Source organism: Tepidimonas thermarum (genome assembly GCF_007556705.1).
Taxonomy (GTDB): domain Bacteria; phylum Pseudomonadota; class Gammaproteobacteria; order Burkholderiales; family Burkholderiaceae_C; genus Tepidimonas; species Tepidimonas thermarum.
Map to the genome: position 1 here is coordinate 1 of NZ_VJOL01000011.1, position 55746 is coordinate 55746.

Sequence of the window (55746 nt, forward strand, 5' to 3'; positions counted from 1 at the left end):
ATGGGCAAAACGGCCTGCAAACCGGCCGAAATGCACGTCGCAATCGCTGCGCAGCCACGTCTGGGCGGCTCGTTTCTTCGAAAGCAGCGTCACTGGTGCGTTCGAAGGGTATTTTTTCAACGGCCTGCTAAGTATCGGCGATGGCGGCCGCGCTCGAGGGCAAGAAAAACCCTAGTTGAGCGCCGCGCGCATCTGGTCGATCACGGCCTTGTAATCGGGCTTGCCGAAGATGGCGCTGCCCGCCACAAAGGTGTCGGCGCCGGCGTCGGCCACCCGGCGGATGTTGTCGGCCTTGATGCCGCCGTCCACCTCCAGCCGGATGTCCTTGCCGCAGGCGTCGATGCGCCGGCGCGCCTGCTCGACCTTGCGCAAGGCGCTGTCGATGAACGACTGTCCGCCAAAGCCGGGGTTGACGCTCATGATCAGGATCAGGTCCAGGTCGTCGATCACCCAGTCCAACACGTCCAGCGGCGTGGCCGGGTTGAACACCAGGCCGACCTGGCAGCCGCGCGCCTTGATCGCCTGGATGCTGCGGTGCACGTGGGTGCTGGCATCCGGGTGGAAGCTGATCAGGTCCGCGCCGGCATCGGCGAACATCTGCGCCAGGGCGTCCACAGGCTGCACCATCAGGTGCACGTCCAGCGGCACCGGGCGGCCGTCAGGGGTCACGCAGTGCGGCTTGAGCGCCTGCGCCACCGCGGGCCCGATGGTCAGGTTGGGCACGTAATGGTTGTCCATGACGTCGAAGTGGATCCAGTCGGCGCCCGCGGCGATCACGGTGCGCACCTCGTCGCCCAGGCGGGCGAAGTCGGCCGACAGGATGGAGGGGGCGATGCGGTAGCGTTTCATGGGCAGGGTACGTGGTGGGTGGCAGGGGGACCCGGCAGGGGTATGCGCCGCGTATTGTGGATCGAATCGGCGTGGCGCGGCTACCATTGCCGCCAATGGCCGTTGCCTTGCCACGGATCGCCACTGCCGCAAAACCGGGATGACACCACACGACGCACACCCCCCCGCCCCGTTGCTCGCGCCCCCCCACGACGCCTCTGTGGCCGGGCTGCGGCTGTGGCTGCGCGATTGGGTGCGTTGGCTGCGCGGGCCGCGGGCCGAGGTGCGTGCCGTGCTGGCCCGATTGGACGCCTGGCTGCATGCGCTGGAGGCTGACGCATCGGCACGCGCGCGCCTGGCGCGGGCCTGGCATGCCTGGACGGCGCACGGGTTGGACTGGGCGTCCCTGTTGGCGGATGAGGGCATGGCGCGGCGGCCCGCGTTCTGGGCGGAGTTTGGCCACCGTCTGCGCCGGCGGCTGCTGCCGGTGTCGCCGGAAACGAGCGACGCCTCGGAATGGTTTGGTTGGGTGTTCGACGACCCGCTGGATGCGCGCTGGCTGGCGGCGGTGCCGGCCCGGCAGGTGCAGCGCCTGGCCCGTTTGCTGGCGTTGGAAGGCGAGGCCCCGACCGCGGCCACGGTGTGGTGGCCTGCCTTGCTCGATGCGGTGGGGATCTGCGTCGCCCAGGTGGTGGTGGCCGGCTTTGAGCCCGAGCTGCGCCAGCGCATGTCGCCGGCGGCGCAGCGCAGCCGTGTCTTTCACGAGCTGGGGCGCCGGCTCGACGCATTGCGGGATGCGCTGGCCACCCACGGCTGGCATGCGCCGCCCACGCAGGCGGCGCTGCAGGCGTTGCGCGACGGCTTGGATGAGTGCCGCCGCGCCGCCTACACCGTCTACGCCCATTTGGACGAGCATGGCATTTCCACCGCCGTCGTCTTTCGGCTGCGCCAGCTGCGCGAACGCGTGCTGCGCGCCAAGCGGCTGCTGGACGCCCTGGGCAGTCCCAATACCGAGCGCGCGGCCTTGCACGTGTTGGCACGGCTGGTGCGCGCCAGCCACGAGGCACGCCGCATCGGCCCCCTGGTGGCGCGCACCTCGCAGCTGCTGGCGCAGCGCGTGACCGAGCGCAACGCCGAAACCGGCGAGCACTACATCAGCCGCAACCGTGCGGAATATGGCGTGATGCTGCGGCGCGCGCTTGGCGGTGGCGCCGTGCTGGGGTTGACGACTTGGAGCAAGCTGGCGCTGACATCGCTGGGGCTGACCGCCTTCTGGGGTGGACTGGCTGCCGGGCTCAACTACGCGGCGTGGTTCGTGCTCATCATGCTGCTGCACTGGACGGTGGCGACCAAGCAGCCTGCCATGACCGCCCCGGCGCTGGCCGCGCGCCTGAAGCACCTGCACAGTCGCGAGGCGGTGCTGCGCTTCGTCGACGAAGTGGCGCATCTGCTGCGCTCGCAGGTGGCGGCCATTGCCGGCAACCTGCTGGCTGTCATCCCGGCGGTATGGCTGTTGGACGCGGGCTGGCGGCTGTGGCGCGGGACGTCGCTGATCGACGCCGCCAAGGCCGAGCACCTGCTGGCCGCGCATCAGCTGTGGGGGCCGACCCTGCTGCTGGCCGCGGGCACGGGCGTGCTGCTGTTTGCCAGCAGCCTGATCGCGGGCTGGGTGGAAAACGCCTTTGTGCTGTACCGGCTGGACAGCGCGCTGGCCCACCACCCCACCTGGCAGCGTTGGCTGGGGCCCGAGCGCGCACGGCGCTGGGCGGCATGGCTGCGCACCCATGTCTCGGGGCTGGCGGCCAACATCTCGTTGGGCCTGTTGCTTGGGCTGGTGCCGGCGCTGCTGGGGTTTTTCGGCATCCCGTTCGATGTGCGCCACGTCACGCTGGTCACGGGGCAGCTCACCGCCGCGGTGGCGGCGCTCGGTCCCGAGGCGCTGTTGCGCGGCGACGTGGCCTCCGCGCTGGTGGCGACGCTGCTGGTGGGGCCCATCAACCTGGCGGTGAGCTTTTATCTGGCCTTCCGGCTGGCGCTCAAGGCGCAGGGCATCAATGCGGTCAACCGCCAGCGCATCCAGCAGGCGCTTGCGCACCGCTGGCGCAAGGCACCCGGCAGTTTTTTGTGGCCGCCGCCAGACGATGCGCCCCCGCGCAGCTGATGTGGCCACTCGGGCTGTCCCCGGCGATGGAGGCGCGATGGGCGAATTCGATCTGATCCGCACGCATTTTTGGCGCGGCGCAGCCGCACGGCCCGATGGCACCGGGGTGCTGCTGGGCAACGGCGATGACGCCGCGCTGTTGGCCCCCGCGCCGGGGATGGCGCTGGCCGTATCCACCGATATGTTGGTGGCGGGGCGGCATTTTTTGCCCGACGTCGACCCCGAGGCGCTGGGCCACAAGGCGCTGGCGGTCAACCTCAGCGATTTGGCCGCCATGGGCGCCCGGCCCCTGGCCTGCACGCTGGCGCTGGCGCTGCCGCAGCCCGACGCGGCGTGGCTGCAGGGGTTGGCGCGCGGGCTGTTGGCGCTGGCCGACGCGCACGGTTGCGCCCTGATCGGCGGCGACACCACGGCCGGGCCGCTCAACCTGTGCCTGACCGTGGTGGGCGAAGTGGCGCCGGCGCAGGCGCTGCGCCGCGACGCTGCCCGCGTGGGGGACGACATCTGGGTCAGCGGCACCCCTGGCGTGGCGCGCCTGGGGCTGGCGTTGTTGCGTGGCGAGCAGGCGCTGCAGGGCGCCGGGGCCGAGGCGGCGCGGCAGCAACTGCTGCGCCCGGCGCCGCGCGTGGCGCTGGGGCTAGCCTTGCGCGGGGTGGCGCACGCCGCGGCCGATGTCAGCGACGGCCTGCTGGCCGATTTGGGGCACATCCTGGTGGCCAGCGGGGTGGCGGCCGAGCTCGATGTGGAGGCGCTGCTGCAGCGCGCGGCCGCCAACGACGCGCTGCACGCCCTGCCGCTGGCGACGCGGCTGGGGTATGTGCTGGCGGGGGGGGACGACTACGAACTCGTCTTTACCGCCGCGCCGGCGCACCGCGCGGCGGTGCAGGCCGCAGCGGCCCAGGCCAGCACGCCCGTGACGCGCATCGGCCGTGTCGTGGCGGGCGTGCCGGCTGGGCATGTGCTGGAGCCCGGTGCGTCGCGGGTTCGACTGTGCGACGCGGAGGGGCAGCCCTACGCGCTGCCGCCCGGCGTGGCTTTGGGGGGGTTCGATCATTTCGCTACCATGGCGCCATGAGCACCGCTGCCCCAGCCGCATCTTCCGCCGCCGCCGATGAGGCACCGCCGCGCGCGGCCGCGTCGGTGGTGTTGCTTCGCGACAGCGCCGACGGCCTGCAGGTGCTGCTGCTGCAGCGGCACCGCGATGCGCGGGTGCTGGGCGGGTTGTACGTCTTCCCTGGCGGCAAGGTGGATCCGGAGGACGCCGCGCCCGAGTGGGTCGCCCATCTGGACGCGCCGGTCGGCACCCTGCCGGCACGCCTGGGCGAGCCCGGGCTGACCCCCGCGGCGGCGCAAGCTTTGTACGTGGCGGCCGCGCGCGAATTGTGGGAGGAAGCCGGTGTGGCCCTGGTGGATGCGCCGGCGGCGCTGGCCGCACTGCCGGCGGGCGCGGCGGCGGGTGGCTGGCGCGCGCAGCTGGCGGCTGCGGGAGTGCGGCTGTCCACCGCGGCGCTGCGGCCGTGGTCGCGCTGGATCACCCCGCGCAACCCGCCCGTGGGCACCCCGCGGTTCGATACGCGCTTTTTTCTGGCGCGGCTGCCTGCGGGGGCGCAGGTCCGCCACGACGCGTTCGAGGCCAGCGATAGCCTGTGGCTCACCCCGCGCGCGGCCTTGCAGCGCTACTGGGCGCGCGAGATCGAGCTCATACCACCCCAGCTCATGGGGCTGGCGCAGCTGGCGCGCCACGCCACCGTGGCCGACGCCTGGGCCGAGGCGGCGGGCCGCACGCCGCCGTGCATTCAGCCCGAGCAGTTTCGCGACGGCGAGCACCGCGCCATGTGCTACCCCGGCGACCCGCTGCACCCCGTGGCCGAGCGCGCCTTGCCCGGCCCGACGCGGCTGCGGCTGGTCCAGGGGCGCTTCGAGCCGTTCGATGGCTTTGCGGGGTGGTTTGCATGAACGCCGCGGTCGAGCACGTCCCCGTTCCGTCGGTGCGCTTCATGTGTGCGCGCCTGTCGCACCTGATCGCGCTGGGGTTCGGCGCCGGGTTGTCGCGCTGGGCGCCGGGCACCGTGGGCACGCTGTGGGCTTGGGCGGCGTTTTTGCTCATCGACGCGTTGGCAGCACCCGGCGATGCGGGCTGGGCGGTGATCATCGGCATGGGTGTGCTGGTGGGCTGGTGGGCGAGCACGGCCACGGCGCGCCGCGCGGGCATGGCCGATCCCGGCTTCGTCGTGATCGACGAGGTGGTGGCGTTTTGGCTGGTGCTGTGGATGGCCGCCCCCGGCGGGCTGTGGGGGCAGGTGGTGTGCTTTGCGCTGTTTCGCTGCTTCGACGCGGCCAAGCCGGGGCCGGTGGCCTGGGCCGACCAGGTCTGCAAGGGGCCGGGCTGGCGCGGCGGCTGGGGCGTGATGTTCGACGACCTGGTGGCGGCGTTTTGCACGCTGCTGGTCATCGCGCTGTGGCGCTTTGCGTGGGGGGGCTGAGGCGATGGCGTGCGCGCCACCCCTGTGGGTGCCCGATGCGGTCTGGCCCGGCGTGCAGGCGCTGGCCGCGGCGTTGCTGGCGCGCGGCTGGCGGCTGGCCACCGCCGAGAGCTGCACCGGCGGGCTGGTGGCGGCGTGCTGCACCGCGCTGGCGGGGTCCAGCGACTGGTTCGAGCGCGGCTACGTCACGTACGCCAATGCCGCCAAGGTCGCCGAGCTGGGCGTGGACGCAGCCCTGATCGCCACCCACGGGGCCGTCAGCGAGCCGGTGGCGCGCGCCATGGCGCACGGCGCCGCGGCCGCTGCGGGCGTGCCGGTGTCGTTGGCCATCACCGGCATTGCCGGGCCCAGCGGCGGCAGCGCCGCCAAGCCGGTGGGCACGGTGTGGTTCGGTTGGTGCGTGGCCGGCCGGGTCGAGACGCAGTGCCAGCGCTTCGCCGGCGATCGCGCCGCCGTGCGCGCGGCAGCGGTCGAGCACGCCTTGGCCGGGCTGCTGCAGCGGTTGGCGGCGGCCGGCTGACGCCGGATCACGGTTGGCGTGGGCGCCCCAGGCGGCGGGTCAAGCCGCCGCGCCGCAGCATTTCTTGTACTTCTTGCCGCTGCCGCAGGGACAGGGGTCGTTGCGGCCCGGCTCGGCCGCCTTGCGCACGGTGGCAATCGGCGGCCCCAGCTCGCGTGCGATGTCGTGCAGGGTGTAGACCGCCCAGATGGCCTCGCCGAACAGCTCCAGCCGCGCCGCGCTCACGCTGGGGGGCGCGTCGTCCGATACCGGGTTGATCGCGGCCGGTTCGTCGTCGTCCTCCATCAGCGCGGCAATCGTGAGCAGCGCCTCTTCCCATTCGCGTGCCAGCTCGCGCTCGCGTGGCGCACGCCAGTCGTCCGCCCAGGCCTGCACGGCATCCATGAAGCCCACCGCCCAATACTGCGCAAACGACGGCAAGGGGCCGTCCTCCAGCGCCTCGACGAGGGCCTGGCGCTCCTCGTCCGTGGCGGCCGCCACCATCCCGCGCACGTCGACCAGATAGGGGTGGAAGGTGCGCTCGTCGTCCAGCGTCTCCACCGGTGCCTGCAGCGCGGTGGCGATCTCGTTCCAGCGCCGCATCCACAGGTCCAAAAACGTTTGCCGTTGCGCCTCATCCCGAAAGTGCGCGTGGCCAAAGCCGGGGCCACCGTCGGGCGCGCCAAACAGGACGGGGAAATACTCGCTGGGCATGATCAGGCGACGGCAGCACAGCAGCGCGGCCATGAAGCCGTCGCAATACTCCCACGACGTGGGTATGTCGGGGGCGCGCGTGCCCAAATCGTCCAACAGGGCTTCGAGCTGTTGGAAATCCTCGTCCGTCATCGCGGCGGCGGTGGCTGCGGGGCTGGGCATGGCGTCGGGCGTCATCATGGCCGCAGTGTAGCCGGCTTGCCGGTGCCAGAGGCGCGGCGGCTTAGACCGCCAGGTCGATTTGCTGCAACGGCCGCGCCTGCCCCGCTTCGGTCAGGTACAGCCCGCTGCTGCGCAGGCGGCCCGCCTCGCCCAGCGCGAAGGGCGTGGCCACGCGGCCCAGGTGCAGCGCCCCGACGCCGGCCTCGGCCAGTGTTTGCAGGCGGTCGGTGCCGCCGTCGCGCGTCCACACGCGCAACTGCTCGAACGCGGCGTCGCCGGCGTCGATCCAGCCGTTGCCGTCGTTGTCCAGTGCGGCCAGTTCGGCAAAGCCGTCGCCGCTGAGCGCCCCAAAGAGCTCGCGCCCGTCGTCGATGCTGCCGTTGCCGTTGCGGTCCAGCGCCAAAAAGCCGCTGCCGCTGGCGACGAACGGCACCGACTCGGGGCTGCCGTCGGCATCGAGGTCGAAGGCAAAGCGCATATCGGTGAGGGTGGGCGGGGCACCGTCGAGGGCCAGCACCAGCGGGTCCTGCAGGCGCTGCGCCGCGCCGCCGGCGCGCAGCGACAGCGCGCGCACGTCCACGGTTTCGCTGCGCAGCGCCAAGCGCAGCTCGAAGTCGATGGCGGTGCCGTCGGCCAGCGCCACGCGGCCCCGGGCCTCGAAGGCCACCGTGTGCGATTCGGTGCGGATCTCGACGTGGTCGTACGCCAAACCCCACGTCGGCGCGGTGGCGGTGGTGTCCGCTGCGGGTATGGCAGGCCCGCCGTCCGCCGGACGCGAGGGCTGCCATGCTTCGGCGCGAAAGACGCGCACGCGCAGGCCGGTCAGGGCCTCGATCATGCGCGCCAGCGTGCGCAGCCGCGGCTCCAGGCCATCGTCGGGGGTGTCCGCGCTGACCCGGGTGTCGTCGGCCGCGTGGGCGGTGGCGCGGCTGTCGTGGGCGGGGCGCCCCACGGCGCTCCCGGGTACCGCGTCGGGGCGGGAGGCGGCCGCGCGCGGCGACAACTGCAGCAGGGCCGACGGGCGGGGCGCGGGCGACGGTGGCGGGCTGCGCCAGACCTGCCAACGCGTCTGGGTCTGCGTGCGCACGGCGCGCTCGGCCTGGCTGTCCAGCGCAACGGTGCTGTGGGCGATTTTCATGCCGCAGGTATCGGCCGTGTCGCGTCGGTGCTGCAGCCAGGCCCGACGAACGGCGCTAGACTGGCCGCATGAACGATGCCGCTGCCGTGCCTGACCCCGCCAACCCACCCGTGGATGCGCATGCGCCCCCCGGCGCCCAGCGGCTGCCGGTGGAGGCGCTGCGCCTGCGCGTCGATCCCGCGGCGTTGGGGTTCGAGGATACGTCCGCCCTGGCGCATGAACCTTTGCCGTGGATCGGACAGGAGCGGGCGCACACCGCGGCGCGCTTCGGGTTGGGGATCGACCAACCGCACACGCACCTGTTCGTGCTGGGCGAGGTGGGCACGGGCCGCTCCACCTTGTTGGTGCAAGAGATGCGCGCAGCGGCTGCGGCGCGGCCGGTCCCGCCTGACCTGTGTTATTTGCACAACTTCGACGTGCCCGAGCGTCCGCGGGCCTTGCGATTGCCGGCCGGGCAGGGGCGCGAGCTGCGCCAGCGCATGGCCGCGTTTTGCCGCATCCTGCAGACCGAGATCCCCAAGCGGCTTAGCGAGCCCAGTTTCAAAGCCGCCTTGTCGGCGCTGGAGAAAACCTACAGCGACCGCGAGGCCGAGGCGTATGCGGCGCTGTCGGCCTTTGCCCGGGCGCGCCACTTTGCGTTGCGGCGCGAGGGCGGTCAGCTCATCTTCACGCTGGTCGATGAACAGGGCGAGCCGTTGACGGCCGATGCGCTGGCCGCACTCGACCCCACGCGGCGCGCCGCCTACGACGAGGGCGAGCGCGAGCTGCGTGCCGAGATCCTGCGGTTTCTGGAGGTCACCGGGCCGCTGGAGCGGGCGTTGCGCGATGGCGTGGAGGCGCTGCGCCGCCAGGCCGTGCGGCCGCTGCTGGAGCGCGAGCTCGACGCCATCCGCCAGAGCCTGCGCAAACAGTTCAAGGACACGCGCAAGCTCGGCCAGTGGCTCGACGGGGTGGAGCGCGACGTTCTGGACAACCTCGATCTGTTCGAGCCCACCGACCCCGACGACGACGCCGAGCGCCGCGACGCGCTCGAGCGCCGGCTGCAGCGCTACCGCGTCAACCTGGTGGTGGACAACGCCGAGACCGAAGGGGCCCCCGTCATCGTCGAAGACAACCCGCTGTACCGGCCGCTGTTTGGCAGCATCGAGTACCAGACCGACAACGATGTGCTGGTCACCGACTTCAGCCGCATCCGCGCCGGCAGCTTGCTGCGCGCGCATGGTGGCTTTTTGATGCTGCACGTGCGCGACCTGCTGGTCGACGACCTGGTGTGGGAAAAGCTGCGCCGCTTCCTGCGCAGCGGCCGGCTGCAGATCGAGGAGCCGGGCACGATGTTTTCGGCACTGGCCACGACCTCGCTCGAACCCGAGGCGGTGGACGTGGACGTCAAGCTGGTGCTCATCGGCTCGCACGAGCAGTTTTACGCGCTGCAGCAGGGCGACCCGGAGTTTGCGCGGCACTTTCGCATCCAAGTCGATTTTGCCGATGCCTTTGCCGCCACCGACGAGACGCGCCGTGCCACCGGCGTGTTCGTCGCCCACACGGTGCGGCGCCTGGGGCTGCCCGCCTTTACCGCCGATGCGGTCGCGCGTCTGATCGAGGACAGCCACCGCGAAGCCGAAGACCGCACCCGCCAAAGTGCCGCCTTCGCCCGCACCGAGGCGTTGGTCGTCGAGGCGGCCGAAGTGGCGCGCCAGCGCGGCGCGAGGCGCGTCGAACGCGCCGACGTGGCGCAGGCGATCGCTGCGCGCAACCGCCGCCACGACTACCCGGATCAGCGCCTGCGCGAAGCGGTGCTCGAGGGCGATCGCGTCGTGCACGTGCGTGGCGCGCGCATCGGACAGCTCAACGGCCTGTCGGTTATCGACCTGGGCGACTACCGCTTTGGCCTGCCCATCCGCGTGGCCGCGCGCACGCTGCCCGGTACCGAGGGCCTGCTCAACATCGAGCGCGAGGTGTCCCTCTCCGGCCCCATCCACGACAAGGCGGTGCTGGTGCTGCACAGCTACCTCTCGGCCCTGTTCGCGCCGCTGGCACCGCTGGCGCTGACCGCCTCCATCATGTTCGAGCAGGAGTACGCGGGCGTCGAGGGCGACTCGGCCTCATGCGCCGAGTTCTACGCCTTGTTGTCGGCACTGTCCGGGCTGCCGCTGCGCCAGGGCATCGCGGTCACCGGCGCCCTCAACGCGTTTGGCGAGGTGCTGCCGGTGGGTGGCGTCAACGAAAAGATCGAGGGCTTCTACCGCGTCTGTGCTGCGCAGGGGCTCGACGGCACCCAGGGCGTGCTGATCCCGGCACGCAACCGCCGCCACCTCGTGCTGGCCGACGATGTTTGCGCGGCGGTCGAGGCGGGGCGGTTCCACGTCTGGGCCGTGGACCACGTGGCCGATGGCATGACCTTGCTCACCGGCGTGCGCTTTGGCGACCCCACCCCCTGGACGGCCACCGCGCCGCTGCACCCCGGCCCCGAGGCCTACCAGGCCGACACCGTGCTGGGACGCGCCGCGGCCACGCTGGCCGCCTACCGCCGCGCCTGCCTGCGCGCGGGCAACCCGCGCGCGTGGCGGCGTCGCGGCTGAGCGGCCCCGGCGCTGCCGAAGGTCGCCGAGCCGGATCAGAGCCAGCCGCGCGCGCGCAGCGCGTCTTTGACGATGTTGCCCATGAGCTGGTTGGTGCGTGGCGTGCCGTGGAAGTTGTCCGAGAACACGTAGGTGTTCCACCACCCCGCACCAGCGCCGGCGGGCGGGTTGGCGCTCAACGCCGCTTCCGTGCAGGTCTGGATGCTGTAGGTCGGCAACCCCTGCGCATCGACACCCGTGGCGGGACAGGCCGGCGTCGTCGTGTTGCTCAGCCCGTAGGCCGCGGGGGACGCCAGCCATTGGTTGAGCGCGCTGTAGAAGTCCACCACGGCCACGCGGGACTCGCCTGCCAGGCGCTGCGCCAAGCGTGCATTGAACGCGCCGACCCAGTTTTGCGCCGTGGCCGCGATTTGGGCCGCTGCCGCCGCACCGGCGTCCCCGCCGCCGCTGGCCTGTGCCACGCCCGCCAACACCGCCTGAAAGCGCGGCGTGCGTGTCACGTCGGGTGCGTTGACCACCACCACGCGGCGCGCGCCTTTGGCCAGCGCCTCGGCCTGCAGCGTATCCACCAACCGGTCGGCCAGCGCGGCCATGTACGCACCACCCGCCTGGGCCAAGCCTGCCGCGCCGCCAGCGGCCGCCTGGGCCACTTGGGTGGGGCTGAGCAGCTCGCTCAGCAATGCCGTGTAGGCCGCGCCAGCGTCCGCCGAAGCCTGCAGGTAGGCGCCAATCAAATCGGCTGCATCGTTGCCGCCGCCATCCACCAGCAGAATGTCGCTGGGGCTGTATCCCCGTGTGCCCAGGTCGCGCAGCTGTTGCAGCACCGAAAACGGCGTGCTGTCCCCTGCCGTCCCTACGACGTTGATGCGTGCGCCCCCGACGGCGTAATTCGTGCAATTGGCCGCCGAGGGATTGGGCGCGACCGTGCTCGGGCCGGTGGCCGTATAGCGCGCGCACAGCGGATCGACGTCCGCGGCCTCGGCCACGTGGTCCACCCAGATGCGGGTGCTGGCCAGGTTGGCCCCCTGCACCGTGAACTTGAAGCCGAACGTGCCGCCGTCGGCCAAACTGTCCCCAGCCACCTTGACGGCGGTGACGTCCGAGCCGCCACCGCACGACGCCAGTACAGCGGCAAGGGCGATGACGCCCACACGATAACTCCAGCGCATGACAAACCTCCTGGCCAAAAAATCGAACGACCGTTCGATCCTAGGGGCGCCCAGGTTCCCTGGCCATTCGGGTTCGCCCTGACTGTTGCCTGGGTGCGACAGAGCGGGGACGCGCGGCATCCCCCGGCGCAAGCGGCGCCGATACCTCACCCCCGCATCAACGCCTCGATGGCGTCCGGCTCCACCGGTACGTCGCGTGTGATGAGCTCGCAGCCATCTTCGGTCACCACGGCATCGTCCTCGATGCGGATGCCGATGTTCCAGAAATGCGCCGGCACGTTGTCTGCAGGGCTGACGTACAGCCCGGGCTCAATGGTCAGCACCATGCCGGGGCGCAGGATGCGGCTGGGGCGGTCGCGGATGATCTCGCCGCTGAGCGGGTCGCGCCGCTCGCTGGTCTGCCCCACCGCGCCGGGCTCGACATAGCTGCCCACGTCGTGCACGTCCAGCCCCAGCCAGTGGCCGGTGCGGTGCATGTAGAAGCGAAAGTAGTGCCGCTGCTCGATCACGTCGTCCAGGTGGCCGACGTCGTTCTTGTCCAGCAGTCCTAGGTCCAGCATGCCCTGCGCCAGCACCTTGACCGCGGCGTCGTGCGCATCGACGAAGCGCGCCCCGGGGCGGGTCGCATCGATGGCGGCCTGCTGCGATGCCAGCACCAGTTCGTACAGGTCGCGCTGCGGCCCGCTGTAGCGCCCGTTGGCGGGGAAGGTGCGCGTGATGTCGCTGGCGTAGCCGTCGAGCTCGCAGCCGGCGTCGATGAGCACCAGCTCGCCGTCGCGCACCGGCGCTGCATCGGCCCGGTAGTGCAGCACGCAGGCGTTGGCGCCAGCGGCCACGATGCTGCCGTAAGCCGGGTACTGCGAGCCGCTTTGGCGAAATTCGTGCAGCAGCTCGGCATCCAGGTGGTATTCGCGCACGTCCTCGCCGGCGCGGATCATGGCCGCGCAGCGGCGCATGGCGCGGATGTGCGCCCGTGCGCTGATCTGGGCGGCGCGCCGCATCAAGCCGATTTCGTGCGCATCCTTGATCAGCCGCATCTCGTCGAGCACGGCGCACACGTCGTGCAGGGCGTGTGGGCACAGCACGCCGTAGCGCACGCGCGCGCGCACCGCCTGCAGCCAGCCCTCGATGCGGCTTTCCAGCCCCGTGTGGGTGGCAAACGGGTACCACACGCTGCGGCGGTTTTCCAGCAGCTTGGGCAGTCGCGCGTCCAGCTCGTCCACCGAATACGCCGCGTCCACGCCCAGCGCGGCGGGCGCCGCCGCCGGCCCCAGGCGGTAGCCATCCCAAATCTCGCGCTCGACGTCTTTGGGTTGGCAAAAGAGCGTGCTGTGCCCCTCGGCGGTGAGCACCAGCCACGCGCGCGGTTCGGTAAACCCGGTCAGGTAATAAAAGTAGCTGTCGAAGCGGAACAGGTATTCGCTGTCGCGGTTGCGCAGGCGCTCGGGCGCGGTGGGGATGATGGCGATGCCGCCGTCACCGAGCTGCGCGGCCAGTCGGGCACGGCGCTGCGCGTACAGGGCCTGGTGGGCAATGGGGGTCGTCATGGCGGTGATGATACGGGCGGCGCGGTTGGCGCATCGGGCGCTGCGGCATTGAGGGCGGCCCAGCGTTCGGGCGTGCCCACGTCGGTCCAGTCGCCGTGCCAGACCTCGGCTGTTACGCGGCCGGCCGCCATGGCGCGGCGCAGCAGCGGGGCCAGCGGTGCGGCGACGCCGGCCGGGTTGCCCGGGGGGATGTCGCACCAGGGCGGCTCGAACAGCGCGCGGCGCAGCAGCGCGACCGTGGCGTAGGTCCAGCGCGCGGCGGGGGCGTCGCCGGTCAGGTCGAGGGCGCGACCATCGGGGCCGAGCCCGAAGTCCCCGCGCGGGTGGTGCGGCGGGTTGGGCACCAGCCACAGGTGGGCCAGCGCGTCACTGGCCGCAAACCGCGCCCGGGCTGCGGGGTCAAAGCCAAAACCCGGCATGTACACATCCCCCGCAGCCAGCCAAAACACGTCTTGCAGCCACGGCAGGGCGCGTGCGATGCCGCCTGCCGTCTCCAGCGCGCGGCCAAAGTCCTGTCCCTCCATCGAATAGTGCAGCGCAAGCGCCTGCGGTGGCTGGCCGTACACCGTGCCCAGGGCCGCCGGGATCTGCTCGCCCAGCCACGCGGTGTTGATCAGGACGCGGCGCACGCCCGCACGCGCCAGCGCATCCAGGTGCCAGGCCAGCAGTGGACGGCCGCGCACCGGCAGCAGGGGTTTGGGGCAGGTGTCGGTCAGCGGTCGCATGCGCTCGCCGCGGCCAGCGGCCAGCAGCAGCGCCTCGGCGCGGTCCGGGCGGGGCAAAGAGCGTTCGGGCATGGAGGACGCCATTTTGACTAAAATCAATCCGTAGTTCCGGTCCGCGCGGCCGGGCGTTTCACTCAGACCCTGGAGATCTCGCATGGCGCACGTTTCCTCGACCGAGCACAGCCCCGCCGCGGCCGATCCGGCCGAGGCCATCGTCCACGTGATTCCCTGGTTGGTTCCCGCGGCGGGCGCCATTTTGATGTTCCTGTTGGCGTTCATCGCCGTGTTCATGGCCTGACGGCTGCCACCGAACGCACGGCGCGCCCCGACAGGGCGGCGCCATGTTGTAAACCCCGCTGGGCATATGGCCGGGCGGGGTTTGGCTTTTGTGCGGTGTCACCGAGGCGGTGCCACCCCCGTTGCCAGGGGAAGTGGTGCAGACGGCATCGTGTCATGCAAGTTTTGCATGGATTCGGCGATGAGCGCGCCGCGGGTGTCATACCGGTTACATACAATGGGCCATCGGTCTTGACGGACACCCCGGCCCCACGCGCACCGGCAGGGGCTGGCGGGCTGCCGCCAGCGCGATCCGCTGGCGGGTGTGCCCGCGAGGCCCCTCCGATGTTGTTCCGCCTCGCCGGGCCTGGGCGACGTGTGTGCACGGCGTCCGTGTCGGCGTTCCAACCGTAGGGTCATGGCCATGAATGCTCCCGTGATGCAGGGTCTGCGCCTAAGCGCACCTGCCAACGTTCAACACGCCCGTCTGCTGGCCTGGGTCGCCGACATGGCGGCGCTGTGCAAGCCCGATCGCATCGAGTGGTGCGACGGCAGCCAGGCCGAATACGACCGCCTGTGTGCGCACATGGTGGCAGCGGGCACGCTCAAGCGGCTCAATCCCGCCAAGCGCCCCAATTCCTATCTGGCCTGGACCGATCCCTCGGACGTGGCCCGGGTCGAGGATCGCACCTTCATCTGCAGCCAGCGCCCCGAAGACGCCGGCCCGACCAACAACTGGATGGCGCCCGAGGAGATGCGCGCCATCCTGCAATACGGCCGCGACGGCCAGCCCGGCCTGTTCGATGGCTGCATGCGCGGCCGCACCATGTACGTGGTGCCGTTCAGCATGGGGCCGTTGGGCTCGCCGATCGCGCAGATCGGCGTCGAGCTCACCGACAGCCCGTATGTGGTCGTCAACATGCGCCTCATGACGCGCATGGGGCGTGCCGTCTACGACGTGCTGGGCCGCGACGGCACCTTCGTGCCCTGCGTGCACACCGTGGGCGCGCCGCTGGCGCCGGGGCAGGCCGATGTGCCCTGGCCTTGCAACCCCAGCACCAAGTACATCGTCCACTACCCCGAGACGCGCGAGATCTGGTCCTACGGTTCCGGCTACGGCGGCAACGCGCTGCTGGGCAAAAAATGCCTGGCGCTGCGCATCGCGTCGGTCATGGGGCGTGACGAGGGCTGGCTGGCCGAGCACATGCTGATCCTGGGCGTGACCAGCCCCGAGGGCAAGAAGTACCACGTCGCGGCGGCCTTCCCCAGCGCCTGCGGCAAAACCAACTTTGCCATGCTCATCCCGCCCAAGGGTTTCGAAGGCTGGCGGGTCACCACCATTGGCGACGACATCGCCTGGATCAAGCCGCACGCCGACGGGCGGCTCTACGCCATCAACCCCGAGGCCGGCTACTTTGGCGTGGCGCCCGGCACCAACGAGCAGACCAACCCCAACTGCATGGCCAGTCTGACGCGCGACGTCATTTTCACCAACGTGGCGCTGACCGACGACGGCGACGTCTGGTGGGAGGGCATGGGCCCCGCGCCCGCGCACTGCCTGGACTGGCAAGGCCAGGACTGGACGCCGGCCGACGGTGCCGCCGGGCGCAAGGCCGCGCACCCCAACGCGCGCTTTACCGTGGCCGCCACCAACAACCCCGCGCTCGACCCGCAGTGGGACGAACCGGCCGGCGTGCCCATCGACGCCTTCATCTTTGGCGGGCGCCGTTCCAACACCGTGCCGCTGGTGACCGAGGCGCGCACCTGGATGGAAGGCGTCTACATGGCCGCCACCATGGGGTCCGAGACCACCGCCGCCGCGTTCGGCGCGCAGGGCGTGGTGCGGCGCGACCCGTTTGCCATGCTGCCCTTCTGCGGCTACCACATGAGCGACTACTTCCAGCACTGGCTCGACATGGAGCGCCGGCTGGAGGAAAACGGCCACACCCTGCCGCGCATCTTCTGCGTCAACTGGTTCCGCAAGGATGCCAACGGCCAGTTCATCTGGCCCGGCTACGGCGAGAACATGCGCGTGCTGCGCTGGATGATCGACCGCCTGGAAGGGCGCGTGTCCGGCGAAGACCACGCCTTCGGCATCAGCCCCTCGTACGACGAGATCCACTGGGACGGCCTGGACTTCGGGCCCGAGCAGTTTGCTGCCGTGACCGACATGAACCCCGCCGACTGGGCGCGCGAGCTCGAACTGCACCAGGAGCTGTTCGACAAGCTGGCCCACCACCTGCCCCGCGCGCTGGTCGAGACCAAAGCGCGCATGGCCCAGCGCATCCTGGGCTAAGGCCGGAGGCCCACTGCGGCGGCGTGGCGGGGCTTTCCCCGCCAGCCGCGGAATCACACGTAGTACAGGCTGTAGCGGCGGCCGTCGGGCATGACCACCTGCTCGGCGGTGCTCAGCGCCCACGCGCGGGTGGCGTGGGCCGTGTCCAGCGCCAGGTCGGGGCCCAGGGGGCTGAGGGCATCGGCCCAGTCGGCCGGCGACGCGGTGGCAGGCGCCGGGCGGGCCTGCAGGTCGGCGTGCAGGCGGGCGTCGGTGCGGGCCAGCGCCTGGGTGCGGGCTTCGGCCCGGGCCAGCGCGCGGCGCAGGGCCCAGGCGTTGAGGGCGGCCATGACCCGCTGGGCGGCGTGGCGGGCGGGCGAGGCCAGCAGCAGGCTGCCGGCGAACACCACGGCCCACATCAGGACCCAGGCGCTCAGCAGATCACCATCGGCCCAGGTGACCACCAGGCGGTCGGTGACCACGGCCAGCGCGGCGACGCCGGCGGCCAGCAGCAAGGTCGCCAAGGCGCGCGGTGCCGCGCTGCGCCGCGCGGCCTCGACGTGGGACGGCGCACCCGCGTGGGTCGGCGCGGCTGCAGGGGGCGTTTGCATCATCAACGTGCTCATCGGGATTCCTTTCATGCTGCCATGCAGCAGAAGATGGTCGAATACTAGGGTTTCCCCGAATGGGTTTCAACTTTTGATTTGGAATGTCATACATTCACCACGGTTATGAACCCGGTGAATTTCCGCACGCTCGACCTCAACCTGCTGCGCGTCTTCGACGAGGTGATGGCCGAGCGCAGCCTGACGCGCGCCGCGCACAACCTGGCGCTGTCGCAACCGGCGGTCAGCAACGCGTTGCGCCGCTTGCGCGAGCTGCTGGGCGACGACCTGGTGCGCCGCGCGGGCTACGGGGTGGAGCCGACGCCGCTGGCGTTGCAGCTGTGGCCGGCGGTGCGCGAGGCTCTGCAGCGCCTGCGCGAATCGCTGGCGCCAGGGCCGTTCGACCCGGCCGGGGCGCAGGATGCCTTCGTGCTGGCGATGGCCGATGCCACGGCCTCGAAGATCATGCCGGGCCTGGTGGCGATTCTGGATCGCGAGGCCCCGGGCGTGACCCTGCGGGTGCTGCCGCTGACCACGCGCGATCCGCGCCCGCTGCTCGATGACGGCGGGGTCGATCTGGCGATCGGCTACTTTCCCGGGGTGCTGGCGGAGCTCGGTGCCACGCATCTGCAGGAGCAGGTGCCGCGCTACGCGTCGCGCCGCCTGTACGAGGGGCACTACATCGTCGCCATGCGGCGCCGCCACCCGCTGGCGCAAGGGCCGCTGACACTGGACGACTATTGCGCCGCGCGCCACCTGCTGGTGAGTTTTTCCGGGCGGCCCTTTGGCTTCGTCGACGAGGCGCTGGCCGCGCTGTCGCGCCGGCGGCGCATCGTGTTGACCGTCAACCAGTTTTTTACCGCGGGTCAGGTGGTGGCCACGTCCGACTTGCTGACCGTGCTGCCCTACCACTTTTTGAGCAGCACCGGCCGCGCTGCGGAGCTGGCGGTGCAGCCGCTGCCGCTGGCGGTGCCGCGGGTGCACGTGGACATGCTGTGGCATCGGCAAACCGAGTCGGCCAGCGCCCAGCGCTGGCTGCGCGAGGCGGTGGTGCGCGCCGTGGCCAGTGCGCCGCCGCACCCGGAGGCGTTCTGATGCGCATCCAGCTGTTGTCGGATCTGCACCTGGAGGCCAACCCCGGCTTCGTCCCCACCCCGGCGCCCGACGCCGACGTGCTGGTGCTGGCGGGGGACATCGGCTCGTACCAGCGCCGCGCGGACGGCACGGTGATGGCGCTGCCGGACTGGGGCTTGCAGGCGTTTTCGCCGCTGCCGCAATACGCGGGTTGGCCGGTGCCGGTGCTGTTCGTGCCCGGCAACCACGAGTACGACGCGCTCGACTGGGACGCGGCGCACGCAGGCCTGCGCGCCGCCTGCGACCGACTGGGCATCCAGTGGCTGGAGCGCGCCGCGGCCGTGATCGACGGCGTGCGCTTCGTCGGCACCACGCTGTGGAGCGATTACGACGCGCTGGCGCAGGTGCCGCAGCGCCGCCAGGGGCGTGAGCGGCCGATCACCGACCCCGAGGCGCACCGGTTGCGCCAGCGCGAGCGGGCGTTTCGTGCCGCCAATTTCTACCTGACGCAGATGGCCACGCAGCGCCACGGCCGGCTGTTCGACGCGGCCGCGATGCGCGAGGAGGCGCTGCGCTGTCAGGCCTGGCTGCGCGCCGCGCTGTCCGCTCCGTTCGACGGCCCCACGGTGGTGGTGACGCATTTTGCGCCGTCGCTGCGCAGTGCCGATCCGCGCTACGGCGTGCAGCCGGGCACCGCCGGGTTTTGCAACGCGCTCGACGATCTGCTGGCGCATGCCGATGTGTGGCTGCACGGGCATTTGCACTGCCCGCACGACTACCGCGTGGGCCGTTGCCGCGTCGTGGCCAATCCGCTGGGTTACGCGGACAAGGGTGAGCAGGCGGGGTTTGCGCCGCTGTCGGTGGTGACGGTGCCAGCGCCTGCCGACGCACCGCGGCCGCCGCAGGCGGGCCTTGAGCCGCGGCGCGATAATGCGGGTGAGGGTAGGCAGGCATGTTGAAACGCATTCACGTCCAGGACGTGCGCCTCGGGATGTACATCCATGGCTTCGTCGGGTCGTGGCTGGACCATCCGTTTTGGCGCAACCGCTTTTTGCTGGAGGATCCGCAGGATTTGGCGCGCATCCGCGCCAGCGCTGTGCGCGAGGTCTGGATCGACGTCAGCAAAGGCGCCGACGTTGCCCCCGACGCGACCGTCACGGCGCAGGTCGCAGACGAGCAGGCGGTGGCGCAACAAACCCCTGCCGAGCCCCCTCCCGAGCGCGATCTGGCCCCCACGCCGCAGGAGGTCGAGCTCAAGCACGCCTACCGGCTGCTCAACAGCGCGCGCAACGCCGTGGCCAGCATGTTTCAAGACGCGCGCATGGGCCGCGCCATCGACCAGGCGGTGGCGCAGGCCGTGGCCTCGGACATCGCCGATTCGGTCACCCGCAACGGCGGTGCGCTCATCAGCCTGGCGCGCCTGAAGACCGCCGACGACTACACCTACCTGCACTCGGTGGCGGTGTGTGCGCTGATGGTGGCGCTGGCGCGTCAACTGGGCCTGTCCGACGCGCAGGCGCGCGCCGCAGGCTTTGGCGGGCTGCTGCACGACATCGGCAAGGTGGACATTCCGCTGGAGATCCTCAACAAGCCGGGCAAGCTCACCGACGAGGAGTTCGCCATCGTGCGCGAACACCCGCGCCGGGGCTGGCAGCGTTTGCGCGACGCCGGCATCGACGATGCGGTGGCCCTGGACGTTTGCCTGCACCACCACAAGCGCGTCGATGGCCGCGGCTACCCGGAAGGGCTGGCGGGCGACGCGCTGTCGCTGATGGCGCGCATGGGCGCGGTGTGCGATGTGTACGATGCCATCACCTCCAACCGGCCGTACAAAGCGGGTTGGGACCCGGCCGAGTCGCTCAAGCGCATGGCCAGCTGGCAGGGCCAGTTCGACGAGCGGGTTTTTCAGGCGTTCGTGCGCAGCCTGGGGATTTATCCCGTCGGCTCGCTCGTGTTGCTGAGCAACGGCCGGCTGGCGGTGGTGGTGGAGCAGTCGCCGCGCAGCCTGCTCAAGCCCGTGGTCAAAACGGTTTTTTCCACGCGCAGCGGTGAGCGCGTCGTGCCCGAGCGCATCGACCTCTCGGCGCCCGGCTGCACGGTGCAGGTGGTGCAGCGCGAAGACCCCGCGCGCTGGAAGATTCCCGATCTGGACGAGATCTGGTCCGGCATCCCGGGCCTGCGACGCGAATACGCCGATACCCGGGCCTGACGGCGCCCACCGGTGGCGCCGGCGCGGGCGGCTCACATGGGGTCGAGCGCCGCCGCGGCGGCGCTGCGCAACGTCTGGGTCAGCCGCGTGAGCACGTCGGACGCCAGGTTCCAGCAGTGCCAGTACAGCGGCACGGCGTAGGCGCTCTCGGGCGCCACGTCCACCAGCGTGCCGGCCGCCAGCGCCGCGCCCGCCACCAGCTGCGGCACCACGGTCACCCCCCAGCCGGCCTGCGCGGCACGCACCTGACCCTCGGACGAGGGCACGAAGCACTGCTGCAACACCACCTGCGACAGGCCAAAGGTTTGGCAGACGAAGTCGCGCTGCAGGTCGTCCTTGCGGTTGAACGCCACGAACGGCACGCGGTGGAAGTTGTGGCGCGTCAGGCGTCCCTGCAGCGCATCGCGCGCAAACGCCGGGCTGGCCACGGCCACGTAGCGCATGCGCCCCAGCGGCTCGAGCCGGCAGCCGCGCAGTGCCTGCGCCAGCGAGGTGACGCAGCCCATCACCTGGCCTTCGCGCAGCCACTCGTGGGTAAAGTCCTGGTCGTCGTGGATGATTTCCAGCGGCACGCCATCGCGCACCAGCGGCGTGACGGCGGGCAGCGCCCAGCTGGCGATGCTGTCGGCGTTGATCGCCACCGAGATGCGGCCCTCATCGCGCGGGCGGCGCGCCACAGTGGGGGCGAGCTCGCGCAGGTCGTGCTCCAGGTCGGCGCGCAGCAGCCGCATCATCTTGGCGTGTTTGATGAGCAGCTGCCCGGCGGGCGTGGGGCGGATGGGCCGGCTGCGCACCAGCAGCACCGCGCCGGCCTGGGCTTCGAGCGCGCGCAGCCGCTGCGAGACCGCCGACTGGGTGATGGACAGGCGCTGCGCTGCGCGCTCGAAGCCACCCTCCTCGACGATGGCGGCCAGGCACTCGAGGGCGTCGGGGTCGAAGGCGGTGGTCATCGGCTGCTCCATTAGCTTTACTGATGTTATCGCGCTTTATTGAATAGCGCTTTATTTTCTCGAGGGCCTGGCGCACACTCGCGTCCCATGGGCGGCCACGCATCCGCGCAGGGGTGCGGTGCGGCGGTCGCAGGAGACGAACATGCGCGTGGTGGTTTTGGGGGCCGGCATCATCGGCACATCGACGGCTTGGCATTTGCTGCAGCGCGGGCACGACGTGGTGCTGGTCGATCGCCAGCCCGACGCGGCGCTGGAGACCAGCTTTGCCAACGCGGCGCAGATTTCGGTGAGCTACTGCGAGCCGTGGGCCAACCGCCAGGCGCCGTTGAAGGCGCTCAAGTGGATGTTCGACAAGCAAGCGCCGCTGCTGTGGCGTCCGCAGTGGGACCCGGCCCAGTGGCGCTGGTTGCTGCAATTCCTCGGCCAGTGCACCGACCGCGCCTTCGAGCGCAACGTGGCGCAGCTGGTGTCGCTGGGGGCGTTCAGCCACGCCACGCTCAAGCAGATGGTGGCCGAGACGGGCATCGAGTACCAGCGCAGCGAGCGCGGCATCGCGCACGTCTACACCGACGCCAAGGCCTTCGAGGAGGCCGCCGGTGCCGCCGAGCTGATGCGCCGCCATGGCGTGCAGCGCCGTGTGGTCTCGCGCGAGGAGCTGCTGCGCCTGGAGCCGGCGCTGGCGTTCAGCCAGCAACCCATCGTCGGCGGCACCTACACCGCCAGCGACGAGCACGGCGATGCCCGCGAGTTCACGCAGGCGCTGGCGCGCCGGTGCGCGCAGCGCGGCGCCGAGCTGCTGTTTGGCCACGACGTCGAGCGTCTGGAGGTGGCGGGCGGCGCGGTGCACGGGGTGCAGGTGCGCGCGCGCGACGATGGGCGTGTGCGCACCTTGCAGGGCGATGCGTATGTGGTGGCTTGCGGCTCGTACACCACGCCGCTGCTGGCCACGGTGGGCCTGCGCGTGCCCATCTATCCCGGCAAGGGCTACAGCGCCACGCTGGCGCTGCGCGAGCCGGCGCGCGCGCCGCAGGTCAGCCTGCTCGACGACGGGCGCAAGATCGCCATCTCGCGCCTGGGCGAACGCTTGCGCGTGGCGGGCACGATCGAGCTGGGTGGCTTTGACCTGCGCCTGGACACCCCGGTGGCGCAGGCACGCTGCCGCATGCTGCTGCAGCGCATCGAGGAGCTGTTCCCCGGCGCAGCCGACACGCGCCCGCCCGAGCAAGGGGGCGATCCGCAATTTTGGTGCGGGCTGCGCCCGGCCACCCCGACCAACATCCCGCTCATCGGCCGCTTGCCGCTGCAGCGCCTGTGGATCAACGCCGGCCACGGCACGCTGGGCTGGACGCACGGTGCCGGCTCCGGGCGCGCGCTGGCCGAGCTGCTCAGTGGCGAGCGCCCTGCGGTGGCGATGGATTTCGTGGGCATCGACACCGGCGGCGGCCGCCCGCGGCGAGCGCAGCCGGCCTCGGCCACGGCCTGAGCGCGCGCCGCGCGGGGGCATCGCCGTGTGCGATGGCGCGGTGGCGGCGGGCCGGGCACAATGGCGGGCCATGTTCGAACCCTCGCCCGAGCGGTTGCGGGCGGCCCTTGGGCGTTTTGCCACCGGCGTGACCATCGTCACCGCCCGGGCGGCGGATGGCGCGCCGGTCGGCCTGACCGCCAATTCCTTCAATTCGGTCTCGTTGCAGCCGCCGCTGGTGCTGTGGAGCCTGGCGCTGTCGTCGCGCGCGCTGCCGGTGTTTCAGACCGCCACCCATTTTGCAATCCACGTGCTGGGCGCGCAGCAGCAGGCGCTGGCCGAGCGCTTTGCCCGCCGTGACGTGGACCGCTGGGCCGGCGTGGCGTGGACGCCCGGTGCGGGCGGCGCGCCGCTGCTGCCGCAGGCGCTGGCCGTGTTCGAGTGCCGCTGCCGCAGCCGCTACCCCGAAGGGGACCACATCATCCTGGTGGGTGAAGTGCTGCGCTGCCAGCATGGCGATGCGACGCCGGCGCTGCTCTACCATGGCGGGCGTTTTCACACCGGTCCCGTCGCATGAGCACCATCGCCGCCGCCACCCCACCGCGCAAAGAGGCGCTGGACACCTTTGCGGTGTCGCTGCTGATCCTGTGCTGTGCGTTTTGGGGGTTTCAGCAAATCCTCATCAAGGTCGCGGGGCGCGAGATGCCGCCGATGTGGCAGGCCTCGCTGCGCATGTGGGGGGCAACGGCGCTGCTGTGGCTGTGGTGCCGCTGGCGCGGCGTGCCGCTGGCGCAGCGCGACGGCTCGCTGCGCGCCGGGCTGCTGGTGGGCGCGTTGTTTGCGGCCGAGTTCGTGTGCATTTACCTGGGCCTGCAACACACCAGCGCCTCGCGCCTGACGGTGTTTTTGTACACCAGTCCGTTTTGGGTGGCGCTGCTGCTGCCACGCTTTGCCCCGGCCGAGCGGCTGCGTCCCGTCCAATGGGTGGGGCTGAGCCTGGCCTTCGGTGCCGTCGCGGTGGCGTTTGGCGAGGCGTTTGGGCACGGCTCTGTGCCAGGTCAGTGGAAGGGCGATGTGCTGGGGCTGGCCGCCGGGTTGTTTTGGGGTCTGACCACGGTGGCCATCCGCAGCACGCGCGTGGCCACGGTGTCGGCGGAAAAGTCGCTCTTCTACCAACTGGGGGTGACCGCCGCGGTGACCCCGCTGCTGTCGCTGGCGCGCGGCGAGGTGTGGGCGTTGGACTATTCGGGGTTGGCCTGGGGGGCGGTGTTGTTGCAAACGGCGGTCGGGGCCTTTGCCAGCTACCTGGCCTGGATGTGGATGCTGCGCCACTACCCGGCCACGCGCATGGCGACGTTTACCTTTTTGACGCCGCTGTTTGCGTTGGTGTTTGGCGTGCTGCTGCTGGGTGAGCCGTTGACGGCGCAGTTGCTGCTGGCGCTGCTTGGGGTGGCGACGGGCATCGTGCTGGTCAACCGCCGCTAAAGGCGGGGCCGCCCCGCAGCCGCAACGGGCGCCGCACGCGCGCGCGCCAGGTGGGGCGCCGCCACCCGGGTGCGCCTTATGCGACGGTCACCGCCTCGAAGGCCGGGTGCAGCGCGTCCACCCAGTGCTCGACTTCGGCGGCGCCGATTTGCAGGTGCGCCAGGCAGGCCGCGCTGTGCGCCGCCCAGTCCGGCGACGGCGGCACCCCTTCGTGCTGTTGCACCAGGTGGTCGGCAATCAGCGCCATGGCGACCAGGTGCCGCACGGTGTCGGAGTAGCGCGCATCGTCGAGGCAGGTGAAATCGTGGTGCAGCCGGATCGCCACCGCAACGGGGGGCGGCAGGCGCCAGGTGCGCGCCACGATGGCGCCCACCACCGCATGGTCGGTGCGGTGGTTGGCGTTTTCGGTTTGGGTGAAGGTGCGGTCCTTGCGCGCCAGCGCCTCGGCGATGGTGGCCGCGTAGCCGCGCACGCCGCGCAACAGCACGGGCATGCCGACGTGGCAGAACAGGCCGAAGGTATAGGCCAGTCCGGGGTCGAGGTCGTAGAGCTGCGCGCCGATGTGTTCGCAGGCGATGGCGCGGCGCGTGGAGCTTTCCCAGAAGTGGGCCAACACGGGGGAGTGCACGTGCAGCGCCTGCCGCGTCAAAAAGCCGGTGAGCAGCTGCACCGACGGCCGCACGCCCATGACGGTGAGCGCCTGGCCCACCGTGGTCACCGGCGTGCGCAACCCGTACAGCGGGCTGTTGGCCTGGCGCATCAGGGCGGCGGCCATCGCCACGTCGGCGCTGGCGATGGCCTCCAGCGTGGCGGGGTCGGGGTCCCCGTGGGCGGTGGCCTGTTGCAACTGGCGCAGCAGTTCGGGACAGGGGGGATCACGATGTCGCGCAGCGGCCCCTGCGTGCGCGCCCGGTCCAGTTCGGCTTCGACGGTCGAGTCGCTCATGATGCCCCGATTGTGCCGCTTGCCGGTGACATCGGCGCGTCCGCGGGGGGGACCGCGGCATGGTCGCGGGCGTAGGCGATGTACCACGCCAGGCACTCGGGGTTGGCCATGGCGTCGCGGTTGAGCACACGCTCTGGCGGCTGACCCAGCAGCAGTTTTTTGATGGGCAGCTCCTGCTTTTTGCCGCTGAGCGTGCGCGGGATGTCGGGCACCTGCTCGATGGCGTCCGGCACGAAGCGCGGTGACAGGCGCGCGCGGATCGCGGCGCGGATGCGCTCGCGCAGCGGCTCGTCCAGCGTCAGTCCCGGACGCAGCATCACGAACAGCGGCATGAAGCTCGGGCGGCCCAGGTATTCCAGATCGACCACCAGGCTGTCCAGCACCTCGGGCAGGGCTTCGACGGCGGCGTAGAGTTCGCTCGTGCCCATGCGCAGACCGTGGCGGTTGAGCGTGGCGTCGGAGCGGCCATAGATCACACAGCCGCCGTCGGCGCGCACCTCCAGCCAATCGCCGTGGCGCCACACGCCCGGGTAGGTGTCGAAATAGCTGGACAGGTAGCGCGCGTGGCCCACGTCGTTCCAAAAATACAAGGGCATCGACGGGATGGGCTGCACGCAGACCAGCTCGCCCACCTGCCCCACCACGGGCTGACCCTGGTCATCCCACGCCTGCACCGCGCAGCCCAGCTGCCGACACTGCATCTGGCCAGGCACTTGCGGCAGGCCGCGGTGGCCGCCGATGAACGCGCCGCAAAAGTCGGTGCCGCCCGAGATGTTGCACCACCACAGAGGCCCGCCCGGCCCACCGGGCAGCGCGCCCGGCTGCACCGGGTGGCCGGCCAGGGCGTAAACCCGCTCGAACTGCGCACTGCCCCAGCGTTGCACCGCTTCGGGCAGGGGGGAGCCGGTGGAGCCCAGCGCCCGGATGGCGCTCAGGTCATGCCCAGCGGCCTGCAGCGCCGGCAAGTCCACCCCGGCCTTCATGGCGTTGCCGTAGAACGCGGCGCCCGCGCCAAAGAAGGTGACGCGGTGCCGCGCCGCAAAGCGCCACAGCACGCTCCAGTCCGGCTCGTCCTTGCGTCCGCCGGGGCTGCCGTCGTAGAGCACCACGGTGGTGCCGCCCAGCAGCCCGGCGATCTGCGCGTTCCACATCACCCAGCCGGTGGAGCTGTACCAGTGAAAGCGTTCGCCCAAGCTGTTGGGGTCGTAGCTGGGGCCGATGTCGTTGTGCAGCACCTTGAGCGCCAGCGCGGTGAGCACGATGCCGCCGTGCCCATGCACGATCGGCTTGGGCAGCCCCGTGGTGCCGCTGGAGTACACGATCCACAGCGGGTGGTCGAACGGCAGCCAGGCCGGCTCGAAGGCGCGCACGGCCGCATCGTCGCGGTCCACCAGGGCGCCGAAGTCGAGCGTGTCGGCCAGGCGCTGTGCTGCGTAGGGCGTGCGCAGGGTGATCACGTGCCGCAGCGTGGGCAGGCCGGCGCGCAGCTCGCGCACGGTCGCGCTGCGGTCCAGCGGCCGGCCGGCATAGTGCACGCCGTCGGCGGCGATGAGCACGCTGGGCTCGATTTGGCGAAAGCGATCCAGCACCGCTGCCGTGCCCATGTCGGGCGCGCACACGCTCCAAATCGCGCCCAGGCTGGCGCAGGCCAAAAACGCCACCACCGTTTCGGCTCGGTTGGGCAAATAGGCCGCCACGCGGTCGCCCGGCTGCACGCCCAGCGCCTGCAGGCCCGTGGCCAACGCGGCGACTTGCTGCCGCAGCGCACGCCAGCCCACCTGGCGTACCCGCCCCAGTTCGTCCTCGGCGATGAGGGCGGGCTGCGCGGCGGCCTCGGCCGCTTCGACGTGGCGCCAGACCTGGCGCGCGTAGTTGGTTTGCGCGCCCGGGAACCAGCGCACGTGGGGCATGGTGTCGCCCTCCAGCACCGCGCGGTGCGGCGTGGGCGATGGCAGGCCGAAGTAGTCCCAGATGCTTTGCCAAAACGCGGCCACATCCGTCGTGGACCAGCGCCACAGCGCGTCGTAATCCTCGAACCGCAGGCCGCGGTGTTCGCGCAGCCAGTCTTGGTAGCGCTGGATCTGGGGCACATACGGGGCGGTCGGGGCAGCCATGGGGTCTCCTGTCGGTACACGCGGGGCGGGCGCAGGCGCGTGCGATCGGCCGCGGCGGGGGCAGCCGGGGCCAGCGCCAGCCAAGCGCTTCGATTATTGGGGTGGCGCCAGCGTACGCCGTCACCTCGGCGTCACCGGCGCTGCGCGCGCGCTGGACGCGGATGCCGCTTGCGATGGGCGGCCGTCAGCAGGCAGAATCACGCCCCACGACCTGATCCCCCCCTGAGGAGTGAGAACCACCATGTTTCAATGGACGGAACAATCCGATGCCACCCTGCAGTCGGGCGGCGTCATCGGCCCGGATGAGCGCTTGCCCTGGCCCCAGACCGCCTTGCTGGGCGTGCAGCACCTCATCGCCATGTTTGGCGCGACGGTGCTCGCGCCCATCCTGATGGGCTTTGACCCCAACGTCGCCATTTTGATGAGTGGCATTGGCACGCTGCTGTTCTTTGTGTTCACCGGTGGGCGCGTGCCCAGCTACCTGGGGTCGAGCTTTGCCTTCATCGGCGTGGTGATCGCGGCCACCGGCTACGCCGGGCAGGGGCCCAACGCCAACATCGGTGTGGCGCTGGGAGGCATCATCGCCTGCGGGGCGCTGTACTTCGTCATTGGCGCGATCGTGCAGGCGGTGGGCACGGGCTGGATCGAGCGCCTCATGCCGCCGGTGGTGACGGGCGCCGTGGTGGCGGTCATCGGCCTCAACCTCGCCCACATTCCGGTCAAGAACATGGCGCCCACCGCGTTCGACGCGTGGATGCAGGCGGTGACCTTCGTGTGCGTGGGGCTGGTGGCGGTGTTCACGCGGGGCATGGTGCAGCGCCTGCTGATCCTGATGGGCTTGATCGTGGCCAGCGTCGTGTATGCGGTGCTGGCCAATGGGCTGGGGTTGGGCCAACCGCTGGACCTCTCCGGTGTGGCCAGCGCCCCCTGGTTCGGATTGCCGCGGTTCAGCACGCCCGTCTTCAGCGCGCCGGCGATGCTGCTGATCGCGCCGGTGGCCGTCATCCTGGTGGCCGAAAACCTCGGGCACATCAAGGCGGTCACGGCCATGACCGGCAAACCATTGGACCGCTACATGGGCCGCGCCTTCATGGGCGACGGCGTGGCCACGATGGTGGCCGGCAGTGTGGGCGGCACGGGTGTGACCACCTACGCCGAAAACATCGGTGTCATGGCGGCGACCAAGATCTACTCGACCGCGATCTTCGTCGTCGCCGGTCTGATGGCGATCCTGCTGGGCTTTAGCCCCAAGTTCGGCGCGCTCATCCAGGCGATTCCGCTGGCGGTCATGGGCGGCGTGTCGATCGTGGTGTTTGGTCTGATCGCCGTGGCCGGCGCCAAGATCTGGGTCGACAACCAGGTGGACTTCTCGGACAACAAAAACCTGCTGGTGGCGGCCATCACGCTGGTGCTGGGCACGGGCGATTTCACGCTGAAGTTTGGCGACTTCGCGCTTGGCGGCATTGGCACGGCCACCTTTGGCGCCATCGGCTTGTACGCGCTGCTCAACCGCCGCCGCGCGGGCTGATGCCCGCGCCCATGGCGCGATCGTGTGCCGTCCGTCGGCGCGTGGCGCCCGGCCGGCACCGTTGGCCCTACACTGGCACCATGGACGCCACCGCCATTGCCCTGTCCGGAATGCGTGCCGCGCAGGCGCGGCTCGATGGTGCCGCGCACAACATCGCCAACGTGCAGACCGAGGGTTTTCAACGCCTGCAGGTGCGCAGCGAAGCGCAGCTGCCGGCGGGCGGGGTGCGCACGCGCGCCGAGCGCGTACCCGTGCCCGGCGCGGACCTGGCCGCCGATCTGGTGGAACAAAAACAGGCGGCGGTGGCGTTTGCGGCCAACGGGCAGGTCGTGCGGCGCGAGCAGCAGATGTTGGGCCGATGGCTCGACACCGAGGCCTGATGGCCGCGGTGTCCCGGTTGGGCTGACCACCCCGGCGCACCCGCGCCGACGCAGGGTAGGGGGCTCGCAGCGGCTGGCGTGGGCTGCGCCGCGCAAAAAAAGACCGACGGGGCTGGCGTCGGTCTGCTCGCGGGTGGGTGCGTTTGCATGGCCCTCGCCCCGCATCCCGTTTTGTCGTGTCTCATCACCCCCGTTGGTGGGGGGCGCCGCATCATGGCGGCCCGCTTGTCTCCTCGGTCCTCTCGACGGCGGCTGCACCGCGGTGCAGCGTCGAGTGGCCCCATTCTAGGGACGAATAGCCCCACGCCGCCCCCGGATTTACCCGGGGATGGCATCGGGGGCGGGCGTCCATCGGAGGGCGGCCGCTGCCATCACACGCCCGCCAGGATCCAGCGCGCCGCCTTTTCCGCAATCATGAGCGTGGGGCTGTTGGTGTTGCCGCTGGTGATGGTGGGCATGATGCCGGCGTCGACCACGCGCAGGCCGCCAATGCGTCCACCGCGCCCGTCGCGCACGCGCAGGTGCGCGTCCGTCACCGCCATGGGGTCGCCGTCGCGGCCCATCGCCGTGGTGCCCACGGGGTGGAAGATGGTGGTGGCGATGTCGCCGGCCAGCCGCGCCAGCTCGTCATCGGTCTGGTATTGCGGGCCGGGCCGGTACTCCTGCGGCTGGTAGCGCGCCAGCGCGGGCTGGGCGACGATGCGCCGCGTCAGGCGCAGGCTGTCGGCCGCGACCTGGCGGTCCTCCGGGGTGGAGAGGTAATGGGGCGCAATGGCGGGCGCGTCCTCGAAGCGGGGGCTGCGGATGCGCACCGTGCCCCGGCTGGTGGGGTTGAGGTTGCACACGCTCGCGGTAAAGGCCGGGAAGGGGTGCAGCGGCTCGCCGAAGGCGTCCAGGCTGAGCGGCTGCACGTGGTATTCCACATTGGGCCATGTGTAGCCCGGTGCGCTGCGCGTGAACGCCCCCAGTTGGCTGGGCGCCATGCTCATGGGCCCGCTGCGCGTGAGGCCATACTGCAGCCCGATGCGCATCTTGCCCCAGAGGCTGTGCACCAGGGTGTTGAGGGTTTGCGCGCCCTGCACCCGGTAGACGGCGCGGATTTGCAGGTGGTCTTGCAGGTTGGCGCCCACACCGGGCAGGTCGGCCAGCACGGGGATGCCCAGCGGTTGCAGCAGCGATCCCGGGCCGATGCCTGAGAGCTGCAGGATCTGCGGGCTGCCGATGGCGCCGGCGCTGAGCACCGCCTCGCGCGCCGCGTGCGCGGTGACCAGGCCGCGCGCGGTCCAGACCTCGACGCCGCGGCAGTGCAGCGCGCCGTCGGGCGCGCGCTCGATCAGCAGCCGCTTGACCTGTGCGCCGGTCCACAGCGTGAAGTTGGGCCGCCGCACGCAGGTGGGGCGCAAAAACGCCTTGGCGGCGTTCCAGCGCCAGCCGCGTTTTTGGTTGACCTCAAAGTAGCCCACCCCCTCGTTGGTGCCGCGGTTGAAGTCGTCGGTGGCGGGGATGCCCGCCTGCTGCGCGGCCTGCGCGAAGGCGTCCAGGATGTCCCAGCGCAGGCGCTGTTTTTCCACGCGCCACTCGCCCGTGCTGCCGGTGCGCCGGTGGCCGTGCAGGGCGGCGAATGCGGGGTCGGTGTCCGCATCCAGGCGGTAGTGATCCTCGTGCGCCTTGAAGTCCGGCAGGCAGCGCTCCCACCTCCAGTCGTCGTCGCCGGTCAGCTGCGCCCACTGGTCGTAGTCGCGCGCCTGCCCGCGCATGTAGATCATGCCGTTGATGCTGGAGCAGCCCCCGAGCACCTTGCCGCGCGGGTAGCGCAGGCGCCGGCCGTTGAGGCCATCGTCCGGCTCGGTCTGGTAGAGCCAGTCGGTGCGCGGATTGCCGATGCAGTACAGGTAGCCGACCGGAATGTGGATCCACAGATAGTCGTCCCGGCCGCCCGCTTCGATCAGCAGCACGCGGTGCGCCGGGTTGGCCGAGAGCCGGTTGGCCAGCAGGCTGCCGGCGGTGCCGGCGCCGACGATGATGAAGTCGAACGTGTTCACTGCGCGGTGGGCATGACGAACTCGGCGCCCTTGGGCGTGCTCTCGGGCCAGCGCTGCATCACGCTCTTTTGCGCGGTGTAGAAGCGCACGCCTTCCTCGCCGTAGGCGTGCATGTCGCCCAAGAGGCTCTTTTTCCAGCCGCCAAAGCCGTGCCATGCCATGGGCACCGGGATGGGGACGTTGATGCCCACCATGCCGACCTGCACGCGGCGCGCAAATTCACGCGCCACGTGGCCGTCGCGCGTGAAGCAGGCCGTGCCGTTGCCGTAGGCGTGCTCGTTGATCAGCCGCAGCGCGCTGGCGAAGTCGGGCACGCGTACGCACGACAGCACCGGGCCAAAGATTTCCTCGCGGTAGATCGCCATCGCGGGCGTGACATGGTCGAACAGCGTGCCGCCGAGCCAAAAGCCGTTGTCGCAGCCGGGGCCGGCCTGGCGGCCGTCAAAGCCGCGCCCGTCCACCAGCAGCTGCGCCCCTTCGCGCACGCCGGCTTCGATAAAGCCGACGATGCGCTGGCGCGCCACGTCGGTGACGATGGGACCCATCTCGGCCCGCGGGTTCATGCCATCGAGCACCTGCAGCGCGCGCGTGCGCTCGACGAGCCGCGGCATGATGCGGTCGGCCACGTCGCCCACCAGCACACCGACCGAAATCGCCATGCAGCGCTCGCCCGCCGAGCCGAAGGCGGCCCCGATGAGCGCGTCCACCGCCTGGTCCAGGTCGGCATCGGGCATCACCACCATGTGGTTTTTGGCCCCGCCCAGCGCCTGCACGCGCTTGCCGTGGCGCGCGCCGGTTTCGTAGATGTGCTGCGCGATCGGGGTCGAGCCGACGAAGCTCACCGCGCGCACGTCGGGGTGGGCCAGCAGCGCGTCCACCGCCACCTTGTCACCCTGCACCACATTGAACACGCCATCGGGCAAGCCGGCTTGCTGCAACAGCTCGGCGATGCGCAGCGACGGCGTCGGGTCGATCGGGCTGGGCTTGAGCACGAAGGTGTTGCCGCAGGCCAGCGCCACCGGGAACATCCACATCGGCACCATGACCGGGAAGTTGAACGGCGTGATGCCCGCCACCACCCCCAGCGGCTGGCGCAGGGTCCAGTTGTCGATGCCGGTGGAAACCTGGTCGGTGTAGTCGCCCTTGAGCAGTTGCGGGATGCCGCAGGCGAATTCGACGATTTCGATGCCCCGGGTGACCTCGCCCTGCGCGTCGGTAAAGACCTTGCCGTGTTCGGCGGTGATCAGGCGCGCCAGCTCGTCGCGGTGCCGCTGCAGCAGCTCCAGAAACCGAAACAGGATGCGCGCGCGGCGCAGGGGCGGCAGCTCCGCCCAGGCGGGAAACGCCGCGCGTGCGGCGGCGACGGCCGCGTCCACCTCGGCCGCGTCGGCCAGCGCCACACGGCCGGTGACGGCCCCGGTGGCGGGGTTGAAAACATCCTGTGTGCGGCCCGACTGGCCGCTGACGGCGCGGCCGCCGATGTGGTGGCCGATGGCGGTGGGGGTCAAGATCATGGACTTAAATAGGTCTGATGGCGAATGGCGGCACTTTACGGGAAGCGGTCTGGGCTGACCAGCGAGTTTTTCTAAACTCAAAATAAGCTGGTCTAATATCGCCATGGACCACACCAGCCTGCGCGTCTTTGCCGCCGTGGCCCGCGAAGGCAGTCTGTCGCGGGCCGCGCAGCGCTTGCATCTGACCCAGCCGGCGCTGAGCCTGCAGCTCAAGGCGTTGCAGGCGCGGCTGGGGGTGCGGCTGTTCGAGCGCACCCCGCGTGGCATGCGCCTGACACCGGATGGCGCGGCGCTGCTGCCGCTGGCCGACCGCGTATTGGCCGCGCAGCGCGAGTTCGATGGTGCGGCGCAGCGCCTGCGGCAGCAGGTGCGCGGCGAGTTGGCCATCGGCACCATCCTCGACCCCGAGTTCACCCGCCTGGGGGCGTTTTTGCGCGAGCTGGTCGAGACCGCGCCGCATGTGCAAACGACGCTGCGCCAGGGCATGAGCGGGGAGGTGTTGCAGCGCCTCGACGCGGGCGAGCACGACGTCGGCTACTACCTGGGCGACCCCAACGCCGACCGGGCAGCCCCGGGGCGCTACCGGGTGCGCACGCTCACGGCGTTTACCTACCGGGTGCTCGCGCCGGCGGGCTGGGGGCCGCAGGTGCAGGGGCGCGGCTGGGCTGAGCTTGCCGCGCTGCCGTGGATCGAGACGCCGCCCGAATCGGCCCACCACCGCCTGCTGCGCCGCACCTTGGAGCCGCTGGGGCTGCGGGTGCGGCGCGTGGCCTTGGTGGACCAGGAGGCGTCGATGCTCGATTTGGTGCGCTCGGGCGTGGGCCTGAGCCTGGTGCGCGATGCGGTGGCGATCCGCGAGGCGCAGGCGCGCGGCCTGGTCGTGGCCGACCGCGTGGCGCTCGACTGCGTGCTCAGCTTCGTCAGCTTGGCCGACCGGGCCCGCGAGCCGGCGGTGGCCGCGGCGTGGTCGGCGCTGGAGCGTGTGTGGGGCCGGGAAGCCGGGCCTGGCGGCGAGCCGGGTTGAGCCGGCCTGCGCTCACCAGTTTTTGGGCAACGGGACCTTGGTGTAGCCGTTGACGGGCTTGCCTGGTGCTGCGCTGAATTCCGAATCGGGGAGCAACGTGTGTCCGCCTAAGCGCTCGAGTTCCCCAAGACGTATCAATAGGTCCACTTTGATGGACATGAGTGCGTCCGCGGTGGTCAAATCAAACCCGCGTCTGGTCCCGTCCCGCGTGTCCAGCAACAGTCCGTTGATGTAATCGAGCATGCCCTGGGGATCGTCCTTGAGCTGCTCCAGGCGATCCCGAATGTGGGGGTAAGCGATTTGCTCGAGGCGTCCCTGTAGGACATCAGGCAGGCGGTCCATGGCAGAACTCAATAAGCGTTGGTTTGGACGTGAAAATGCTATCAGGGTTCCCACGGCGTGCCCAGAGGGCGCGGCGTCGACGGACACCCGTCAGTCACGCAGGAAGAACACCGCGCTCATGAGCAGCCCGGTGACCGTGACCAACGCGCGCACCGCCTGCGCGGGCAACTGCCGCGCCGCGCGCGCGCCGGCATAGCCGCCTGCGGTGGCCGCCGCCATCATCAGCAGTGCTGGCCCCCACGCAATGGCGCCGGCCACCGCGAACGTCGCCACGGACAGCCACGACAGCACGAGCGAATTCAGGTTCTTCAGCGCGTTGGCGGTGTGGATGCGCGTCTCACCGGTCACCGCGTAGAGCGCCATGAGCAGGATGCCCAGCCCGCCGTTGAAGTAGCCGCCGTAAACCGATACCGCGAGCAGCCCCCAGGCGCGTGCCAGCGCACCGGGTGCTTGACCGCGGTGCCGGGTCAGGCGCCGCACGAGCGCCGGCCCCGCCATGAACACGCCTGTGGCAAACAACAGCAGCCAGGGCACCAGGGCGCGGAAGGTGTCGGCCGGGGTGACCAGCAGCAGCAGCGCACCGAGCACGCCGCCAGCGGCCGCGATGCCGGCCTCGCGCCGCAGGCGCTGGCGCGGCAGTCCGGCCAGCTCCTGGCGCAGCCCCCACGTGCTGCCCAGGTAACCGGGGCTGACCGCCACCGCACTGGTGGCGTTGGCGACGATGGGCGGCACCCCCGTGAACACGAGCGCCGGAAAGGTCAAAAAACTGCCACCACCGGCGACGGCATTGAGCGCGCCAGCGGCAAACGCGGCGGCAGCCAGCAACAGACCGTGTTCTGGGGTCATCGAGCGCTCCGGGTACGTATGCCCATCAGCCGGCCGTGCGCGATGCACGGCGCGGGGATGAGTCAGCGCCCGATGCTAACCGCTGCCACCGGGCAGCCGCCGACGCGGTCGTCGCGGCTCAGGCCGACGCCGGCACGACGGGCGCCACCGGCTCCGGCGCCAGCAGCGTGCCGTTGCGCAACCCCTTGACCGTGGCCAGCACCAACGCGGTGATGACCACCGACGTCAGGGCCAGCAGCACCAGCGCGCCCAGGCGCAGCACGGGCAGATCGAGCGCTTGCGCCAGCCGAAAGCTCAGGGTCGTGAACGCCGCCAGCGGGAAGGAGACGGCCCAAAACGTCAGCGCAAACGGCTGCGCGAAAAAGCGCCGCGCCTGCGTGCCCACCCACAGCAGCACGAACAGCCCGATGCCCCACACCGCGGCCGCCAGCAGCGGCGCGGCCTCGAAGCGCAGCAGGCACAGGCCCACCACCGACGCCGGTGCCAGCGAGATGAACCACGTCGGGTGCAGGCGCGGCGGGATCGGGCCATGCGCCAGTCGCCGTGCCACCAGCAGCGTGAACACCACTGGCCAGAAAAACAGCCCAATCCCGAAGTGCACCGCGGCCCACACCGGATGCCCAAAGGCCACGCCGGCCAGCGGCGCCACCACATTGCCCACCACCGGGATGTAGAGCACGGGTGTCACGCCGTTCCACAGCGACTGGGCATCGGGCGCATGGGCGACGGTGGGCGCCAGCCAGCGCGACAGCGCCCACACCGTCACACCCAACTGTGCCAGTGCGCCCACCGACCACAGCGCGTGCGCCACGTCCGTGGCCAGATCCATGGCCTGCAGCCAGGTGGCCAGCAGCAGCAGCGACACCGGCAGTGCGGCCAAGAAGGCGTGCCGCACCGGGTGGCGCAGGTCTTCTGCCAGGGCCTGCGGATGGCGCTGCCAGCGTACCCCGGAGGCCACCAGCAACACCACGCACAGCAGCGCCGCCAGGGCACCGATGACCAGCGCGGCGCCGCCCGCCCATTCGCCCAGGATGGCGGCACTGGCGTGCCATGCCAGCGCCAGGCCGCACAGCCCCATGACGAGCGAGAACCAGCCGGGGTGCAGGAACTTCAACGGGGAAGCAGGCGTGTGCATGGGGGGCTCCAGCTGGGGGTTAGCAGGCTTTGCAGGGCAGCGCGCTGTCCGGCACGCCCAGCTTTTTCAGGATGATCGCCAGCGGGCAGAAGTTGGTAAAGCCAAACTGGAACAGGTTCAGGCCAACAAAGGCCGTGAAAGCCAAAAACCACTCGCTGACGAACAGCGGGCTCGACGGCGCGCCCAGCGCCACCGACGCAAACACGAACAGCCCCGCGATGACGCGGATCCAACGTTCGACGGTCATGATGATCACCTCCAAGAACAGGGTTGGGTCAGGGTTGCAAAACCACGGCGTTTACGCGGCGCGGGCGGACCCCGCGGCCTCGTGGCGGCGCCGATACACCGCGTAGTACAGCACCGGGATCACCACCAGCGTCAGCAAGGTGGAGACGGCGATGCCGAAGATCAAAGACACGGCCAGGCCGTTGAAGATGGGGTCGTCCAAGATGAAAAACGCCCCCAGCATGGCCGCCAGCGCGGTCAGCGCGATCGGCTGCGCGCGCACCGCGGCGGACTGGATCACGGCCTCCTTGAACGGCATGCCCTTGGCGCTCTCCAGCTCGATGAAGTCCACCAGCAGGATGGAGTTGCGCACGATGATGCCGGCCAGCGCGATCATGCCGATCATGCTGGTGGCCGTGAACTGCGCGCCCAGCAGCGCGTGGCCGGGCATGATGCCCACCAGGGTCAGCGGAATGGGCGCCATGATGATGAGCGGCGTGAGGTAGCTGCGGAACTGCGCCACCACCAGCAGGTAGATCAGCACCAGCCCGACCGCGTAGGCCGCACCCATGTCGCGGAAGGTTTCGTAGGTCACCTGCCACTCGCCGTCCCACTTGATCGCGTACTCACGCCAGGGATCGACCGGCTGGCGGATCCAATACTCGCCCAGCCCTCCCGTATCGGGCAGCGCCGCCTCGGCCAGCCGGCTGCGGATCGCAAACATCCCGTACAGCGGCGAGTCGGTCTTGCCCGCCATGTCCCCCAGCACGTACACCACGGGCAGCAGGTCCTTGGAAAAGCGCGGCTGATCGATGACGCCGTGCTCGATGCGCACCAGCTCCGACAGCGGCACCATGCGGCCGTCGGCGGCTTTGAGCGGCAGTGCCAGCAGCGCGTCCAGCCCGACTTGGCGCTCGCGCGGCAGCTGCAGCCGCACGGGCACCGCAAACTTGGCGTGACCGTCGTGCAAGTAGGCCGCGTCGCTGCCCGACAGCGCGGTGTAGACCGTTTGCGCGATCACCTGCGCCGGGATGCCCAGGCTTTCGGCGCGCGCGCGCTCGATGCGCAGGAATACGCGCGGCGCGTCCTCCTTGAGCGTGGTGTCCACACCGACGATGTCGGGCGTGTCCGCAAACGCCTTGGCCACGCGGCGGGCGAGTTCGGCGCGGCCGGCCTCGTCGGGCCCGTAGACCTCGGCGACGATGGGCGAGAGCACCGGCGGGCCAGGCGGCACCTCGACCACCTTGATGCGCCCACCATGCGCCTGCGCGATCGCCTCCAGCCCTGGGCGCAGGCGCTGGGCGATGGCGTGGCTCTTTTCGTGGCGGTGCTTGGCATCGACCAGATTGACCTGCAGATCGCCTTGCTCGGCGTCCGCGCGCAGGTAGTACTGACGCACCAGACCGTTGAAGGTGATGGGGCTGGCGGTGCCGGCGTAGCCCTGCACGTGCGTGACCTCGGGCTGCTGCGCGAGGAACGCGGTCATGTCCTGCAGCGCCGCGGCCGTGTCTTCCAGCGCGGTGCCGGCGGGCATTTCCAACACCACCTGGAATTCGCTCTTGTTGTCAAACGGCAGCATCTTCAAGATCACCGCTTGCACCACGGCCAGGCCCACCGACAACAGCAGGCCGGCGACCACCCCCAGCGCCAGCAGCCAACGGTGGCGGGCGCTGGCCAGGAACGGCGTGAGCACGCGTGTGAACAGGGTTTGCAGCCCGCGCGTGAGCGTCGAGGGGCCATGCCCGGCGTGGCCCGCGGCGTGCGGGGCCATGAGCTTGTGCGCCAGCCACGGCGTGACCGTGAAGGCGATGGCCAGCGAAATGGCCATGCCCATGCTGGCGTTGATCGGAATCGGGCTCATGTAGGGCCCCATCAGGCCGGTGACGAACGCCATCGGCAGCAGCGCCGCGATCACCGTTAGCGTGGCCAGAATGGTCGGCCCGCCCACCTCATCGACCGCGCGCGGGATGATCTCCAGCAGCGACGCCTCGGGCGTGAGCTGGCGGTGGCGGTGGATGTTTTCCACCACCACGATGGCGTCGTCCACCAAAATGCCGATCGAGAAAATCAGCGCAAACAACGACACCCGGTTGAGCGTAAAGCCCCACGCCCACGAGGCAAACAGGGTGGCGGTGAGCGTGAGGATCACCGCCACGCCGACGATGACCGCCTCGCGCCGGCCCAGCGCCAGCCCGACCAGCACGATCACGCTGCCGGTGGCAAAGATGAGCTTGCTGATGAGCTTGTTGGCCTTGTCGGCGGCGGTGGCGCCGTAGTCGCGGCTGATGGTAACCTCGATGCCGTCGGGGATGAGCGTGTTGTGCAGGCGTTGCAGCTGTTCGGTGGCCGCGCGCGCCACGTCCACGGCGTTTTCGCCGGGCTTTTTGGTCACGATCACGGTCACCGCCGGGTAGGCCTGGGCGGCCTGTGCACCCTCGGGCAGCGCCGCGGCGGGGCCTGGCGTGTGCCACACGTAGCGGCGCGGCAACTGCGCCCCTTCTTCGATGCGCGCCACCTCGCGCAGGTACACCGGACGGCCCTGGTGCACGCCGACGACGATGTCACCAACGTCTTGCACGCTTTGCAAGAACTCGCCGGTCTCCACCGTCAGCAGCCCCGGCGCGCCGGCTTGCGGGCGCGGCTGTGCCACCGTGCCCGCGGGCATGGCCTGGTTGGCTGTGGCGATGGCCTGGTGGATGGCCTGCAGCGGCACGCCGCGCGCACGCAGGCGTTCGGGTTCGATCCAGACGTGGATCGCCCGGCCCAGCCCACCGATGGTCTGCACCTCGCGCGTGCCCGGCACGCGCTTGAGCTCGGTTTCGATCGCGTGCGCCACGCGCTCGATTTCCCAGGCGCTTTTGCCCGCCGGGCTCCACAGCGTGGCGGCCAGCACCGGCACGTCGTCGATGCCCTTGGGCTTGACGATGGGCGGCAGCACGCCCAGGCCCTGGGGCAGCCAGTCCTGGTTGGCGTTGAGCACGTCGTACAGGCGCACCAGCGCCTCGGTGCGTGGCACGCCGACCTTGAACTGCACCGTCAGCACCGCCACACCCGGGCGCGCGACGCTGTAGGTGTGCTCGATGCCATGGATTTGCGACAGCACGTGCTCGGCCGGTTGCGCGACCATCTTTTCCACGTCGGCGGCGGCCGCGCCCGGAAACGGGATGAGCACGTTGGCCATGGTCACGTTGATCTGCGGCTCCTCCTCGCGCGGCGTGACCAGCACGGCAAACAGGCCCAGCAGCAACGCCACCAGCGCCAGCAAGGGCGTGATGGCATTGGCCTGAAAGGCGCGCGCGATGGTGCCGGAAATGCCCAGACGCTCGCTCTGGGGGGCGGTGGGGGTGTGTTGGGGTTCGGCGTTCATCGGCCGTTCTCCTGCAGGCGTTGGGGGCTGGGGCCGATCACTGCGCGGGCAGGGCGCCGCGCAGACCGGCGCGCACCGGGTCGAGCGCGACGCGCTCACCGGGTTGCAGACCCGACAGGATTTCGACACCGGCCTCACCGTGGTCGGCGCCAACACGCACCGCACGCAGCACGAAGCCCGTGGGCGCGCCGGCCGGCGCGGCGACGTAGACAGCGGTCAGCTCGCCCCGGCGCAGCAGGGCGGCCGCCGGCACCACCAGACGGTCGTCGTTGCCCGCGGCAAAGCGCACCTTGACCGCCTGCCCGGGCAGCACGCCCTGCGCGTCTGCGCTGGCCAGCGGCAGCCGCCACTCCACCGTCTGCGCGACCGGGTCGGCCGCCGGCAGTCGGCTGCGGCTGGCGGGCTGGACCCAGCGCCCGTCGGCCAGACGCACCTCGATGCGCTGCGCCCGCTCGGCCAGCGCCGATTGCGAGGCAGGCACGTGCACCGTGGCGCGCAGCGGCTGCGGCGCGTACACGGTCAGCACCGGGCGCCCAGGGGCGGCCAGATCGCCAGCCTCGGCGTGCGTGGCCAGCACAAAACCGTCGAACGGCGCGGTCAGGCGCGTGAAGCCCTGCGCCAGCGCCGCCTGCGCCTGGGCGGCCTTGGCCTGTTGCAGCGCGGCGCGCGCGGCCGCGGCCTGCGCCTCGGCCGTGTCCAGTGCCGCTTGTGACACGAAGCCCTGCGCACGCAGCTCGCGCGTGCGCTTGGCATGCGCCTCGGCGTTGCGCAGCTCGGCCTCGACCTGCGCCACCGCGCCGCTGGCGCGTTGCACACCGGCGCTGGTTTCGCGGTCGTCGATCGTGGCCAACACCTGACCGGCGCGCACACGATCGCCCGCCTTGACCAGGAGCTGCACGATGCGGCCGCTGGCCTGCGCCGCCAGCGTGGCTTGCTGCTGTGCCTCGATGGTGCCATCGAGCAACAGGGTTTGGCCCACGGGACGGCGGGCGGCTTCGGCCACCGGCACACGCGGGCCCCCGGTGTCGGCCTGCGCCCACGTGAGCGTCGGCAGCGCGCCGATGAGCAAGGCTGTGATGGCCGTGCCGAGCCAGCGCCGGCGCGGCGGCTGTGTCATGAGGGGCGTCGTGCGTCGATCCATGGTGAATGCCTCCATTGACCATCAGTATAGCGTTATACCCCCCGGAGTACAAGAGCGGGTGCTGTCGTCGTTACGGCGATGCGTCATCCGCGACGGCAAACGGCACGCGCGCCGCCACCGCGCACATCAGTTCGTAGGCGATGGTGCCGGCCGCCTGCGCCACCTCGTCGATCGGCAGCACCGCGGCGCTGGCGCTGCGGCCCCACAGCACCACCTCGTCGCCGATGGCGCACGGTACGCCACCGGCTTCCACCGGCGTCAAATCCACCGCCAGCATGTCCATGCTGACACGCCCGACCAGCCGCGTGCGCACCCCCCGCACCAGCACCGGGGCGCCGTGGTCCTGCCCCAGGCTGGCGTGGCGCGGGTACCCGTCGGCGTACCCACAGGCCACGATGCCCACGCGCATGTCGCGCGGTGCGGTGTAGATCGATCCGTACCCCACCGTCTCGCCAGCGGCCACTGGCTGGATCGCGATCAAGCGGCTGGCCAGTGTCAGCGTGGGCTGCAAATCCCAGTCCTGTGCCGCGTGCACCGGGTGGTCCGGCGCGCTGCCATAGAGTGCGATACCCGCCCGCACCCAGTCGGCCGCCAGCGCTGGCCCGCGGTCACCCAACGGCAGGCGCAGGGCGTGGCGCAGCGTGGCGGCACTGTTGCACAGGCTGCGCTCGCCTGGCAGATCGGCGCTGGCCGCGACGAACGCCTCCACCTGGTGCAGCACGCCTTCGCGCCCCCGACGCAGCCCGTCGGCGTCGGAAAAGTGCGTCATCAAACCGACTTCGCCCACCTGCGGCAGCGCCTGCAGCCGCGCCCAGGCGGCGCGGTAGGCCTCGGGCCGAAAGCCCAGGCGGTTCATGCCCGAGTTCATTTTGAGAAAAACGTGGTGGGGGCGGTGGGTTTTGTGCGCGCTCAGCCAGTCGATTTGGTCCTCGCAGTGCACCACGTGCCACAGGTCCAGGCGCGAGCACAGCTCCAGGTCGCGTGGCTCGAAGCAGCCTTCCAGCAACAGGATGGGGCCGCGCCAGCCCAGGGCGCGCAGCCGCTGCGCCTCCTCCAGGTCCAGCAGCGCAAATCCGTCGGCCCCACGCAGGGCGGGGTAGACGCGCTCGAGGCCGTGCCCATAGGCGTTGGCCTTGACCACGGCCCAGACGCGGGCGGTGCCCGCCGCGGCGCGGCAGCGTTGCAGGTTGTGGCGCAAGGCCTCGAGGTGGACGGTGGCGAGGATGGGACGGGGCATGGTCAATGGCGCGTGCTATAAACGCGCGCACTTTCGCACAAATCACGCCCACTGGCGCCGTTTTCCGATCCGTTTTCACCGCCATGAAGCGCGGCTTCTACACCATCATGACAGCGCAGTTTTGCAGCTCGCTGGCCGACAACGCGCTGTTCGTGGTGGCTGTCGAACTGCTGCGCAGCCGCGGCGCGCCGGAGTGGCAGGCCGCCGCGCTCGTGCCCATGTTCGCGCTGTTTTATGTGGTGCTGGCCCCTTTCGTGGGGGCGTTTGCCGACGCGCGGCCCAAGGGCGAGGTGATGTTCATCAGCAACGCGATCAAGGTGGCGGGCTGTTTGCTCATGCTCACGCCCATCCACCCCTTGCTCGCTTACAGCCTGGTCGGTCTGGGGGCGGCGGCCTATTCGCCGGCCAAATACGGCATCCTCACCGAGCTGCTGCCGCCCTCGCAGCTGGTCAAGGCCAATGGCTGGATCGAAGGGCTGACCATCGCCTCCATCATCCTGGGGGTGGTGCTGGGCGGTCAACTGGTGGGGCCCACGGTGGCGGGCTGGCTGCAGCGCCTGGATGTGCCGGGGGTGGATGTGCTGCACCTGCGCTCGCCCGCTGAGGCCGCAATCGTCGGCCTGGTGGCGGTGTACGCGCTGGCGGCGGTGTTCAACCTGCACATTCCGCGCACCACCGCGCCGCTGCGGCACCTGCCGGCCAACCCGCTGGCGCTGCTGGGGGATTTCTGGCGCAACAACACCCGCTTGTGGCGCGACCACCTGGGGCAGATCTCGCTGGCCACGACGACGCTGTTTTGGGGCGTCAGCGGCAACCTGCGCTACATCGTGTTGGCGTGGGCGGCTGCGGCGCTGGGCTACGGCACCACGCAGGCGTCCTCGCTGGTGGGGGTGGTGGCCATTGGCACGGCGGTGGGCGCGGTCGTGGCGTCGCTGCGCATGCGGCTGGACATGGCGCCGCGCGTCATGCCGCTGGGGGTGGCCATGGGCGTGCTCGTGGTGCTGATGAACCTGATCGACAACGTCTGGGTGGCGGCGCCCTTTTTGGTGCTGCTGGGGGCGTTGGGCGGATTTTTGGTCGTGCCCATGAATGCGCTGTTGCAGCACCGTGGCCACAACCTCATGGGCGCCGGCCGCTCGATCGCGGTGCAAAACTTCAACGAGCAGGCCTGCATCCTGGGCCTGGGCTTCCTCTACAGCGCCGCCACCGGCGCGGGGCTGTCGGCGTTTGGCGCCATCACGGCCTTCGGCGCGCTCGTCGCGCTGGCGATGTGGGGCATCCAGCGCTGGCACGCGGCCAACCTGCGCCGCTACCCGCACGAGCTCGAGCGCCTGTTCGAAATCGCGCGCCGCGACGATTTGCACGGCTGATCCCCTGCCGCCGGCGGCGTGCGGGCGGCACGTGCGTCACGCCGTGCCGCGCAGCCACTGCAAGACGGGGCCCAGCACCCAGGGCAGCACCACGGCGTTGAACAGGGCGGCCAGGCCCATGGCCAGTCCCGCGAAGGCGCCCATGGTGGGGTGGACCTGAAAGGCGCGTGCGGTGCCGATCCCGTGCGCCGCCACCCCGAGCGCGAACCCGCGCACCACGGGGTCGCGCCACCCCAAGCGGTCGAACAGCGGCCGGGCCGTCACCGCCCCCCAAATGCCGGTGCTCACGACCAGCACCGCGGTCAGCGACGGCAGCCCGCCCAGCCCTTCGGCGATGCCCATCGCCACCGGGGTGGTCACCGACTTGGGCGCCAGCGAGGCCAGGGTTTGCGGGCTGGCGCCCAGCAGCCAGCCCAGTGCCACCGCGCTCAGCGACGCCGCCAGCGCGCCCGTGACCAGGCCAGCCAGCAGCGGCGCCCACAGCCGCCGCAGCAGCGGTGCGTGGGCGTGCAGCGCCACGGCCAGGGCCACCGTGGCCGGGCCGAGCAGAAAATGCACGAACTGCGCGCCCTCGAAGTAGGTGGCGTAGGGCGTGCCGGTCAACCACAGCAGGGTGCCGATGAGCGCGACGGCCAAGGCCACCGGATTGGCCAACGGGTGCGCGCCGCAGGCGGTGAAGATCCGGTGCGCCAGGCCGTAGGCCAGCAGGGTCAGCGTGAGCCCAAGCAGCGGGCTGGCGGCCAGATAGACCCATACGTCGCCTAGGCGCGCCATGCCGACATCGGCCATGGGGGCGCTCATCGTGGTTCCCCGTTGTCCACCGCCGTGGTGTCGTGCGGTATCAGAGCGCGCACCGTGGCCGCGGTCACCAGCAGGCCCACCCAGGTGCTCACGGTCAGCGCCACGGCGATGGCCAGCGCCTCGTCACCGAGGCGTTGCAGGTGTTGCACCACCCCCACGCCGGCTGGCACGAACAGCAACGACAGATGCCGCAACAGGCCATCCGCGGTGGGCTGCAAGGCCGCGCGCCACGCGGGCCGCACCGTCAAGACCGCCAACAGCAGGGCCATGCCCAGCACCGGCCCGGGGATGGGCAGTCCCACCATCCGCACCAGCACCTCGCCGACCAGTTGCAGCGTCAGCAGCGTGGTGAGGGCGCCCAGCATGGCCTGTCACTGCCCCCGCGCCGCGCGTCACACCCCGCCGGCGGCGGCCAGCGCCGCATCGACCACCTCCACCCAGTGGCGCACGGGGGTGGCGGTGCCGCTTTGCAGGTGCGTGATGCAGCCGATATTGGCCGAGGCGATCACCTCGGGCGCATCGGCCTGCAGGTGGGCGAGCTTGCGGTCGCGCAGCTGCTCGCTCACGTGGGGCTGCAACACGCTGTAGGTGCCGGCGGATCCGCAGCACAGGTGTGCTTCCTGCCGCGCCACCTGCACCTCGAAGCCCAGCGCGCGCAGATGCTGCTCGACCCCGCCACGCAGCTTTTGCCCGTGCTGCAGGGTGCACGGGGGATGAAACACCACGCGCTTTGGCACCCCGGACGGTAGCGCTCCCCCCAGCCGTGCCTGCCATGCCGGCAGCAGCTGGGGCAGCAGTTCGCTCACATCGCGCGTGAGTTCGCTCACGCGACGTGCCTTGTCCGCGTACGCCGGGTCGTGCCGCAGCGCGTGGCCGTAGTCTTTGACGGTCACGCCGCAGCCCGAGGCGTTCATGACGATCGCCTCGACCCCGGCGCTGCCATCCTCGGGCTCGATCCAGGGCCACCAGGCGTCGATGTTGGCGCGCATCTCGTCGAGCGCGCCGACCTGGTCGTTGAGGTGAAAGCGAATGGCGCCGCAACAGCCGGCACCCGGTGCGACCACGGTCTGGATGCCAGCGGCGTCGAGCACGCGCGCGGTGGCCGCGTTGATGCTGGGCAGCATCGCAGGTTGCACGCAGCCCGCCAGCATCAGCATGCGGCGCGCGCGCGGTGTCTGCGGCCACGGGCCGGGGTCACGCCGTGCGGGCACCTTGGCCCGCACGGGCGGCGGCAGCCAGTCGCGCACCGCCTGCCCGACGCGCATCGCCGGGCCAAACAGGGGCGAGGTCAGGCCCTCGCGCAGCAGCCAGCGCACGGCGCGCTCGCCGGCCGGCCGCGGCACGCGCGCTTCCACCACCTTGCGCCCGATGTCGAGCAAGTGACCGTATTCGACCCCGCTGGGGCAGGTGGTCTCGCAGTTGCGGCAGGTCAGGCAACGGTCGAGGTGGAGCTGGGTGGCGCGGCTGGGCGCGGCGCCCTCGAGCACCTGTTTGATGAGGTAGATGCGCCCGCGCGGGCCGTCCAGCTCGTCGCCGAGCAGCTGGTACGTGGGGCAGGTGGCGGTGCAAAAACCGCAGTGCACGCAGCGGCGCAGGATGGCGTCGGCCTCCTGCCCATCGGGCGTGCTGAGAAACTCGGGTGCCAGTCGGGTCTGCATGGCTCAAAACCCCCAGATGCCAGGCTGGAACACGCCGTGCGGATCGAACGCGGCGCGCAGGCGCTGCTGCAACGTCAGCAGCGGGCCTTCGGGCGGGGTGAAGCGGCCGCGCGCGTGCGGGGCCTCGGCGGGGGCGCGAAACAGCGTGGCGTGGCCGCCCGCCTGGCGCGCCAGCGTGCGCAGCTGCGCGGCGGCCTCCGGCGGCGCCCACACCCAGCGCAGCGCGCCAAACCACTCGATCAACACCGGCCCGGGCAGCGGCAGCATCGGTGTGGCGGGCGCCACCGACAGGCGCCACAGCCCGTGCGCGGGCGAGGGCGCGGTAAAAAAGGGCAGCGTCTGCTCGCGCGTGGCGCGCCACGCCTGCTCGGCGGCAGCGGGTTCGAGCACGTCCCCGCCGACCTCCTGGCGCAGCCGCTCACTGGCCGCCGCCACGGCCGCGGCGGCCCCGCGCAAGCGCACCAGCAGGGTCCCCCCGTCGTCGTCCAACCAGCGGCTCGCGTTCAGGGGCAGGGGCTGGCCGCGCCAGCGCGCCAGGTGCTGCAACGCAGCCTCGGCGGCCAGCGGTACGCGCAGCGTTGCCTCGCCAGCGGCCACCGGCAGCACCTTCAACGACACTTCCGTGATGAGCCCAAGCGTCCCCAGGCTGCCCGCCAGGGCACGGCTGACGTCATAGCCGGCGACGTTTTTCATGACCTGGCCGCCAAAGACCAGGTCCTCCCCCCGGCCGTTGAGCATGCGCACCCCCAGCACAAAGTCGCGCACGCCGCCCACGGCGGCACGGGCCGGGCCGGCCAGCCCCGCGGCCACCATGCCGCCCACGGTCGCCGTCGGGCCGAAGTGCGGCGGCTCGAAGGGCAGGCACTGCCCGTGTCGGGCCAGGGCGGCCTCCAGCTCGGTCAGCGGTGTTCCGCAGCGTGCCGTGACCACCAGTTCGGTGGGCTCGTGACTGACGATGCCGGCATAGGCGCGGGTGTCGAGGGGTTCGGCGTCCGGCGGCAGCGGCTCGCCGTAAAACGCTTTCGTGCCGCCGCCGCGCAGGCGCAGCACGCGCCGTTCGGTGGCCGCGGCGCGAATGCGCTCGGCCCACGTGCGCAGCAGGTCTTCGTCGCGGGCAGGTGCGCTGTCGGCAAACAGGGGCAGGGTATCGGCCATGGGCGCTATGGTAGTGGGCGCGGTGCCCGGCGATGTGAACTTTTTGAACGCCCGGCTTGAACGGCGTCGCAGCGCGCTGCCGCCGGGTCAGTCCCAGTACAGGGGCGCCGGGCGTCCAGGGACGCTCACGCGGCGCGACCACACCGAACCGCTGTCGGGGAATTGCGCCAACTCCGCCGCGCTGCGGTGTCGCCGGGCGGTGGTCACGAACAGCGTGCGCAAGTCCGGCCCGCCAAAACACAGTGCGGTCGGACACCGGGCCGGCAACGACCACTCGGTCACGATGTGCCCGCGCTCATCCAGGCACACAACCCGGCCACCCTCTTCCATGGCAACCCAGTAGCGCCCGACGCTGTCGATCGCGGCGCCGGCGGGCCGGCCACCGTAGGCATGGGCCGCGGTGTCGGCGGCGGGCGTGCCTGCGGGCCGGGGTTGGAAGCGCCGCAGCAACAGCCGCGCCCCCAGTGTGGGCGGCCAGTGGCCCGCGGTGGACAGGGGCAGGGTGTCGATCGTATGCCGGTGGGGGTCGGCCCAGTACAGCCGCGTGCCATCGGGCGACCAGGCCAGTCCGTTGGAGGTGACCGCGCCCGTCTGCACGAGGGTCAGCTCGGGGCGCTGCCGATCGCGCGCCCGCAGGCAGTACACCGCCCCTTCGGCGCGGTCGCGTGCGTCCACGCTGGTGGCCAGCCACAGCCGCCCCCACGGGTCGCACGTGGCGGTGCTGACGTGCAGCCGCCGCGTGTCGTAGGGGGCGTCGACCAGCCGCTCCAGCGGCAGGCCCCAGCCCGCCAGGTGGTAGATGCCGTCGCGCAGCGCGATCAACCAGCCGCCACGGCGGCACGGCGCCAGCGCGCCTGGCGCGCCGGGCAGCGCCTGCCACTCGCTGTGCCCGCTGGGCACGTGCAGCCGCCACAGCCGCTGCTCGGCGGTGTCCAGCCAATACAGGCGATCTTCCAGTCCGCGCCACACCGGGCAGGCGCCATGGGCACACGGCGCGGCGGGCAGGCGGGTCCAGCCGTCTGGCCCGGTGTCCGCGGTGGGTGGGGCGGATGGGCGCGCGTCCATAAACCCCATCTTAGGCCATTCCCCCCGCGCAGAATAGACCCTCGCATACACTGTTGAACATGCTGTGGGTCAAGACTTTTCACATCGTGTTCATCGCCAGCTGGTTTGCCGGGCTGTTTTACCTGCCCCGCATCTTCGTCAATCTGGCGATGGTCGATCCCGACAGCGCGGCCGAGCGCGAGCGGCTGTTGCTGATGGCGCGCAAGCTGCTGCGCTTCATGACGCTGTTGGCGGTGCCAGCCCTGGTGCTGGGCCTGTGGCTGTGGCTGGGTTACGGCATCGGCCTGGGGCCGGGCAACGGCTGGATGCACGCCAAGCTGGCCATCGTCGTGGCGTTGATCGGTTATCACCACGCCTGCGCGCGGTTGTTGCGCCGCTTCGAGCGCGGTGAGAATCGTCGTAGCCACCGCTGGTACCGCTGGTTCAACGAGGTGCCGGTGCTGCTGATGCTGGGCGCGGTGGCACTGGTGGTGGTCAAGCCCTTTTGAGCGGCGCAGCCGTGCGCCAATCGACCACCGCCGTGTCCGGGCGGACGCGCCACCTTTCGCTGGCGTGGCCTCTGCTGGCCGGCTACGGCGCGTTGGTGGTTTATGCCAGCCTGTTTCCGTTTGAGGGCTGGCGCTCGCAGGGGGTGGCGCCATGGGCATTTTTGGCGGCGCCCTGGCCGCGCTACTGGACCGGCTTTGACGTGATGGTCAACCTGGTGGGCTACGCGCCGGTGGGGGCATTGCTGACCGTGGCGTTGGTGCGCTCGGGCTGGCGGCGCATGGCGCTCGCCCTGGGGTGCATCGGTCCCGCGCTGTTGTCGTTGGCGCTGGAAGCAACGCAGACCTATCTGCCGCAGCGCGTGCCCTCGCAGCTGGACGCCGCGCTCAACACCGCGGGCGGCGTGGTGGGGGCGTGTGCGGCCTGGCTGCTGCTGCGCTGGCGTTGGCTGGGGCCGTGGACGCAGTTTCGCGCGCGCTGGCAGCAGCCCGGTGGGCAAATGGCCTGGGTGGTGCTGTTGCTGTGGCCGCTGGCCGTGCTCTACCCGACACCGGTGCCCTTTGGCACGGGCCAGTTTTGGCCGCGGCTGGAAGGGGTGCTGCGGCGCGCGGTCGAGGGGTCGCCGCTGCAGGCGTGGTTGCCCGAACGTGCCCCGTTGGCGCCACCGGGGCCGCTGACCGAGGCGCTGCTGGTGGCGCTCAGCCTGTGGCTGCCGGTGCTGCTCGGCTACGCAAGCGTGCGCCGCCTGGGCCAGCGCATCGCTTTCGCGCTCGGCTTTGGCGCGCTCGCGCTGGCCTGTGGCGCGGTCTCGGCGGGGCTGTCGTTTGGCCCAGCGCACGCCTGGGACTGGCTGACCCCCGCCACCCAGCTGGGCCTGGGCATGGCCGGGGCCATGGCGGTGTTTGCGCTGCCGCTGCGCACGCGGCTGGCCGCCTTGCTGGCCGTACTCGCCGGGGGCGTGCTGCTGGGCGTGCTCAACCGGGTGCCGGATCCCGCCTACCTCGGCGAATGGCTGCAGGCCTGGGAGCAGGGGCGGTTCAGCCGTTTTCACGGGCTGTCGCAGTGGCTCGGTTGGCTGTGGCCGTGGGCGGCGCTGGCCGCCGCTGCGCGGCTGGCGCTGCACCGCCCTGAGGGGCCGTCCTACAATCGCACGCCATGACCGATACCGCGCAGGCTGCGACCACGACGCCGCCGTATTACCGCCGCCACATTTTTTTCTGCCTCAACGAGCGCGCCGAGGGGCAAGCCTGCTGCGCGCGCCACGGCGCCCAGCAGGCGTTCGAGCACTGCAAGGCGCAGGTGCGCGCCCTGGGCTTGGCGGGCCCCGGGCAGGTGCGGGTGAACAAGGCGGGCTGCCTGGACCGTTGCGCTGGGGGACCTGTGGCCGTGGTCTATCCCGAAGGGGTCTGGTACACCTACGTGGACGCCAGCGACATCGATGAGATCGTCACCTCACACCTGCGCGATGGGGTGGTGGTGCAGCGCTTGCTGCTGGCGCCGGACGTCGGGCGCTGACGCTCCGCCGCCGCGCGTGCGATGAACGCCCAAACCGAATTCCGCGCCATCGCCGGCCCCGTTGGCGCTCTGGAAGTGGCCGTGGACCGCCCGGCGCAGGCGCGCGCCGACGGCGGCGTGGCGGTGATCGCGCATCCCCACCCGCTCTTTGGCGGCACGCTGCACAACAAGGTGGTGCAAACGCTGGCGCGTGCGTTCGTGCAACAGGGTTGGGTGTCGGTGCGGTTTCACTTTCGCGGCGTCGGCGGCAGCGCGGGCGTGCACGACCACGGCGTCGGTGAAGTCGACGACATGCTGGCCGTGGTTGCCGCCGTTGGGGGCGCGGGGCCGCTGGCGCTGGCCGGGTTTTCGTTTGGCGGCTATGTGGCGGCGGCGGCCGCAGTGCGCCTGTGGGAGCAGCGGCCGGCGCAGGCGCTGGCCCTGGTGGCGCCAGCGGCCAGCCGCTTTGTTTTGCCTCCGCTGCCCGCGGAACTTCAGGCGCGCACCCTGGTCGTTCATGGCGAGGTCGACGACACCGTGCCGCTGGCCGCGGTGCTCGACTGGGCGCGCCCGCAAAGCCTGCCCGTGACCGTGCTGCCGGGGGGCGAGCACTTCTTTCACGGCCGCCTGCCCCTGCTCAAATCGTTGGTCGTGCGCCACCTGCGCGCGTTGTGACCCGCTGCCCCGTGACGGGGCCCTCTGGAGGAAATGCCACCGTGTTGCTGTCCATTTGGTTTGCCGCCTGCTGCGCCCGGCTGCGGCGTCGGGCCGCTGCTGCCCTGGCCCTGTGGGGCGTGTTGACGCTGGCCGCTGCATCCGCGCACGCGCAGATGCCCCAGCCGCCCGAAGTGGCGGCGCGCGCCTGGCTGCTCTACGACGCCACCAGCGGCCAGGTTCTGGCGGCCAAGGACCCCGATGAACCGGTCGAGCCGGCGTCGCTGACCAAGCTCATGACGGCGTACCTGGTGTTCGATGCGCTCAAGGCGGGCAAGCTCACGCTGCAGCAAAAGCTCGTCGTCAGCGAGCGCGCCTGGCGCATGCCGGGCTCACGCATGTTCATCGAGCCCAACGCCCAGATTCCGGTGGAAGATCTGCTCAAAGGCATGATCGTGCAGTCGGGCAACGACGCGACCGTGGTGCTTGCCGAAGGGGTGGGCGGCAGCGTGGAGCGTTTCGTGGAACTCATGAACCGCCAGGCGCAGGCGCTGGGGTTGACGCGCACCCGCTACCAAAACCCGGAGGGCTTGACCGCCCCGGGGCACACCACCACCGCGCGCGATCTGGCCACGCTGGCGGCGCGCCTGATGCGCGACTTTCCGGAGTACGTCGGGTACTACGCCATCCAGCGCTACCGCTACCCGGGCACGCCCGCCGCCAACGACACCAACCGCAACCTGCTGCTGTTTCGCGACCCGACGGTGGACGGGCTCAAGACCGGCCACACGGCAGCGGCCGGCTATTGCCTGGTGGCCACGGCGCGCCGCCCGGTTGCCGGCCTGGGCGAAGGGGCCGCCGGGCAGCGGCGCCTGATCAGCGTCGTTTTGGGGGCCGCCAGCGAAAACGCCCGTGCGGCCGAAAGCCAAAAGCTGCTCAACTGGGGCTACACCGCGTTCGAGGCCGTGCGCCTGGCCGCGCCGGGGCAGCCGGTCGCCAAAGCGCCCGTCTGGAAAGGGCAGGCCAGCGAGGTGGCGCTGGGCCGCCCGGAAGGCGTCGTCGTCACCGTGCCGGCTGGGCAGGCCAAAGGGTTGCGCACCGAGGTCGTGCGCCCCGACCCGCTGGTGGCGCCGCTGCTCAAGGGCCAGCCGTTGGGGACGCTGCGCGTGATCTCGGCAGCGGGCGAGCCCGTGGCGGAAATCCCGCTGACGGTGCTCGACACCGTGCAAGAGGCGGGCTTGCTCGGCCGGCTGTGGGGTGCGCTGCGGCTCTGGATCCGCTGAGCGCAAGCGCCCGTCCGCCAGGTCGCTGCCCCGGTAGCCGTTGCGCTGCCGGGCGTCGCGTGATACCATAGAGGGCTTTCCGGAATTTCCGGAAGGGCAGCTTGTTTTCTTTTGACGTTTAGGGACGTTATGCCAACCATCAACCAACTCGTGCGCCACGGGCGGACGGCCGAGAAGGTCAAGTCCAAGAGCCCGGCGATGCAAAACTGCCCCCAGCGTCGGGGCGTGTGCACCCGCGTCTACACCACGACGCCCAAGAAGCCGAACTCGGCGCTGCGCAAAGTCGCCAAGGTGCGCCTGACCAATGGCTTTGAGGTCATCTCCTACATCGGGGGTGAAGGCCACAACCTGCAAGAGCACTCGGTGGTGCTGGTGCGCGGTGGCCGGGTCAAGGACCTGCCGGGTGTGCGCTACCACATCGTGCGCGGCTCGCTGGACCTGCAAGGGGTCAAAGACCGCAAGCAGGCGCGCTCCAAGTACGGCGCCAAGCGGCCCAAGAAGGCCTAAGCGGCGTCATTCACGCATGGGCCGTTGTCATACGGCTGTCATGCATCGGTGTCGGAATGCCTGGCTGGCGGGCGTCCGGCAGTGTGGCCTCGGTGGCGCGGTGCGCGCGCCGGTGGTCGAGTAAGTGGGGGTCCCATGGCCCTCGTGGCACCGCGGTGCCAACTGAAGCAAAAAGGATAGCAACATGCCACGTCGTCGCGAAGTCCCTAAACGCGAAATCCTGCCGGATCCCAAGTTCGGCAATGTCGAGCTCTCCAAGTTCATGAACGTCATCATGGAGAGCGGCAAAAAGGCGGTGGCCGAGCGCATCGTCTATGGCGCGCTCGAGCACATCGAGAAGAAGACCGGCAAAGACCCGCTGGAAGTCTTCTCGACCGCCATCAACAACGTCAAGCCCCTCGTCGAAGTCAAGTCTCGCCGTGTCGGTGGTGCCAACTACCAGGTGCCGGTCGAGGTGCGCCCGGTGCGCCGTCTGGCCCTGTCCATGCGCTGGATCAAGCAAGCCGCGCGCAAGCGCAGCGAAAAATCCATGGCGCTGCGGCTGGCCAACGAGCTCATCGAGGCCACCGAAGGCCGTGGCGGCGCGATGAAGAAGCGCGATGAGGTCCACCGCATGGCCGAGGCCAACCGGGCATTCAGCCACTTCCGCTTCTGACGCCCGTCCCCCGAGGCTGAGACCTCCCCCAAGCCCGCCGCCGCTGCATCCGAGGTTGGCGGGCTTTGCCCATCTGAATCTGGAGCTTCCTCATGGCACGTACCACGCCCATCGAGCGTTACCGCAACATCGGTATCTCGGCGCACATCGACGCCGGCAAGACCACCACCACCGAGCGCATCCTCTACTACACCGGCGTCAACCACAAGATTGGTGAGGTGCACGACGGCGCCGCCACCATGGACTGGATGGAGCAGGAGCAAGAGCGCGGCATCACCATCACCTCCGCGGCCACCACCTGCTACTGGCGCGGGATGGACCTGAACTACCCCGAGCACCGCTTCAACATCATCGACACCCCGGGCCACGTGGACTTCACCATCGAGGTGGAGCGCTCCATGCGCGTGCTCGACGGCGCCTGCATGGTCTACTGCGCCGTGGGTGGCGTGCAGCCGCAGTCCGAGACCGTCTGGCGCCAGGCCAACAAGTACAAGGTGCCGCGCCTGGCCTTCGTCAACAAGATGGACCGCGTGGGCGCCAACTTCTTCAAGGTCTACGACCAGATCAAGGCGCGTCTCAAGGGCAACCCGGTGCCGATCGTCATTCCGATTGGCGCCGAAGACAACTTCCAGGGCGTGGTGGACCTCATCAAGATGAAGGCCATCATCTGGGACGAGGCGTCGCAGGGCATGAAGTTCGAGTACCGCGACATCCCCGCCGACCTCGTGGACCAGGCGCAAGAGTGGCGCGAGAAGATGGTCGAAGCCGCGGCCGAGGCCAGCGAAGAGCTGATGAACAAGTACCTGGAGACCGGTGAGCTGAGCGAGGACGAGATCATCGCCGGTCTGCGCCAGCGCACCATCGCCACCGAAATCCAGCCGATGCTGTGCGGCACCGCGTTCAAGAACAAGGGCGTGCAGCGCATGCTCGACGCCGTCATCCAGTTCCTGCCCTCGCCGGTGGACATTCCGCCCGTGGCCGGCACCGATGACCGTGAGCAGCCGGCCACCCGCAAGGCCGACGACGAGGAAAAGCTCTCGGCGCTGGCGTTCAAGCTGATGAGCGACCCGTTCGTGGGCCAGCTCACCTTCGTGCGCGTGTACTCCGGCGTGCTGCGCAAGGGCGACACCGTGCTCAACTCCGTGCGCGGCAAGAAAGAGCGCATCGGCCGCATCGTGCAGATGCACGCCAACAACCGCCAGGAAATCGAGGAAATCCGCGCCGGTGACATCGCCGCCTGCGTGGGCCTCAAGGAAGTGACCACGGGCGAAACTCTGTGCGACCCGTCGGCGCCGATCGTGCTCGAGCGCATGGTCTTCCCCGAGCCGGTGATCCGCCAGGCCGTCGAGCCCAAGGCCAAGGCCGACCAGGAGAAGATGGGCATCGCGCTGAGCCGTCTGGCGGCCGAAGACCCGTCGCTGCGCGTCTACACCGACGAAGAATCCGGCCAGACCATCATCGCCGGCATGGGCGAGCTGCACCTGGAGATCATCGTCGACCGCATGAAGCGCGAGTTTGGCGTCGAGGCCAACGTCGGCAAGCCGCAAGTGGCCTACCGCGAAACCATTCGCAGCACGGTCGAGGAAGCCGAAGGCAAGTTCGTGCGCCAGTCGGGTGGTAAGGGTCAGTACGGTCACGTGGTGTTCAAGATCGAACCCAACGAGCCGGGCAAGGGCTTCGAGTTCATCGACGCCATCAAGGGTGGTGTGGTGCCGCGCGAGTACATCCCCGCCGTGCAAAAGGGCGTCGAAGAGGCGCTGCAAACCGGTGTGCTGGCCGGCTACCCGGTGGTCGATGTCAAGGTCACGCTGCACTTCGGTTCGTACCACGAGGTCGACTCCTCCGAGCAGGCGTTCAAGATGGCGGCCATCTTCGGCTTCAAGGAAGGCTGCAAGAAGGCCAACCCCGTCATCCTCGAGCCCATGATGGCCGTGGAGGTCGAAACGCCGGAGGAATACGCGGGCAACGTCATGGGCGACCTGTCGTCCCGCCGTGGCATGGTGCAAGGCATGGACGATCTGCCCGGCGGCGGCAAGATCATCAAGGCCGAGGTGCCCCTGTCCGAAATGTTTGGCTACTCGACCACGCTGCGCTCGATGTCGCAGGGCCGCGCCACCTACACGATGGAGTTCAAGCACTACGCCGAAGCCCCGCGCAACGTGCAGGAAGCCATCATCGCCGCGCGCGCCAAGTAAACGCGTTCTGAGGTCTGCCGCGCCCCACGCCGGGGTGGGCCCGCTGCCCGTGGCGGGCCCGTGCGGCAGACGTTAAACCGGCACGGGTATTGTTCTTTGAAGCAAGGAATCGATCATGGCAAAGGAAAAATTCGAGCGGACCAAGCCGCACGTCAACGTGGGCACGATTGGTCACGTGGACCACGGCAAGACGACGCTGACGGCGGCGATCACGACGGTGCTGGCCAGCAAGTTTGGTGGTC

At 70.6% G+C, this 55746-nt stretch carries 51 protein-coding genes; 27 read left to right on the forward strand and 24 right to left on the reverse strand.

What is annotated here, in order from left to right; all coding sequences use genetic code 11:
* Positions 1-171: 171 nt before the first annotated feature.
* A complete protein-coding gene (rpe, locus tag Tther_RS04305) occupies positions 172-849 on the reverse strand; it encodes a ribulose-phosphate 3-epimerase (RefSeq protein ID WP_143901303.1) in 678 nt (225 codons plus the stop codon).
* Between the two features lie 172 nt (positions 850-1021).
* On the opposite strand from rpe, the gene Tther_RS04310 reads away from it, so the two are divergent.
* From Tther_RS04310 to Tther_RS04330, 5 genes are read left to right on the forward strand one after another with little or no spacing between them, the layout of a single operon-like run.
* Positions 1022-2989 carry a site-specific recombinase gene (locus Tther_RS04310; RefSeq protein WP_246098908.1) on the forward strand — a complete coding sequence of 656 codons (1968 nt, stop codon included), beginning with the start codon at positions 1022-1024 and terminating at the stop codon, positions 2987-2989.
* Positions 2990-3026: 37 nt separating this feature from the next.
* Positions 3027-4064 (forward strand): thiamine-phosphate kinase, encoded by a 1038-nt coding sequence (gene thiL, locus Tther_RS04315; RefSeq protein ID WP_143901305.1) that lies wholly within the window; start codon positions 3027-3029, stop codon positions 4062-4064.
* Complete coding sequence (locus tag Tther_RS04320; protein ID WP_143901306.1) at positions 4061-4945, forward strand: NUDIX hydrolase; 885 nt, start codon at positions 4061-4063, stop codon at positions 4943-4945. Before thiL ends, Tther_RS04320 begins: the two co-directional genes overlap by 4 nt.
* Positions 4942-5472, forward strand: coding sequence for a phosphatidylglycerophosphatase A family protein (locus Tther_RS04325; RefSeq protein ID WP_143901307.1), 531 nt, complete (start codon positions 4942-4944; stop codon positions 5470-5472). The genes Tther_RS04320 and Tther_RS04325 overlap by 4 nt, the downstream gene beginning before the upstream one ends.
* 4 nt (positions 5473-5476) lie before the next feature.
* A complete protein-coding gene (locus Tther_RS04330) occupies positions 5477-5992 on the forward strand; it encodes a CinA family protein (RefSeq protein ID WP_143901308.1) in 516 nt (171 codons plus the stop codon).
* 39 nt (positions 5993-6031) lie between these two features.
* Here Tther_RS04330 and Tther_RS04335 read toward each other — a convergent pair whose 3' ends face one another.
* Together Tther_RS04335 and Tther_RS04340 are read right to left on the reverse strand one after the other, a co-directional pair.
* Positions 6032-6865, reverse strand: coding sequence for a UPF0149 family protein (locus tag Tther_RS04335; protein ID WP_143901309.1), 834 nt, complete (start codon positions 6863-6865; stop codon positions 6032-6034).
* A gap of 43 nt (positions 6866-6908) precedes the next feature.
* Positions 6909-7985: a hypothetical protein gene (locus Tther_RS04340; protein WP_143901311.1), complete on the reverse strand. Its 1077-nt coding sequence runs from the start codon at positions 7983-7985 to the stop codon at positions 6909-6911.
* A 68-nt stretch (positions 7986-8053) separates the two neighbouring features.
* Between Tther_RS04340 and Tther_RS04345 the strand changes: the two genes are divergently transcribed.
* Positions 8054-10564, forward strand: coding sequence for a Lon protease family protein (locus tag Tther_RS04345; RefSeq protein WP_143901313.1), 2511 nt, complete (start codon positions 8054-8056; stop codon positions 10562-10564).
* A gap of 35 nt (positions 10565-10599) precedes the next feature.
* Here the strand turns inward: Tther_RS04345 and Tther_RS04350 are convergent, their stop codons facing one another.
* From Tther_RS04350 to Tther_RS04360, 3 genes are all read right to left on the reverse strand, one after another.
* Positions 10600-11733 carry an SGNH/GDSL hydrolase family protein gene (locus Tther_RS04350; protein ID WP_143901315.1) on the reverse strand — a complete coding sequence of 378 codons (1134 nt, stop codon included), beginning with the start codon at positions 11731-11733 and terminating at the stop codon, positions 10600-10602.
* A gap of 146 nt (positions 11734-11879) precedes the next feature.
* Positions 11880-13280 (reverse strand): aminopeptidase P N-terminal domain-containing protein, encoded by a 1401-nt coding sequence (locus Tther_RS04355; RefSeq protein ID WP_143901317.1) that lies wholly within the window; start codon positions 13278-13280, stop codon positions 11880-11882.
* Positions 13277-14077, reverse strand: a complete 801-nt coding sequence (locus tag Tther_RS04360) for a nucleotidyltransferase family protein (protein WP_185975006.1) — start codon at positions 14075-14077, stop codon at positions 13277-13279. The genes Tther_RS04355 and Tther_RS04360 overlap by 4 nt, the downstream gene beginning before the upstream one ends.
* Positions 14078-14159: 82 nt before the next feature.
* On the opposite strand from Tther_RS04360, the gene Tther_RS13255 reads away from it, so the two are divergent.
* Positions 14160-14303 carry a hypothetical protein gene (locus tag Tther_RS13255; RefSeq protein ID WP_185975007.1) on the forward strand — a complete coding sequence of 48 codons (144 nt, stop codon included), beginning with the start codon at positions 14160-14162 and terminating at the stop codon, positions 14301-14303.
* A 402-nt stretch (positions 14304-14705) separates the two neighbouring features.
* Positions 14706-16577, forward strand: a complete 1872-nt coding sequence (locus Tther_RS04365) for a phosphoenolpyruvate carboxykinase (GTP) (RefSeq protein WP_143901321.1) — start codon at positions 14706-14708, stop codon at positions 16575-16577.
* Positions 16578-16630: 53 nt separating this feature from the next.
* On the opposite strand, the gene Tther_RS04370 is transcribed toward Tther_RS04365, so the two are convergent.
* Positions 16631-17182 (reverse strand): hypothetical protein, encoded by a 552-nt coding sequence (locus Tther_RS04370; RefSeq protein ID WP_143901323.1) that lies wholly within the window; start codon positions 17180-17182, stop codon positions 16631-16633.
* A 105-nt stretch (positions 17183-17287) separates the two neighbouring features.
* Here Tther_RS04370 and Tther_RS04375 point away from each other — a divergent pair, with 105 nt between their 5' ends.
* The 3 genes from Tther_RS04375 to Tther_RS04385 are packed head-to-tail and all read left to right on the forward strand — an operon-like array spanning position 17288 to position 20444.
* Positions 17288-18256 (forward strand): LysR family transcriptional regulator, encoded by a 969-nt coding sequence (locus Tther_RS04375; RefSeq protein WP_143901325.1) that lies wholly within the window; start codon positions 17288-17290, stop codon positions 18254-18256.
* Complete coding sequence (locus Tther_RS04380) at positions 18256-19194, forward strand: metallophosphoesterase (RefSeq protein WP_143901327.1); 939 nt, start codon at positions 18256-18258, stop codon at positions 19192-19194. The genes Tther_RS04375 and Tther_RS04380 overlap by 1 nt, the downstream gene beginning before the upstream one ends.
* Positions 19188-20444 carry an HD-GYP domain-containing protein gene (locus tag Tther_RS04385; RefSeq protein WP_143901329.1) on the forward strand — a complete coding sequence of 419 codons (1257 nt, stop codon included), beginning with the start codon at positions 19188-19190 and terminating at the stop codon, positions 20442-20444. The genes Tther_RS04380 and Tther_RS04385 overlap by 7 nt, the downstream gene beginning before the upstream one ends.
* Before the next feature lie 32 nt (positions 20445-20476).
* Here the strand turns inward: Tther_RS04385 and Tther_RS04390 are convergent, their stop codons facing one another.
* Positions 20477-21394 carry a LysR family transcriptional regulator ArgP gene (locus tag Tther_RS04390; RefSeq protein WP_143901331.1) on the reverse strand — a complete coding sequence of 306 codons (918 nt, stop codon included), beginning with the start codon at positions 21392-21394 and terminating at the stop codon, positions 20477-20479.
* Between the two features lie 142 nt (positions 21395-21536).
* On the opposite strand from Tther_RS04390, the gene Tther_RS04395 reads away from it, so the two are divergent.
* The 3 genes from Tther_RS04395 to Tther_RS04405 all read left to right on the forward strand — a co-directional run bounded on the left by Tther_RS04395 (position 21537) and on the right by Tther_RS04405 (position 24341).
* Complete coding sequence (locus Tther_RS04395) at positions 21537-22877, forward strand: D-amino acid dehydrogenase (RefSeq protein WP_143901333.1); 1341 nt, start codon at positions 21537-21539, stop codon at positions 22875-22877.
* 70 nt (positions 22878-22947) lie between these two features.
* Positions 22948-23433, forward strand: a complete 486-nt coding sequence (locus tag Tther_RS04400; RefSeq protein WP_143901335.1) for a flavin reductase family protein — start codon at positions 22948-22950, stop codon at positions 23431-23433.
* On the forward strand, positions 23430-24341 hold the full coding sequence (locus tag Tther_RS04405; RefSeq protein ID WP_143901337.1) for a DMT family transporter: 912 nt from the start codon (positions 23430-23432) through the stop codon (positions 24339-24341). Before Tther_RS04400 ends, Tther_RS04405 begins: the two co-directional genes overlap by 4 nt.
* 76 nt (positions 24342-24417) lie before the next feature.
* On the opposite strand, the gene Tther_RS04410 is transcribed toward Tther_RS04405, so the two are convergent.
* Together Tther_RS04410 and Tther_RS04415 are read right to left on the reverse strand one after the other, a co-directional pair.
* Complete coding sequence (locus Tther_RS04410; RefSeq protein WP_246098909.1) at positions 24418-25188, reverse strand: HDOD domain-containing protein; 771 nt, start codon at positions 25186-25188, stop codon at positions 24418-24420.
* A 94-nt stretch (positions 25189-25282) separates the two neighbouring features.
* Positions 25283-27400: an acetoacetate--CoA ligase gene (locus Tther_RS04415; protein WP_143901339.1), complete on the reverse strand. Its 2118-nt coding sequence runs from the start codon at positions 27398-27400 to the stop codon at positions 25283-25285.
* 241 nt (positions 27401-27641) lie between these two features.
* Here Tther_RS04415 and Tther_RS04420 point away from each other — a divergent pair, with 241 nt between their 5' ends.
* Both Tther_RS04420 and Tther_RS04425 read left to right on the forward strand, forming a co-directional pair.
* A complete protein-coding gene (locus Tther_RS04420) occupies positions 27642-28928 on the forward strand; it encodes a solute carrier family 23 protein (protein ID WP_143901341.1) in 1287 nt (428 codons plus the stop codon).
* An 80-nt stretch (positions 28929-29008) separates the two neighbouring features.
* Positions 29009-29308, forward strand: a complete 300-nt coding sequence (locus Tther_RS04425) for a flagellar basal body protein (RefSeq protein ID WP_143901343.1) — start codon at positions 29009-29011, stop codon at positions 29306-29308.
* Positions 29309-29679: 371 nt separating this feature from the next.
* Here the strand turns inward: Tther_RS04425 and Tther_RS04430 are convergent, their stop codons facing one another.
* Both Tther_RS04430 and Tther_RS04435 read right to left on the reverse strand, forming a co-directional pair.
* A complete protein-coding gene (locus tag Tther_RS04430) occupies positions 29680-31350 on the reverse strand; it encodes a GMC family oxidoreductase (protein WP_143901346.1) in 1671 nt (556 codons plus the stop codon).
* Positions 31347-32864, reverse strand: coding sequence for a CoA-acylating methylmalonate-semialdehyde dehydrogenase (locus Tther_RS04435; protein ID WP_143901348.1), 1518 nt, complete (start codon positions 32862-32864; stop codon positions 31347-31349). The genes Tther_RS04430 and Tther_RS04435 overlap by 4 nt, the downstream gene beginning before the upstream one ends.
* Before the next feature lie 103 nt (positions 32865-32967).
* On the opposite strand from Tther_RS04435, the gene Tther_RS04440 reads away from it, so the two are divergent.
* Positions 32968-33888: a LysR family transcriptional regulator gene (locus Tther_RS04440; RefSeq protein ID WP_143901350.1), complete on the forward strand. Its 921-nt coding sequence runs from the start codon at positions 32968-32970 to the stop codon at positions 33886-33888.
* A gap of 12 nt (positions 33889-33900) precedes the next feature.
* Here the strand turns inward: Tther_RS04440 and Tther_RS04445 are convergent, their stop codons facing one another.
* The 7 genes from Tther_RS04445 to alr form a co-directional block, all read right to left on the reverse strand.
* Positions 33901-34230, reverse strand: a complete 330-nt coding sequence (locus tag Tther_RS04445; protein WP_143901352.1) for a hypothetical protein — start codon at positions 34228-34230, stop codon at positions 33901-33903.
* A 90-nt stretch (positions 34231-34320) separates the two neighbouring features.
* Complete coding sequence (locus Tther_RS04450; RefSeq protein ID WP_143901354.1) at positions 34321-35076, reverse strand: sulfite exporter TauE/SafE family protein; 756 nt, start codon at positions 35074-35076, stop codon at positions 34321-34323.
* 118 nt (positions 35077-35194) lie between these two features.
* Positions 35195-36211: an SLAC1 anion channel family protein gene (locus tag Tther_RS04455; protein ID WP_143901356.1), complete on the reverse strand. Its 1017-nt coding sequence runs from the start codon at positions 36209-36211 to the stop codon at positions 35195-35197.
* A gap of 19 nt (positions 36212-36230) precedes the next feature.
* Positions 36231-36458, reverse strand: coding sequence for a YgaP family membrane protein (locus Tther_RS04460; RefSeq protein ID WP_143901358.1), 228 nt, complete (start codon positions 36456-36458; stop codon positions 36231-36233).
* Between the two features lie 51 nt (positions 36459-36509).
* Entirely contained in the window at positions 36510-39803 is a 3294-nt protein-coding gene (locus Tther_RS04465) for an efflux RND transporter permease subunit (protein WP_143901360.1), read from the reverse strand.
* A 37-nt stretch (positions 39804-39840) separates the two neighbouring features.
* Complete coding sequence (locus Tther_RS04470) at positions 39841-40944, reverse strand: efflux RND transporter periplasmic adaptor subunit (RefSeq protein WP_246098910.1); 1104 nt, start codon at positions 40942-40944, stop codon at positions 39841-39843.
* Positions 40945-41014: 70 nt separating this feature from the next.
* On the reverse strand, positions 41015-42181 hold the full coding sequence (alr, locus tag Tther_RS04475) for an alanine racemase (RefSeq protein ID WP_143901362.1): 1167 nt from the start codon (positions 42179-42181) through the stop codon (positions 41015-41017).
* Positions 42182-42264: 83 nt separating this feature from the next.
* Between alr and lplT the strand changes: the two genes are divergently transcribed.
* A complete protein-coding gene (lplT, locus tag Tther_RS04480) occupies positions 42265-43551 on the forward strand; it encodes a lysophospholipid transporter LplT (RefSeq protein ID WP_143901364.1) in 1287 nt (428 codons plus the stop codon).
* 36 nt (positions 43552-43587) lie between these two features.
* On the opposite strand, the gene Tther_RS04485 is transcribed toward lplT, so the two are convergent.
* The 5 genes from Tther_RS04485 to Tther_RS04505 all read right to left on the reverse strand — a co-directional run bounded on the left by Tther_RS04485 (position 43588) and on the right by Tther_RS04505 (position 48230).
* Positions 43588-44352: an LrgB family protein gene (locus Tther_RS04485; RefSeq protein ID WP_143901366.1), complete on the reverse strand. Its 765-nt coding sequence runs from the start codon at positions 44350-44352 to the stop codon at positions 43588-43590.
* Positions 44349-44717, reverse strand: coding sequence for a CidA/LrgA family protein (locus Tther_RS04490; protein WP_143901368.1), 369 nt, complete (start codon positions 44715-44717; stop codon positions 44349-44351). The genes Tther_RS04485 and Tther_RS04490 overlap by 4 nt, the downstream gene beginning before the upstream one ends.
* 27 nt (positions 44718-44744) lie before the next feature.
* On the reverse strand, positions 44745-46010 hold the full coding sequence (gene glcF / locus Tther_RS04495; protein ID WP_143901370.1) for a glycolate oxidase subunit GlcF: 1266 nt from the start codon (positions 46008-46010) through the stop codon (positions 44745-44747).
* A 3-nt stretch (positions 46011-46013) separates the two neighbouring features.
* Positions 46014-47165 (reverse strand): glycolate oxidase subunit GlcE, encoded by a 1152-nt coding sequence (gene glcE, locus Tther_RS04500; RefSeq protein WP_143901372.1) that lies wholly within the window; start codon positions 47163-47165, stop codon positions 46014-46016.
* Between the two features lie 87 nt (positions 47166-47252).
* Entirely contained in the window at positions 47253-48230 is a 978-nt protein-coding gene (locus tag Tther_RS04505) for an SMP-30/gluconolactonase/LRE family protein (RefSeq protein ID WP_185975008.1), read from the reverse strand.
* A gap of 59 nt (positions 48231-48289) precedes the next feature.
* Here Tther_RS04505 and Tther_RS04510 point away from each other — a divergent pair, with 59 nt between their 5' ends.
* From Tther_RS04510 to Tther_RS04550, 9 genes are all read left to right on the forward strand, one after another.
* Positions 48290-48718 (forward strand): CopD family protein, encoded by a 429-nt coding sequence (locus tag Tther_RS04510; RefSeq protein ID WP_143901376.1) that lies wholly within the window; start codon positions 48290-48292, stop codon positions 48716-48718.
* Positions 48719-48729: 11 nt separating this feature from the next.
* A complete protein-coding gene (locus Tther_RS04515) occupies positions 48730-49875 on the forward strand; it encodes a VanZ family protein (RefSeq protein WP_246098911.1) in 1146 nt (381 codons plus the stop codon).
* Positions 49872-50231 (forward strand): (2Fe-2S) ferredoxin domain-containing protein, encoded by a 360-nt coding sequence (locus Tther_RS04520; RefSeq protein WP_143901377.1) that lies wholly within the window; start codon positions 49872-49874, stop codon positions 50229-50231. Before Tther_RS04515 ends, Tther_RS04520 begins: the two co-directional genes overlap by 4 nt.
* A gap of 21 nt (positions 50232-50252) precedes the next feature.
* On the forward strand, positions 50253-50885 hold the full coding sequence (locus Tther_RS04525) for an alpha/beta hydrolase (RefSeq protein WP_143901378.1): 633 nt from the start codon (positions 50253-50255) through the stop codon (positions 50883-50885).
* A gap of 155 nt (positions 50886-51040) precedes the next feature.
* On the forward strand, positions 51041-52147 hold the full coding sequence (locus Tther_RS04530; RefSeq protein ID WP_143901384.1) for a D-alanyl-D-alanine carboxypeptidase family protein: 1107 nt from the start codon (positions 51041-51043) through the stop codon (positions 52145-52147).
* Positions 52148-52276: 129 nt separating this feature from the next.
* Positions 52277-52654, forward strand: a complete 378-nt coding sequence (rpsL, locus tag Tther_RS04535; protein WP_143901379.1) for a 30S ribosomal protein S12 — start codon at positions 52277-52279, stop codon at positions 52652-52654.
* A gap of 184 nt (positions 52655-52838) precedes the next feature.
* Positions 52839-53309 carry a 30S ribosomal protein S7 gene (rpsG, locus tag Tther_RS04540; RefSeq protein WP_143901380.1) on the forward strand — a complete coding sequence of 157 codons (471 nt, stop codon included), beginning with the start codon at positions 52839-52841 and terminating at the stop codon, positions 53307-53309.
* A gap of 92 nt (positions 53310-53401) precedes the next feature.
* A complete protein-coding gene (gene fusA, locus Tther_RS04545; RefSeq protein ID WP_143901381.1) occupies positions 53402-55504 on the forward strand; it encodes an elongation factor G in 2103 nt (700 codons plus the stop codon).
* A gap of 115 nt (positions 55505-55619) precedes the next feature.
* The coding region (locus tag Tther_RS04550; protein ID WP_236640437.1) for a GTP-binding protein at positions 55620-55746 on the forward strand (127 nt) is incomplete at its 3' end.

Excerpts from the sequence above, each read along its gene's own strand:
- rpe (WP_143901303.1), bottom strand. The coding sequence starts at position 849 with ATGAAACGCTACCGCATCGCCCCCTCCATCCTGTCGGCCGACTTCGCC.
- thiL (WP_143901305.1), top strand. The coding sequence starts at position 3,027 with ATGGGCGAATTCGATCTGATCCGCACGCATTTTTGGCGCGGCGCAGCC.
- Tther_RS04320 (WP_143901306.1), top strand. The coding sequence starts at position 4,061 with ATGAGCACCGCTGCCCCAGCCGCATCTTCCGCCGCCGCCGATGAGGCA.
- Tther_RS04325 (WP_143901307.1), top strand. The coding sequence starts at position 4,942 with ATGAACGCCGCGGTCGAGCACGTCCCCGTTCCGTCGGTGCGCTTCATG.
- Tther_RS04330 (WP_143901308.1), top strand. The coding sequence starts at position 5,477 with ATGGCGTGCGCGCCACCCCTGTGGGTGCCCGATGCGGTCTGGCCCGGC.
- Tther_RS04335 (WP_143901309.1), bottom strand. The coding sequence starts at position 6,865 with ATGATGACGCCCGACGCCATGCCCAGCCCCGCAGCCACCGCCGCCGCG.
- Tther_RS04340 (WP_143901311.1), bottom strand. The coding sequence starts at position 7,985 with ATGAAAATCGCCCACAGCACCGTTGCGCTGGACAGCCAGGCCGAGCGC.
- Tther_RS04345 (WP_143901313.1), top strand. The coding sequence starts at position 8,054 with ATGAACGATGCCGCTGCCGTGCCTGACCCCGCCAACCCACCCGTGGAT.
- Tther_RS04350 (WP_143901315.1), bottom strand. The coding sequence starts at position 11,733 with ATGCGCTGGAGTTATCGTGTGGGCGTCATCGCCCTTGCCGCTGTACTG.
- Tther_RS04355 (WP_143901317.1), bottom strand. The coding sequence starts at position 13,280 with ATGACGACCCCCATTGCCCACCAGGCCCTGTACGCGCAGCGCCGTGCC.
- Tther_RS04360 (WP_185975006.1), bottom strand. The coding sequence starts at position 14,077 with ATGCCCGAACGCTCTTTGCCCCGCCCGGACCGCGCCGAGGCGCTGCTG.
- Tther_RS13255 (WP_185975007.1), top strand. The coding sequence starts at position 14,160 with ATGGCGCACGTTTCCTCGACCGAGCACAGCCCCGCCGCGGCCGATCCG.
- Tther_RS04365 (WP_143901321.1), top strand. The coding sequence starts at position 14,706 with ATGAATGCTCCCGTGATGCAGGGTCTGCGCCTAAGCGCACCTGCCAAC.
- Tther_RS04370 (WP_143901323.1), bottom strand. The coding sequence starts at position 17,182 with ATGAGCACGTTGATGATGCAAACGCCCCCTGCAGCCGCGCCGACCCAC.
- Tther_RS04375 (WP_143901325.1), top strand. The coding sequence starts at position 17,288 with ATGAACCCGGTGAATTTCCGCACGCTCGACCTCAACCTGCTGCGCGTC.
- Tther_RS04380 (WP_143901327.1), top strand. The coding sequence starts at position 18,256 with ATGCGCATCCAGCTGTTGTCGGATCTGCACCTGGAGGCCAACCCCGGC.
- Tther_RS04385 (WP_143901329.1), top strand. The coding sequence starts at position 19,188 with ATGTTGAAACGCATTCACGTCCAGGACGTGCGCCTCGGGATGTACATC.
- Tther_RS04390 (WP_143901331.1), bottom strand. The coding sequence starts at position 21,394 with ATGACCACCGCCTTCGACCCCGACGCCCTCGAGTGCCTGGCCGCCATC.
- Tther_RS04395 (WP_143901333.1), top strand. The coding sequence starts at position 21,537 with ATGCGCGTGGTGGTTTTGGGGGCCGGCATCATCGGCACATCGACGGCT.
- Tther_RS04400 (WP_143901335.1), top strand. The coding sequence starts at position 22,948 with ATGTTCGAACCCTCGCCCGAGCGGTTGCGGGCGGCCCTTGGGCGTTTT.
- Tther_RS04405 (WP_143901337.1), top strand. The coding sequence starts at position 23,430 with ATGAGCACCATCGCCGCCGCCACCCCACCGCGCAAAGAGGCGCTGGAC.
- Tther_RS04415 (WP_143901339.1), bottom strand. The coding sequence starts at position 27,400 with ATGGCTGCCCCGACCGCCCCGTATGTGCCCCAGATCCAGCGCTACCAA.
- Tther_RS04420 (WP_143901341.1), top strand. The coding sequence starts at position 27,642 with ATGTTTCAATGGACGGAACAATCCGATGCCACCCTGCAGTCGGGCGGC.
- Tther_RS04425 (WP_143901343.1), top strand. The coding sequence starts at position 29,009 with ATGGACGCCACCGCCATTGCCCTGTCCGGAATGCGTGCCGCGCAGGCG.
- Tther_RS04435 (WP_143901348.1), bottom strand. The coding sequence starts at position 32,864 with ATGATCTTGACCCCCACCGCCATCGGCCACCACATCGGCGGCCGCGCC.
- Tther_RS04440 (WP_143901350.1), top strand. The coding sequence starts at position 32,968 with ATGGACCACACCAGCCTGCGCGTCTTTGCCGCCGTGGCCCGCGAAGGC.
- Tther_RS04445 (WP_143901352.1), bottom strand. The coding sequence starts at position 34,230 with ATGGACCGCCTGCCTGATGTCCTACAGGGACGCCTCGAGCAAATCGCT.
- Tther_RS04450 (WP_143901354.1), bottom strand. The coding sequence starts at position 35,076 with ATGACCCCAGAACACGGTCTGTTGCTGGCTGCCGCCGCGTTTGCCGCT.
- Tther_RS04455 (WP_143901356.1), bottom strand. The coding sequence starts at position 36,211 with ATGCACACGCCTGCTTCCCCGTTGAAGTTCCTGCACCCCGGCTGGTTC.
- Tther_RS04460 (WP_143901358.1), bottom strand. The coding sequence starts at position 36,458 with ATGACCGTCGAACGTTGGATCCGCGTCATCGCGGGGCTGTTCGTGTTT.
- Tther_RS04465 (WP_143901360.1), bottom strand. The coding sequence starts at position 39,803 with ATGAACGCCGAACCCCAACACACCCCCACCGCCCCCCAGAGCGAGCGT.
- Tther_RS04470 (WP_246098910.1), bottom strand. The coding sequence starts at position 40,944 with ATGGATCGACGCACGACGCCCCTCATGACACAGCCGCCGCGCCGGCGC.
- alr (WP_143901362.1), bottom strand. The coding sequence starts at position 42,181 with ATGCCCCGTCCCATCCTCGCCACCGTCCACCTCGAGGCCTTGCGCCAC.
- lplT (WP_143901364.1), top strand. The coding sequence starts at position 42,265 with ATGAAGCGCGGCTTCTACACCATCATGACAGCGCAGTTTTGCAGCTCG.
- Tther_RS04485 (WP_143901366.1), bottom strand. The coding sequence starts at position 44,352 with ATGAGCGCCCCCATGGCCGATGTCGGCATGGCGCGCCTAGGCGACGTA.
- Tther_RS04490 (WP_143901368.1), bottom strand. The coding sequence starts at position 44,717 with ATGCTGGGCGCCCTCACCACGCTGCTGACGCTGCAACTGGTCGGCGAG.
- glcF (WP_143901370.1), bottom strand. The coding sequence starts at position 46,010 with ATGCAGACCCGACTGGCACCCGAGTTTCTCAGCACGCCCGATGGGCAG.
- glcE (WP_143901372.1), bottom strand. The coding sequence starts at position 47,165 with ATGGCCGATACCCTGCCCCTGTTTGCCGACAGCGCACCTGCCCGCGAC.
- Tther_RS04505 (WP_185975008.1), bottom strand. The coding sequence starts at position 48,230 with ATGGACGCGCGCCCATCCGCCCCACCCACCGCGGACACCGGGCCAGAC.
- Tther_RS04510 (WP_143901376.1), top strand. The coding sequence starts at position 48,290 with ATGCTGTGGGTCAAGACTTTTCACATCGTGTTCATCGCCAGCTGGTTT.
- Tther_RS04520 (WP_143901377.1), top strand. The coding sequence starts at position 49,872 with ATGACCGATACCGCGCAGGCTGCGACCACGACGCCGCCGTATTACCGC.
- Tther_RS04525 (WP_143901378.1), top strand. The coding sequence starts at position 50,253 with ATGAACGCCCAAACCGAATTCCGCGCCATCGCCGGCCCCGTTGGCGCT.
- Tther_RS04530 (WP_143901384.1), top strand. The coding sequence starts at position 51,041 with ATGCCCCAGCCGCCCGAAGTGGCGGCGCGCGCCTGGCTGCTCTACGAC.
- rpsL (WP_143901379.1), top strand. The coding sequence starts at position 52,277 with ATGCCAACCATCAACCAACTCGTGCGCCACGGGCGGACGGCCGAGAAG.
- rpsG (WP_143901380.1), top strand. The coding sequence starts at position 52,839 with ATGCCACGTCGTCGCGAAGTCCCTAAACGCGAAATCCTGCCGGATCCC.
- fusA (WP_143901381.1), top strand. The coding sequence starts at position 53,402 with ATGGCACGTACCACGCCCATCGAGCGTTACCGCAACATCGGTATCTCG.